52 protein-coding genes and 1 pseudogene (2 of these 53 only partly in view) are annotated in these 57,671 nt (G+C 64.2%); 14 read left to right on the forward strand and 39 right to left on the reverse strand.

The window, feature by feature from the left end; all coding sequences use genetic code 11:
* On the forward strand, positions 1–731 hold the 3' portion of the coding sequence (locus NCR34_RS20395; RefSeq protein WP_175945997.1) for a LysR substrate-binding domain-containing protein. The gene continues 226 nt to the left of window position 1, outside the view; the window shows 731 of its 957 coding nt (coding positions 227–957); its start codon lies beyond the left edge, outside the window; it ends in the stop codon at positions 729–731.
* Here the strand turns inward: NCR34_RS20395 and ampC are convergent.
* Positions 728–1,906 (reverse strand): class C beta-lactamase, encoded by a 1,179-nt coding sequence (gene ampC, locus NCR34_RS20400; RefSeq protein ID WP_248324399.1) that lies wholly within the window; start codon positions 1,904–1,906, stop codon positions 728–730. The two genes, NCR34_RS20395 and ampC, sit on opposite strands and share 4 nt — an antisense overlap.
* A 208-nt stretch (positions 1,907–2,114) precedes the next feature.
* Between ampC and NCR34_RS20405 the strand changes: the two genes are divergently transcribed.
* The 5 genes from NCR34_RS20405 to NCR34_RS20425 are packed head-to-tail and all read left to right on the forward strand — an operon-like array spanning position 2,115 to position 7,398.
* Complete coding sequence (locus NCR34_RS20405; protein ID WP_248324400.1) at positions 2,115–2,612, forward strand: MarR family winged helix-turn-helix transcriptional regulator; 498 nt, start codon at positions 2,115–2,117, stop codon at positions 2,610–2,612.
* Positions 2,609–4,720 carry an FUSC family protein gene (locus NCR34_RS20410; protein WP_248324401.1) on the forward strand — a complete coding sequence of 704 codons (2,112 nt, stop codon included), beginning with the start codon at positions 2,609–2,611 and terminating at the stop codon, positions 4,718–4,720. Before NCR34_RS20405 ends, NCR34_RS20410 begins: the two co-directional genes overlap by 4 nt.
* A gap of 34 nt (positions 4,721–4,754) precedes the next feature.
* Positions 4,755–4,964, forward strand: a complete 210-nt coding sequence (locus tag NCR34_RS20415) for a DUF1656 domain-containing protein (RefSeq protein WP_248324402.1) — start codon at positions 4,755–4,757, stop codon at positions 4,962–4,964.
* Entirely contained in the window at positions 4,961–5,932 is a 972-nt protein-coding gene (locus NCR34_RS20420; RefSeq protein ID WP_248324403.1) for an efflux RND transporter periplasmic adaptor subunit, read from the forward strand. Before NCR34_RS20415 ends, NCR34_RS20420 begins: the two co-directional genes overlap by 4 nt.
* A 14-nt stretch (positions 5,933–5,946) precedes the next feature.
* A complete protein-coding gene (locus NCR34_RS20425) occupies positions 5,947–7,398 on the forward strand; it encodes an efflux transporter outer membrane subunit (RefSeq protein ID WP_250501019.1) in 1,452 nt (483 codons plus the stop codon).
* A 10-nt stretch (positions 7,399–7,408) separates the two neighbouring features.
* On the opposite strand, the gene NCR34_RS20430 is transcribed toward NCR34_RS20425, so the two are convergent.
* From NCR34_RS20430 to NCR34_RS20445, 4 genes are all read right to left on the reverse strand, one after another.
* Positions 7,409–8,587: an L-dopachrome tautomerase-related protein gene (locus NCR34_RS20430; RefSeq protein ID WP_248324405.1), complete on the reverse strand. Its 1,179-nt coding sequence runs from the start codon at positions 8,585–8,587 to the stop codon at positions 7,409–7,411.
* 135 nt (positions 8,588–8,722) lie between these two features.
* Positions 8,723–8,953, reverse strand: a complete 231-nt coding sequence (locus NCR34_RS20435; RefSeq protein ID WP_248324406.1) for a pentapeptide MXKDX repeat protein — start codon at positions 8,951–8,953, stop codon at positions 8,723–8,725.
* Between the two features lie 76 nt (positions 8,954–9,029).
* A complete protein-coding gene (locus NCR34_RS20440) occupies positions 9,030–9,806 on the reverse strand; it encodes a molybdopterin-dependent oxidoreductase (protein WP_248324407.1) in 777 nt (258 codons plus the stop codon).
* A gap of 18 nt (positions 9,807–9,824) precedes the next feature.
* Positions 9,825–10,454, reverse strand: a complete 630-nt coding sequence (locus tag NCR34_RS20445) for a cytochrome b/b6 domain-containing protein (protein ID WP_248324408.1) — start codon at positions 10,452–10,454, stop codon at positions 9,825–9,827.
* Positions 10,455–10,793: 339 nt separating this feature from the next.
* Here NCR34_RS20445 and NCR34_RS20450 point away from each other — a divergent pair, with 339 nt between their 5' ends.
* A complete protein-coding gene (locus NCR34_RS20450) occupies positions 10,794–11,363 on the forward strand; it encodes a sigma-70 family RNA polymerase sigma factor (protein ID WP_248324808.1) in 570 nt (189 codons plus the stop codon).
* Positions 11,350–11,991, forward strand: coding sequence for a DUF1109 domain-containing protein (locus NCR34_RS20455; RefSeq protein WP_248324409.1), 642 nt, complete (start codon positions 11,350–11,352; stop codon positions 11,989–11,991). The genes NCR34_RS20450 and NCR34_RS20455 overlap by 14 nt, the downstream gene beginning before the upstream one ends.
* Before the next feature lie 2 nt (positions 11,992–11,993).
* Here the strand turns inward: NCR34_RS20455 and NCR34_RS20460 are convergent, their stop codons facing one another.
* From NCR34_RS20460 to garD, 4 genes are all read right to left on the reverse strand, one after another.
* Positions 11,994–12,611 carry a TetR/AcrR family transcriptional regulator gene (locus NCR34_RS20460; protein WP_248324410.1) on the reverse strand — a complete coding sequence of 206 codons (618 nt, stop codon included), beginning with the start codon at positions 12,609–12,611 and terminating at the stop codon, positions 11,994–11,996.
* 15 nt (positions 12,612–12,626) lie between these two features.
* Positions 12,627–13,331 carry a glutathione S-transferase family protein gene (locus NCR34_RS20465; protein ID WP_206470590.1) on the reverse strand — a complete coding sequence of 235 codons (705 nt, stop codon included), beginning with the start codon at positions 13,329–13,331 and terminating at the stop codon, positions 12,627–12,629.
* Between the two features lie 74 nt (positions 13,332–13,405).
* Positions 13,406–14,263 (reverse strand): NmrA family NAD(P)-binding protein, encoded by an 858-nt coding sequence (locus NCR34_RS20470; RefSeq protein ID WP_248324411.1) that lies wholly within the window; start codon positions 14,261–14,263, stop codon positions 13,406–13,408.
* 198 nt (positions 14,264–14,461) lie between these two features.
* Positions 14,462–16,051 carry a galactarate dehydratase gene (garD, locus tag NCR34_RS20475; RefSeq protein WP_248324412.1) on the reverse strand — a complete coding sequence of 530 codons (1,590 nt, stop codon included), beginning with the start codon at positions 16,049–16,051 and terminating at the stop codon, positions 14,462–14,464.
* 198 nt (positions 16,052–16,249) lie between these two features.
* Here garD and kdgD point away from each other — a divergent pair, with 198 nt between their 5' ends.
* Positions 16,250–17,167, forward strand: coding sequence for a 5-dehydro-4-deoxyglucarate dehydratase (gene kdgD, locus NCR34_RS20480; protein WP_175945966.1), 918 nt, complete (start codon positions 16,250–16,252; stop codon positions 17,165–17,167).
* Positions 17,168–17,239: 72 nt separating this feature from the next.
* Here the strand turns inward: kdgD and NCR34_RS20485 are convergent, their stop codons facing one another.
* The 8 genes from NCR34_RS20485 to NCR34_RS20520 all read right to left on the reverse strand — a co-directional run bounded on the left by NCR34_RS20485 (position 17,240) and on the right by NCR34_RS20520 (position 24,224).
* On the reverse strand, positions 17,240–17,572 hold the full coding sequence (locus NCR34_RS20485; protein WP_248324413.1) for a DUF2322 family protein: 333 nt from the start codon (positions 17,570–17,572) through the stop codon (positions 17,240–17,242).
* Between the two features lie 57 nt (positions 17,573–17,629).
* Entirely contained in the window at positions 17,630–18,754 is a 1,125-nt protein-coding gene (locus NCR34_RS20490) for a porin (protein ID WP_248324414.1), read from the reverse strand.
* Between the two features lie 242 nt (positions 18,755–18,996).
* Positions 18,997–19,986, reverse strand: coding sequence for a hypothetical protein (locus NCR34_RS20495; protein ID WP_248324415.1), 990 nt, complete (start codon positions 19,984–19,986; stop codon positions 18,997–18,999).
* A 162-nt stretch (positions 19,987–20,148) separates the two neighbouring features.
* Positions 20,149–20,706 (reverse strand): hypothetical protein, encoded by a 558-nt coding sequence (locus NCR34_RS20500; protein ID WP_250501020.1) that lies wholly within the window; start codon positions 20,704–20,706, stop codon positions 20,149–20,151.
* A gap of 4 nt (positions 20,707–20,710) precedes the next feature.
* On the reverse strand, positions 20,711–21,631 hold the full coding sequence (locus NCR34_RS20505) for a CsgG/HfaB family protein (protein WP_248324417.1): 921 nt from the start codon (positions 21,629–21,631) through the stop codon (positions 20,711–20,713).
* Positions 21,632–21,649: 18 nt separating this feature from the next.
* Positions 21,650–22,099, reverse strand: coding sequence for a curli assembly protein CsgF (locus NCR34_RS20510; RefSeq protein ID WP_248324418.1), 450 nt, complete (start codon positions 22,097–22,099; stop codon positions 21,650–21,652).
* 32 nt (positions 22,100–22,131) lie between these two features.
* Entirely contained in the window at positions 22,132–22,749 is a 618-nt protein-coding gene (locus NCR34_RS20515) for a CsgE family curli-type amyloid fiber assembly protein (protein ID WP_248324419.1), read from the reverse strand.
* A gap of 452 nt (positions 22,750–23,201) precedes the next feature.
* Positions 23,202–24,224: an alpha/beta fold hydrolase gene (locus NCR34_RS20520; protein ID WP_250501021.1), complete on the reverse strand. Its 1,023-nt coding sequence runs from the start codon at positions 24,222–24,224 to the stop codon at positions 23,202–23,204.
* A gap of 121 nt (positions 24,225–24,345) precedes the next feature.
* Between NCR34_RS20520 and NCR34_RS20525 the strand changes: the two genes are divergently transcribed.
* Positions 24,346–25,287 carry a LysR family transcriptional regulator gene (locus tag NCR34_RS20525; protein WP_250501022.1) on the forward strand — a complete coding sequence of 314 codons (942 nt, stop codon included), beginning with the start codon at positions 24,346–24,348 and terminating at the stop codon, positions 25,285–25,287.
* A gap of 22 nt (positions 25,288–25,309) precedes the next feature.
* Here NCR34_RS20525 and NCR34_RS20530 read toward each other — a convergent pair whose 3' ends face one another.
* The 4 genes from NCR34_RS20530 to NCR34_RS20545 all read right to left on the reverse strand — a co-directional run bounded on the left by NCR34_RS20530 (position 25,310) and on the right by NCR34_RS20545 (position 31,896).
* Positions 25,310–27,589, reverse strand: a complete 2,280-nt coding sequence (locus tag NCR34_RS20530) for a putative bifunctional diguanylate cyclase/phosphodiesterase (RefSeq protein WP_248324422.1) — start codon at positions 27,587–27,589, stop codon at positions 25,310–25,312.
* A 120-nt stretch (positions 27,590–27,709) separates the two neighbouring features.
* Positions 27,710–29,839 (reverse strand): hybrid sensor histidine kinase/response regulator, encoded by a 2,130-nt coding sequence (locus NCR34_RS20535; protein ID WP_250501023.1) that lies wholly within the window; start codon positions 29,837–29,839, stop codon positions 27,710–27,712.
* Between the two features lie 152 nt (positions 29,840–29,991).
* Positions 29,992–30,630, reverse strand: a complete 639-nt coding sequence (locus NCR34_RS20540; RefSeq protein WP_248324424.1) for a Vgb family protein — start codon at positions 30,628–30,630, stop codon at positions 29,992–29,994.
* A gap of 45 nt (positions 30,631–30,675) precedes the next feature.
* Positions 30,676–31,896 (reverse strand): helix-turn-helix domain-containing protein, encoded by a 1,221-nt coding sequence (locus NCR34_RS20545; protein ID WP_248324425.1) that lies wholly within the window; start codon positions 31,894–31,896, stop codon positions 30,676–30,678.
* Positions 31,897–32,025: 129 nt separating this feature from the next.
* Here NCR34_RS20545 and NCR34_RS20550 point away from each other — a divergent pair, with 129 nt between their 5' ends.
* The 3 genes from NCR34_RS20550 to NCR34_RS20560 all read left to right on the forward strand — a co-directional run bounded on the left by NCR34_RS20550 (position 32,026) and on the right by NCR34_RS20560 (position 35,188).
* Positions 32,026–32,787, forward strand: coding sequence for a DUF899 domain-containing protein (locus tag NCR34_RS20550; RefSeq protein WP_248324426.1), 762 nt, complete (start codon positions 32,026–32,028; stop codon positions 32,785–32,787).
* Complete coding sequence (locus NCR34_RS20555; protein ID WP_248324427.1) at positions 32,768–33,481, forward strand: DUF2182 domain-containing protein; 714 nt, start codon at positions 32,768–32,770, stop codon at positions 33,479–33,481. Before NCR34_RS20550 ends, NCR34_RS20555 begins: the two co-directional genes overlap by 20 nt.
* 165 nt (positions 33,482–33,646) lie before the next feature.
* Positions 33,647–35,188 carry a methyl-accepting chemotaxis protein gene (locus tag NCR34_RS20560; protein WP_248324428.1) on the forward strand — a complete coding sequence of 514 codons (1,542 nt, stop codon included), beginning with the start codon at positions 33,647–33,649 and terminating at the stop codon, positions 35,186–35,188.
* A 39-nt stretch (positions 35,189–35,227) separates the two neighbouring features.
* On the opposite strand, the gene NCR34_RS20565 is transcribed toward NCR34_RS20560, so the two are convergent.
* The 18 genes and pseudogenes from NCR34_RS20565 to NCR34_RS20650 all read right to left on the reverse strand — a co-directional run bounded on the left by NCR34_RS20565 (position 35,228) and on the right by NCR34_RS20650 (position 57,292).
* Positions 35,228–36,367 carry a pectate lyase family protein gene (locus NCR34_RS20565; protein ID WP_248324429.1) on the reverse strand — a complete coding sequence of 380 codons (1,140 nt, stop codon included), beginning with the start codon at positions 36,365–36,367 and terminating at the stop codon, positions 35,228–35,230.
* 86 nt (positions 36,368–36,453) lie between these two features.
* A complete protein-coding gene (locus NCR34_RS20570) occupies positions 36,454–37,518 on the reverse strand; it encodes an SDR family oxidoreductase (RefSeq protein WP_248324430.1) in 1,065 nt (354 codons plus the stop codon).
* 70 nt (positions 37,519–37,588) lie between these two features.
* Positions 37,589–39,598: a tetratricopeptide repeat protein gene (locus tag NCR34_RS20575; RefSeq protein ID WP_248324431.1), complete on the reverse strand. Its 2,010-nt coding sequence runs from the start codon at positions 39,596–39,598 to the stop codon at positions 37,589–37,591.
* On the reverse strand, positions 39,591–40,670 hold the full coding sequence (locus NCR34_RS20580) for a KpsE/RkpR family capsule polysaccharide export protein (protein WP_350029446.1): 1,080 nt from the start codon (positions 40,668–40,670) through the stop codon (positions 39,591–39,593). The genes NCR34_RS20575 and NCR34_RS20580 overlap by 8 nt, the downstream gene beginning before the upstream one ends.
* A 73-nt stretch (positions 40,671–40,743) precedes the next feature.
* Positions 40,744–41,490, reverse strand: a complete 747-nt coding sequence (locus tag NCR34_RS20585; protein ID WP_371747503.1) for a P-loop NTPase family protein — start codon at positions 41,488–41,490, stop codon at positions 40,744–40,746.
* Positions 41,469–42,782, reverse strand: coding sequence for an ABC transporter permease (locus NCR34_RS20590; RefSeq protein ID WP_248324432.1), 1,314 nt, complete (start codon positions 42,780–42,782; stop codon positions 41,469–41,471). The genes NCR34_RS20585 and NCR34_RS20590 overlap by 22 nt, the downstream gene beginning before the upstream one ends.
* 9 nt (positions 42,783–42,791) lie before the next feature.
* The gene (locus NCR34_RS20595; RefSeq protein WP_248324433.1) at positions 42,792–43,928 is read right to left on the reverse strand and encodes a polysaccharide biosynthesis/export family protein; all 1,137 of its coding nucleotides are present in this window, start codon (positions 43,926–43,928) and stop codon (positions 42,792–42,794) included.
* Between the two features lie 51 nt (positions 43,929–43,979).
* A complete protein-coding gene (locus tag NCR34_RS20600) occupies positions 43,980–46,100 on the reverse strand; it encodes a glycosyltransferase (RefSeq protein ID WP_250501024.1) in 2,121 nt (706 codons plus the stop codon).
* Positions 46,101–46,172: 72 nt separating this feature from the next.
* Positions 46,173–47,552: a hypothetical protein gene (locus NCR34_RS20605; RefSeq protein WP_250501025.1), complete on the reverse strand. Its 1,380-nt coding sequence runs from the start codon at positions 47,550–47,552 to the stop codon at positions 46,173–46,175.
* 397 nt (positions 47,553–47,949) lie between these two features.
* Positions 47,950–48,684, reverse strand: a pseudogene (locus NCR34_RS28375) (hypothetical protein); the annotation flags it as partial.
* Positions 48,685–48,715: 31 nt separating this feature from the next.
* Positions 48,716–49,975 (reverse strand): nucleotide sugar dehydrogenase, encoded by a 1,260-nt coding sequence (locus NCR34_RS20615; protein WP_248324813.1) that lies wholly within the window; start codon positions 49,973–49,975, stop codon positions 48,716–48,718.
* A 623-nt stretch (positions 49,976–50,598) separates the two neighbouring features.
* Entirely contained in the window at positions 50,599–51,300 is a 702-nt protein-coding gene (locus tag NCR34_RS20620; RefSeq protein WP_248324436.1) for a substrate-binding domain-containing protein, read from the reverse strand.
* 14 nt (positions 51,301–51,314) lie between these two features.
* Positions 51,315–51,998 carry a 4-carboxy-4-hydroxy-2-oxoadipate aldolase/oxaloacetate decarboxylase gene (ligK, locus tag NCR34_RS20625; protein ID WP_284506633.1) on the reverse strand — a complete coding sequence of 228 codons (684 nt, stop codon included), beginning with the start codon at positions 51,996–51,998 and terminating at the stop codon, positions 51,315–51,317.
* A gap of 2 nt (positions 51,999–52,000) precedes the next feature.
* Positions 52,001–53,026, reverse strand: coding sequence for an amidohydrolase family protein (locus NCR34_RS20630; protein WP_248324438.1), 1,026 nt, complete (start codon positions 53,024–53,026; stop codon positions 52,001–52,003).
* 19 nt (positions 53,027–53,045) lie between these two features.
* Complete coding sequence (locus NCR34_RS20635; RefSeq protein WP_248324439.1) at positions 53,046–54,395, reverse strand: MFS transporter; 1,350 nt, start codon at positions 54,393–54,395, stop codon at positions 53,046–53,048.
* A gap of 25 nt (positions 54,396–54,420) precedes the next feature.
* Positions 54,421–55,722, reverse strand: a complete 1,302-nt coding sequence (locus NCR34_RS20640; protein ID WP_248324440.1) for a gallate dioxygenase — start codon at positions 55,720–55,722, stop codon at positions 54,421–54,423.
* Positions 55,723–56,122: 400 nt separating this feature from the next.
* Positions 56,123–56,674 carry a hypothetical protein gene (locus NCR34_RS20645; RefSeq protein WP_175945927.1) on the reverse strand — a complete coding sequence of 184 codons (552 nt, stop codon included), beginning with the start codon at positions 56,672–56,674 and terminating at the stop codon, positions 56,123–56,125.
* Positions 56,675–56,743: 69 nt separating this feature from the next.
* On the reverse strand, positions 56,744–57,292 hold the full coding sequence (locus NCR34_RS20650; protein ID WP_248324441.1) for a hypothetical protein: 549 nt from the start codon (positions 57,290–57,292) through the stop codon (positions 56,744–56,746).
* A gap of 352 nt (positions 57,293–57,644) precedes the next feature.
* On the opposite strand from NCR34_RS20650, the gene NCR34_RS20655 reads away from it, so the two are divergent.
* On the forward strand, positions 57,645–57,671 hold the 5' end (the start) of the coding sequence (locus tag NCR34_RS20655) for a hypothetical protein (protein WP_206470620.1). The gene runs 273 nt beyond the window's last position; 27 of the gene's 300 nt are visible here — the first part of the coding sequence; the start codon lies at positions 57,645–57,647; its stop codon lies beyond the right edge, outside the window.

Genomic DNA, 57,671 nt, shown 5'->3' on the forward strand with positions numbered 1-57,671 from the left:
CCATCGTCCGTCACGCGCGCGCGGTGCTGGGCAGCCTCGATCAGGCGCAGGAAGAACTCGTCGCGTTGAAGACCGGTCGGCTCGGGCATGTGGCGATCGGCGCGATCACGTCGCCGGGCGTGCGGCTCTTGCCCGCCGCTGTCGCTTCAGTCAAGCGGCAGCACGCGGATATCCGCATCTCGGTCGAGATCGATACCAGCAACGTGCTGCTCGAGCGCCTCGCGCAGGACAAGTTGGATATCGTCATCGGAAGGCTTTCAGTCGAACACGACAAGCTGCGGCTTCGTTACGAACCGCTGACGGGCGAACCGGTGCGCGCGCTCGTGCGTGCCGGTCATCCGTTGCTGAATGCGCCGGCATTGACGCTCGCCGACGTCCAGCCGTGCGAATGGCTCGTGCCGCCGGCGGGCAGCGTATTGCGGCATCGCTTCGAATTGATGTTTCAGCGCGCGAGTCTGCCGCCACCGTCGAACGTGGTCGAGACCGCCGCGATTCTTTTCATCACGCGCCTCTTGGAACAAAGCGACATGATCGCGGTGCTCGCGGAAGACGTGGCGCTTTACTATGCGCAGCACGGCATGGCCGCGGTGCTCCCCTTGCCGATGGAATGCCAGATGGACGACTTCGGCATCGTCACGCGCGCCGACCGTCTCTTTGCGCCCGCCACGAGCGTGATGGTCGATGCGCTGCGCGCCACTGCCGCCGACGTGTACGAGAGCGCATCGCGCTAGGGCTTCGTCGTTCCGTCTGCCAGCGCTGTCACGATCGCATAGGCGGCGCGCACGCGATCCGCATTCGGTATGTTCTTGTTGCCCAGCATGACGATGCCCACATGCTTCGCCGGAACGAACGCGACGTACGCGCCGAAGCCGTTGGTCGAGCCGGTCTTGTTGATCCAGACGTCGCCGCGCGGCGCTTGCGGCGGATCGATGCGCTCGGCGGCGTAGCCATCGACGATCATCGAGGGGCCGTTGCCATCGAGCAAGGCGGTCAGCGGCGCGGGATACGGATACTGTTCCCAGACGAGGTCTTGCGTCATCGGTCCCGACTGGAAGTACGCCGTATGCGTGGCCGTGATCGCGCGCTGCAGCGTGGCGTCGATATGCGCGGCGTCATTCATGTTGGCTTGCAGGAAGCGCGTCATGTCCTGCGCCGTCGATCGCACGCCGTACGCTTCGGACGAAAGCACGCCCGGATTCATGCGCACGGGCTTGCCGTCCTTGGCATAACCTTCGGCATAGTCGCCCATGCGAGCGCGTGGCACCTGCATATAAGTATTGCTCATGCCCAGCTTCGCAAAGATGCGTTGCTCGATGAGCGTGTCGAAATCCTGCCCCATGCTTTTTGCCGTGATCAGGCCGAGCGTGCCGATGCCCGGATTCGAATATGTCCTGTAAGTACTCGGCGCATGGCGCGGTTTCCAGCCCTTGAAGTACTGCATGAGTTGCGCGTTGTCGTGGACTTCATCGGGCACTTGCAAGGGCAAGCCGCCCGGCGTGTGCGTGCCGAGATTTAGCAGCGTCACGTCGTCGCCGAACGCGCTGCCGCGCAACTCGGGCAAGTACTTGCCAACCGGATCGCTCAGTGAGAGATGCCCGGTCTCCTCTGCATACGATGCCAGCGTCGCGGTGAACGTCTTGCTGATCGAGCCGAGTTCGAACAAGGTGTCGCGCGTAACGGGCGTGCCGCTTTCCTTGGAAGCCACGCCGTAATCGAAGACATAAGGCTTGCCTTGCACGACGATGCCTATTGCCATGCCCGCGATGCCGTCGCGCGCCATCAAGGGCATGATGGTCTCGTCGACGATGTGCTTGACGTCATCACGGCTCATGCTTGCCGGCTGACTGAAGACGGATAACGAGCACGTGGAAAGGAGAGCCGCTGCGAACAGTGTTCTGAGTTTCATTGTTCAAGTCCTTCGGTTTTTAGACGGGAGCTTACTGAAGCTGTCGGTCAAAAGCGGCGCGCTGTGGCGAGACTATCCGCCCTTTCTGCGTCCGCCACAATCCAGCGCGATTTGCCGCAGCGTCATACCTCCCTCTCACCGCAAGCACGCATCGAAACATAAATTGATAGCACGCTAACGAATAAAACAATCGCTATAATCCCGGCCCATGACTTCCATTGATCTCCTGCGTCGGTCGGTCAGTAGCACGCTCGTGCTGGCAGCACGCCGCTGGCGGCGTACGAGCCACGGCGTGCTCGCTTCGTATGGCGTATCGGAGGCGTGCGCGGTGCCGTTGCTCACCGCGAACCGGCTCGGCGAAGCGGTGCGGCAGGTCACGCTCGCGGAGCACGTCGGCATCGAAGGGCCGTCGCTCGTCAGACTGCTGGATCAATTATGCGCGGCGGGCCTCGTGCGGCGCGACGAAGATCCGGAGGACAAGCGCGCCAAGACCATCACGTTGACGGACGAAGGTCGCGCCGTGACCGCGCGCATGGAAGCGCGGCTCGTATCGCTGCGCGCCCGCTTGCTCGAGGACGTAAGCCGCGAAGATCTGGAAACGACGCTGCGCGTGCTCAACGCATTCGCGGCTTCTCATGCGTCGCTCGATGCACAGGCAGTCACGGCGGCGCTCGCAAGCAACAAGAGCCGGGCCGACGCGCCATGAAGTTCGCATCCGCACGCGAGTGGCTCTTCTCGGCCAAGACCTTCGCCGCCGCGATGATCGCGCTCTACATCGGCCTCGCGCTGGAATTGCCGCGTCCTTATTGGGCGATGGCCACCGTCTATATCGTCTCCAACCCGTTCGTCGGCGCGACGCGCTCCAAGGCGCTGTATCGCGCGCTCGGCACCGCAATCGGCGCGGCGGGCGCGGTCGTGATCGTGCCGCCCTTCGTGGAATCGCCGTTTCTATTCAGCGTGATTGTCGCGCTGTGGACAGGCACGCTGCTCTTTCTCTCGATGTTCGACCGCACCGCGCGCAGCTACGTCTTCCTGCTCGCGGGCTATACGCTGCCGATGATCGCGCTGCCCGCCGTGACGAATCCACCGGCTGTCTTCGATCTCGCCATCTCGCGCACCGAAGAGATTCTGCTCGGCATCGTGGTGGCGAGCATCGTGGGCAGCGTGGTGTTTCCGAGCCGTCTCGCGCCCACGCTCGTCGAACGTACCGATGCCTGGTTTCGCGATGCCGCGTTCTACGCGAGCGAAACGCTCTCGGGCCGGCTCGCGGGTGCCGCGATATCCGCGTCGCGGCAGCGGCTCGCTGCGACCGTCAACGGCCTCGAAGTGCTGTTGAGTCAGCTTACGTACGATCACGCGCGGCCCGATATCGTCCGGCGTGCGCGCGCGTTGCAGGGCCGCATGCAGATATTTCTACCGCTGATTTCATCGTTGGCCGATCCGCTCATCGAACTGGTCGACAAGCGTGGCACGCATCCGCCGGGACTCAAAGCGTTGCTCGCGGACGTGGGCAAGTGGATGTCGCTCCCCGCGCCGCAGATTCACGACGCCGCCGAGTCCGATCGCGAGCCGAACGCGTTGCGCGAACGCATTGCAGCGATGCGGCCATCGGCGCAGGCGCTCGCGAGCGAAGACGGCGCGTTGCTTTCGAGCGCGCTGTGGCGTCTTTCGCAAGTCATCGACGTATGGCAGGACATTCGCGCGCTGCGCGCCGCGATGCTGCATGACGAACACGAGTGGCGTCCGCGCTTTCGGCACTGGCGGCTCGGCGGCACCGAGCGCTTCTTCGATCGCGGCATGATGCTGTTTTCGACGGGCGTCGCGGTCAGCGCGATCATCGTCGCGTGCGCGTTGTGGATCGAATCGGGCTGGGCCGACGGCGCGGGCGCGGTCACGCTCGCCGCCGTCGCGTGCTGCTTCTTCGCGGCGCTCGACGAACCCGCGCCGCAAGTGTTCGTCTTCTTTCTTGCCACGTGCATGAGCGTGGTGTTCGCAGGACTCTACGTGTTCGCGGTGCTGCCGCACGTGCATGACTTCCCGATGCTCGTCGTCATCTTCGCGGGCCCGTTCCTCGTCGTCGGCACGTTGATTCCTCAGCCGCGCTTCACGCTCATCACCATGCTCGTCGCGGTGAATACGGCCACGTTCATCAGCATTCAGAGCGCGTACGAAGCGGACTTCTTCGTCTTTCTCAACAGCAATCTCGCGGGCGTCGCCGGGCTTTTGTTCGCGTTCGTGTGGACGCGGGTGACGCGGCCCTTCGGCTCGGAACTCGCGGTCGCGCGGCTCACGCGCTCGGCATGGCGCGATATCGTCGCGTGCTCTTCGACGGCGACGCTCGACGATCAGCGCAATCTCTACTCGCGCATGCTCGACCGCCTGATGCAAGTGCTGCCGCGCCAGGCGTCGACGGACTCGCACCGGCATCCGTCCATCGAGAGCTTCCGCGATTTTCGCGTCGCGCTGAATTCGCTCGATCTGCGGCGCGCGCATCGCAAGCTCGCGTCGGACGTTCAGGCGTCGATCGACGAGGTGCTCGCAGGCGTGCGCGATTACTTCGGGCACTGCATCGAGCGGCGCGAGCGTCAGCCGGTGCCGTCGACGCTCGTGCGCTCGATCGACCGCGCCGTCGCGCAAGTCGCGGCGCACACCATCGCGGAGGCGGAAAAGCACGGGCAGGCGGCATTGCCGGGGGAACGATTGTTGCGCGACACGCTGCATGCGCTCATCGGCGTGCGCTTGTCGCTGCATCCGCCCGCAACGGATGCGCAGGCAACCGCGCGTGGCGACGCGCCACGGGAAGAACCCGCCTGATGCTCACTCCATTCACATCACCGGACTCGCTCGCATGATCGGCGAAATCGACATTCTCGGCGTCTTCGTGCCGGCCGTTCTCGTGCTGATGTTCGTCGCGTATCTGCTGAACCTCGTGATCCGCACCGTGCTCACGCGCGTAGGCTTTTATCGCTTCGTGTGGCATCGCTCCGTTTTCGATCTCGGCATCTATGTACTGGTGCTGGGGCTTGTCGTTATCGTTTCGCATCGGCTCATCACGTGAAAAAAACCTGGTTCTCCGTCGGGCAGATCCTGCTCACGCTCATCGTCGTCGCCATTGCAGCCGTCGTGTTGTGGAAGCTGGTCGATTACTACATGTTCGCGCCGTGGACACGCGATGGCCACGTGCGCGCCGACGTCATCCAGGTCGCGCCCGACGTGTCCGGCCTCATCACCGATGTAAAGGTCGTGGATAACCAGCAGGTGAAGCGCGGCGACGTGCTCTTCGTCATCGATCGCGCGCGCTACACGCTCGCGCTGCGCAATGCCGAAGCCGCCGCGCAACAACGCCGCGCAACGCTCGATCAGGCGCGGCGCGAGGACGCGCGCAATCGCTCGCTCGGCAACCTCGTGGCGCGCGAAGTGGTCGAGGAAACGCATTCGCGCGTGGAGCAGGCCACAGCCGCGCTCGCCGATGCCGAAGTCGCCATCGACACCGCGCGCCTCAACTTGCAACGCACTCAAATCCTGAGTCCGGTGGACGGCTATCTCAACGATCGCGCCCCGCGCATCGGCGAGTTCGTCTCGGCGGGACGCGCGGTGCTGTCCGTCGTCGATATGCACTCTTTCCGCGTCGATGGCTACTTCGAAGAGACGAAGCTGCACGGCATCGATATCGGGCAACCGGTCGATATCAAGGTGATGGGCGAGCCGAACCTGTTGCGCGGACACGTGCAGAGCATCGTCGCGGCCATCGAGGATCGCGACCGTCAACAGAGCTCGAGCCTGCTGCCGAACGTGAACCCCGCCTTCAGCTGGGTGCGGCTCGCGCAGCGCATTCCGGTGCGCGTGACGCTCGATGAAATTCCCGCCGACTTTCGCATGATCGCCGGGCGCACGGCCACCGTCTCAGTGCGTGGCGTCGGTCCCAGCATCGGATCGCGCGCCGCGTCGGGCAACATGCCCGCGTCCGCGACGGCGCCGGCATCGCCGGTCGCCGCGCATGTGCCGGCTTCGGGTGCATCGCAATGAAGCGCACGGCACGCATGAGAAGCCCGCGCCTCGGCCTGACGCTGCTCGCGTCGATGCTCGTGCTCGGCGGCTGCATCACGGTCGGCCCGGACTACAAGCTGCCCGAAGGCGCAGCGGTCAATACGCCGTACGCGAACGCGCCCATCGACGGCGCGGATCAGGCGCCCGTCACGCAAGGCACGGCGCCTTCGAAATGGTGGCGTCTCTACGACGATCCCGCGCTCGACGAGCTCGTGAGCGAAGCGTTGATCTCTAACGCGGACATTCGCGTCGCTGCCGCGAACCTTGCGCGTTCGCGTGCCGAAGTCGAATTCGCCAACCGGCAAGGCGGCTTTTCGAGCCGCAGTTCCGTCGCGTTCCAGCGGGCGCAGGAATCGGCGGAACAGTACTTGTTGACCGAGAAGCTGCCGGTCGTGAATGAAGGCGCGCTGGAACTGAGCGTGTCGTATGAATTCGATCTCTTCGGCAAGCTGAAGCGCGGCGTGGAAGCCGCCCGCGCCGACGACGAAGCGGTGGAAGCCGCTGTCGATCTCGCGCGCATCACGGTGGTGGCCGATGTCGTGCGCGCGTATGTCGAATCGTGTTCGGCGGCGGAAGAACTGCGCATCGCGCAGAAGTCGTTAGCACTCCAGAGGGAACGCGTGCGACTCACGCAGCGTCTGCGCGAAGCGGGCCGCAGCAATCAGTCCGAAGTCACGCGCGGCCAGACGCAATCCGAGACGCTCGCGGCCGATATTCCGCGCTTCGTCGCGCGCCGCCGCGTGGCGCAGTATCGGCTGGCGATGCTGCTCGCGCGCGCGCCGTCCGCGTTGCCCCCCGCCGCGCTCGCGTGCGACAAGCTGCCGAAGCTGCGCGAGCCGATCCCTGTCGGCGACGGCGCGTCGCTCTTGAAGCGCCGTCCCGATGTGCGGCAAGCCGAGCGGCAACTGGCGGCATCGACCGCGCGCATCGGCGTGGCGACTGCGGCGCTGTATCCATCGGTGAGCTTCGGCGCGTCGGTCGGTTCCGTGGGCGTGGCCGAAGACTTGCTCGGCGCGACGACGAATCGCTGGGCGTTCGGGCCGCTCATCAACTGGACCTTTCCGATCAACGGGCAACGCGCTCGCGTGGTGCAGGCCGAAGCCGCATCCGGCGGCGCGCTCGCGCACTTCGACGGCGTGGTGCTCAATGCGCTGCGCGAAACGCAAAGCAGTCTCGCGACGTATGCGTCCGATGCGACGCGTGCCGACAATCTGCGCACCGCGTACCGGTCGGCGGTGGAATCGGCGGATGAAACGCATCGGCTATATACGGCCGGGCGCGAGTCGTTCGTCGCCGATCTCGATGCCACGCGCACATTGACGAGCGTCGCCGCGCAGGTGGCGGCGGCCGAGAGCCAGGTCGCGCAGGATCAGGTGAATCTGTTCCTCGCGCTCGGCGGCGGCTGGGAACGCGACGAAGACGTGGCGAACGCGCAGCGCAAGTAGTCGCCCGAGCTTATCCGGCGAGCCCATCCGCCGGCTGCTTCGGCAAGCGCGCTCGGAAGATAGCAAGCCTGCCTTCGCGAGGATAACCATTCGAGAAGTTCAACTCGTGCAGATGCGAGTCCGCGATATACAAGTATCCGTTCGCAATGGCAAAGCCATCGGCCCATGAAAGTTGCGGATGCTTGCCGACGAAGGTTTTCTGCGCGAGCGCCGGCTTGCCGTCACGCTCCATAACATCGAACGCAACGACGGTGCGGTTCTCCAGATCGCCGCCGTACAGCACGCCTGCGCCGCTCATGATGAGCCCGCCGGTCTCGGCGCCATCGCCGAGATATTGCACGCGCTCTGAGAGCTCTTGCGCGGAGAGCGATGCATCGATGAGCGCGGCTGTCGGCACGCGCCAGTAATGGTGATCCGTCAACGGCCGGTAATACAGCCACTCGCGATCCGGCGACAGCGCGATGCCATCAGTTTGCAGCACGAGCACGCCGCCATCCAGCTTGCGCGCAATGCGATCGCCGAACATCAGATGCTGGTTCGGGTCCGCGACGCTCGACCGGTCGCCCGCCAGCACGAGCCGCGATTCGCCGGTATCAAGCTTCGTCACGACGACGCCGCCTTGATTGCCCGCATTGCTGATAAACGCGTACCCGTGCTTATGATCGATGCGGATATCGTTGAGCGAGTCTTTCGGTGTGACGATCTTGCCGTAGTCGAACCGGCGCACGATCTTGCGCGTGGCGAGATCGAACTCGATCAGCTTCGGCGGCTGACGTGTCTGATCGACAGACGTGAGCGATGAGTCCAGCGCCCACAGATGGTCGCGCTCATCGACCCACAACGCCTGCACCGATATCCATTGATTCGAGCCGTCATCGTCGGGCTTATAGACGTTCCAGCTTTCGTCGGGAAAAGGCGTCAGCGCGCCGGTCTTCGTATCGACTTCGACCATGCTGTAGCGCGACCGTTTGACCGATGCCGGCGCCGTGGCGAACACGCGCCCCTGCCGCGAGACGCCGATGCCGACGAGCCTGAAGTCATCGCCGAACGTGGCCACGGTTTCGAGGCGCGGTTCGCCTTCGGCCGCTTCGCTCGCGGGCAGACCGGCGCTCAGGACACCGGCCAGGCCCGCGCCTAAAGATGCAAGAACGTGCCGCCGCATGCGCTGCCGGGAATCGTTGTGGCTCATTGCGCGTCCCTCGCCTCGCCGCTCCTCGCTTATGGTTTTGTAAGCGATTAAAAAACGGTGGTTCACTGATGCTAGGTACGCGGCAAACGCCTGTCAAGCTGGCGTGCTCGTCGCAGGCCAGCTTCGATGCCTGGCTTACTGCGACATTGCGCCGGACGCGGGATGGTCCTTGCTCATCGCATCGTGCTTCTTCATCTTGTCTTTGCTCATCGAGTCTTTCTTCATGCTGTCGTGGGACATGGCGTCCTTGCTCATCGAATCGTGCGACATCGCATCGTTGGACATCGCGCCGCTCGCCTGCGCACAAGCTGCCGATGCACCGATTGCCAATGCCGCCGCGAACACTGCCGTCATCACTCGTTTCATTTCACTTCTCCTTGTTGGACCTGCGGACCTGCGTTGAGAACCTGCTCCGGCCGCGCCGGATTCGAAAGCACGGCGATCATGAACCGCCGAACCAGTTGTAGCCCTGATCGACCCAATAGCCGCCGGGATACGTGTTGGTGACGAAGATTTCGACGATATGCTTCGGATTCTTGTAGCCGAGCTTCGTCGGCATGCGCAGCTTCATCGGATAGCCGTATTTCGCGGGCAAACGCTCGCCGTCATACTCGAACGTGAGCAGCGTCTGCGGATGAAGCGCGGTGGGCATGTCGATGCTTTCGTAGTAGTCGTCGGCGCAGCGAAAGCCGACGTACTTCGCAGTCGTGTCCGCGCCGACGCGCCGCAAAAATTCGCGGAACGGCGTGCCGCCCCAGCGCCCTATCGCGCTCCAGCCTTCCACGCAGATATGCCGCGTGATCTGCTCGGCGTGAGGCAACGCGTAGAGCTCCGGCAGCGTCCAGACGCGCTGGCCCGTCACGAGACCGCTCACCTTCAGCCGGTAGTCCGCGCCATTCACATGAGGCACGTCGTCGATGCCGTAGTACGCATTGAACGGAAAAGGCCGTGTGATCTGCGCCTCGCTGTACGTGGGCGCGAGACGCGTCGGGTCGAACAGCAACGCCTGCACGCGATCGTTCAGGCGCGAGACGGCGCCGAGAAACGTAGTGACGGAGTCTTCGTCGGTGATCGAGCAACCGGTCAGAAGCGATAGCCCGCCGAGCGTGAGCATGCGCTTGCCGAAGAGCCGTCGCGACGGCATGGCGAGCTCGCGCGTGGCATCGGCGAGCACGGATGCGCGGTCGAGCGTGGCGATCTTGTTACCGTGAGTCTTCATGGCGTGGGCTCCCTTCGATCAACGACCGCGCAGCATGGTAAGCAGCGAACGCGGCACGAGCGCGACCATCACGAGGTGCACGGCCACGAATGCCGCCATGACCGCCATCGCGCAGAAGTGAACGACGCGCGCGTTGTCGTAGCCGCCCATCAGTTCACGCAACAACGGAAACTGCACGGACTTCCAGATGGCAAGACCGGACAGCACGAGCACGATGAGATCGAGCACGACCACGAGGTACGCGAGCTTCTGCACCGCGTTGTACTCGCGCGGATTCTCGTGCGAGAGCTTGCCGCGCAGCGCCGCAACGAGGTCATGCATGACCGCGCGGGGCGATAACGGAAAGAACTTCGAGAAGATGCGTCCGCTCGCGACATTCAGCGCGAGATACACGAGTCCGTTGAAGACGAGCAGCCACATCGCGGCGAAGTGCCACTGGAGCGCGCCGCCGAGCCAGCCGCCGAGCGTGATGGAAGGCGGAATGACGATGCGCGCGAACACCGGCGAGGCGTCGTAGATGCGCCAGCCCGAGAACATCATGATGAGCGCGGCCACGGCGTTGAGCCAATGCGTGATGCGCAGCCACAGCGGATGAACCGGATGCTTGCGTTGCAGGCTATCGGGCGGGGCGTCGAGTGTCGTGTCCATGATCGTGGCCGATAAGGGTGATGTACTCGTGAATTCGCTCGCCGCGTCGGCGCGGTTACAGGGCGCATCGAGAAAATTTTTCGATGCGGTTTGCCGCTGCGCTGTAACCGCGCGCGCTTCGCAAGCGAACTAACGTACGCAAGCAACGACCCGCCCCCAACGACGCATGCGATGAAAACGATTGGCGCAAAGGCAGCCGGCATTGCCGCTCGCCGTGGCTTCGGCTATTCTGAAACGCTCGATCTAAAACGCGATCGGGCTTACGCCGCGCTTGCTGTTTGCATCGCGCCGCGTTCGCTCGCATCGTCCTTCCGTCGCCTTGCCTTCACGGGACTCGCCTTGCATGACGCGGAACATCGCCTGAAGACGCTCCTTTGCTCCGGCCTCGAAGGCGACCAGAACGCCTATCGCGGTTTTCTGCAGACGCTGACGCGGCATCTGCGCGGCTATTTGCGCAAGCGCATTCCGCAGCATCGCGACGACGTGGAAGACCTCGTGCAGGAGATCTTGCTGGCAGTGCACAATGCACGTCACACCTATCGCATGGAAGAACCGCTTACTGCATGGATTCATGCCATCGCGCGCTACAAGCTGATGGACTTCTTTCGCGCGCGATCGCGTCACGAGTCGCTCAACGATCCCCTAGGCGATCACGACGATCTCTTTGCCGTCACCGACGACGAACCGACCCAAGCGCGTCACGACCTCGGCAAGCTCCTGGAGCAACTGCCGGACAAGCAGCGGCTGCCGATCGTGCACGTCAAGCTGGAAGGGTTGTCGGTCGCGCAGACCGCGCAACTCACGGGGCTCTCGGAATCCGCCGTGAAAGTGGGCGTGCATCGCGGACTCAAGGCGCTTGCCGCGCGCATTCGCGGCTTCAGAAGCGAGGAATCCGATGCGAACCGATGATCTGATCGATCTGCTCGCAGCCGGCGATGTGCGTGTCGATCGCGCGGCCGTCGCCCGCCGTTTCGCGCAGGCGCTGCCGCTCGGATTCATCGGCTCGGTGCTGCTGATGCTCGTGGTCTACGGACTGCGCCGCGATCTGGCGAGCGTCGCGCAGACATCGCTCTTCTGGGCCAAGCTCGCGTTTCCGCTTTGCGTCGCGGTCGGCGCGCTGATTGCCGTGATGCGGTTGGGTCGCCCGGGCGCGCGCGGCGGTGTCGCGTGGCCGATCATCATGCTGCCGTTTATCGCCGTGTGGCTGGCGGGCGCGCTCGTGCTCGGTCAGGCGACGCCCGCTGAACGCTTGCCGCTCGTGCTCGGGCAGTCATGGCGCACGTGTCCGTTCAATATCGTGCTGCTGTCCGTGCCGACGTTTCCCGCAGCGTTTGTCGCCGCGAGGAGCCTCGCGCCCACTGATCTGCGCGCGACGGGCGCGGTGGCCGGCCTGCTGTCGAGCGGGCTCGCGACCATCGCCTATTGCCTGCATTGTCCGGAGATGAGCCCCGCGTTCTGGAGCGTGTGGTATGCCATCGGCATGCTGTTGCCGGCCGGCGTCGGCGCATGGCTCGGGCCGCGCGTGCTGCGCTGGTAGCGCTAGCTCGCGCGGCGGACTCTTGCGCGACGCTTGGTTGCGCCGAGCATGGTGAGCACCGGGCGCGCCGCGCCTTCGAGCAAGTCGCGCCGCGGGTTGACCCGCGCCAGCACGCGCAAGCCCATCAGCGAAGCGAGCAAAGCCTTGGCGATATCGTCGGCCGATAAGGTAGCAGCGATGGTCCCGTCGTCCTGTCCCGCGCGCACGCAGCGCATGAAGAAGCCTTCGATCTCCTTCAGCACCGCGCTCAACACGCGATGAATCTGACGGTCGTGCGGCGCGAGTTCGAGCGCCGAATTGACGACGAGACAGCCCTTGCGATGCGGATCGCGCACCGACAGTTCGATGATCTCGTCGAAGAACGCGAGAATCGCATCGCGCGGCGGCAGATGATGCTCGAAGCGCCGCACGCGGTCGCGAAAGCCGTGCTCCACGTAGCGTTTCAGCGCGCGTTCGAAGAGCGCGCGCTTGTCGCCGAAAGCGTTGTAGAGACTGGCCGACGTGACGCCCATCGTGCTCGCGAGATCGCGCACGGAAGTCGCTTCATATCCGCGCGACCAGAATTGAGCGGTGGCCGCATCGAGCGCGGCTTCCTCGTCGAATTCACGCGGACGCGGCATGATCGAGCTTCTCCTTCAAGCCGTCTTCGGATAATTCGACGGGAACAACGCGCGGCGCGTCTCTTCGTCGTTGACCGTCTTGAACGCGTGCTGCTTGTTCAATGCGCGAGCGCGCGCGACGGCAGGGCGCGCGTCGATGGCGGCGAACCAACGCTGCAACTCGGGATACGCGGCAAGCGGCGCTTCGGTCGTCTTGAACACACGCGACGCACGGTCGATCCAGCCCCACGCGGACATATCGGCAATGGTGAAGCTATCGCCGACGATGTACTCCCGACCTGCGAGCCGATCGTTCAGCACCTGATAGTGCCGGTCCGCTTCACGCCGATAGCGGTTCACCGCATAGTCGAGCCCTTCGGGCGCCGCATGCTGGAAATGCACGGCCTGGCCGGAGAACGGCCCGAGACCCGTGGCGATGAACATCAGCCACGACAGAAGCTGCGGCCGGTCTTCCGGCGCGCCGAGGAACTGGCCGGTCTTCTCCGCGAGATAAAGAAGGATGGCGGTCGAGTCGAACACGACGGCTTCCTTGCCGCCCGGGCCTTCCGTATCGACGATGGCGGGTACCTTGCCGTTCGGGTTGATCGCGCGGAATGCGGGCGTATGCTGCTCGCCTTTGCTGGTGTCTACTGGCTTCAGTTCATAAGGCACGCCCGCTTCTTCGAGAAACAGCGCGACTTTTGCGGGATTCGGCGTGGGATGGAAGTAGAAGTGGATCATGCGAGCGCGCTCCGGTTTGGCAGGCGATCATTTTAGATCGCTCGCTCCAAAACGCGCAACGACGCCTGCTTCTCTCACGCGCAGAGCTTGCGCACGACCGACTCGATATCGACTTCACCCTTGACGATGTCTTCGCTATGTTCTTCGAAGTCGATCCACCCTTCATTGAAGCCGTCGAGCATGCGGATGCGGGGCATCGGATTCTTCATGCCCTGCTGCTCGAACATGTCGCGCCAACTCTCGCGCGGCACGGCTTGCGCGGTGACCGGCTTGCCGAGCACGGCCGAGAACGCCGCAGCGATATCGCGCGGGCTGACGCGTTGCGGGCCTTCGAGTTCGATCACCCGCGTGCCGTGCGAGTCGTCCATAAGCAACCGCGCGGCCGTTCTGCCGACGTCCTCGGTAGCAACCATCGGAATCGCGCGGTCCAGCGGTTGCAGGAACGAATGAACGACACCTTCTTCGCGGGCCGATTGCACGTCCCATTCGCTGTTCTCCATGAACCAGCCGGGGCGCAGAAAGGTCACGGGTATCGGCTGCGCGATGAGCGCGTCTTGCAGCAACGTATGCTGCGTGAGCAGGTTCGTTTCTGTCGCCTGCGCGCCGATGGTCGACAGGCACACGATCTTGCGCGGCTTTGCACGCCGCACCGCCGTGACGACGGCTTCAATGACTTCGCGCGTTTCCGGAAAGCCAGGCGACGGATCGAACTGCGGCGGCAGCAGAATGAACACGCCGTGCGCGCCTTCGAACGCTTGCGCCAGCGCGTTCGAATCGTTCATGCGCGCGTTCACGACCTCGCAGCCACGCGCCGCCCACGGCTCGCCCTTCTTTGCATCGCGCACGACCGCGCGAACGCTTTGTCCCGCTTGCAGCAGCGCATCGGCGAGCGCGCCGCCCACTTGTCCGCTGATACCCGTGATGGCGTACATGTTTGCTTCCTCCTTGCGAATCGGTTGATGTCTTCTCTTCGACGACTCGCATGGTAGGCGGCGGCCCGCGCGGGTGAAATGCCGTGCGCGTCATTACATTGATAACGCGGCAGCACCAATGAAAAAGCCCCGCTCGCAAAAAGGGCCGCAAAACAAGGCCGCGAACGGGGCTTCGACACTACGAGAACGACGCGTGCTTCAGGTCACCGGCGCCGGATTGAACAGCACGAGCGCGTTGCGCAGCTTGAGCTTCTCGGCGCGCGTCTGCTTGCGCCCGCTCGCGACATCGAGCATCAGACGGAACAATTCCCAGCCCACGTCCGCGATGCTCGCCTCACCCGTCGCGATGGTCCCGGCATTCACGTCCATCAGGTCATGCCAGCGGCGCGCGAGATCCGAGCGCGTCGCGACCTTGATGACCGGCACTTCCGCGAGACTGTACGGCGTGCCGCGCCCCGTGGTGAAGACATGCAGATTGATGCCCGCGGCCAGTTGCAGCGTGCCGCAGATGAAGTCGCTCGCGGGCGTCGCCGCGTAGATCAAGCCCTTTTGCTTGACCTTCTCGCCCGGCGACAGCACGCCCGAAATGGTGGAACTGCCCGACTTGACGATGGACCCCATCGCCTTCTCGACGATGTTCGACAGCCCGCCCTTCTTGTTGCCGGGCGTCGTGTTCGCGCTGCGGTCCGCGCCGCCGCGCTTCAGATAATCGTCGTACCACTTCATCTCGCGGATGATGGCCGCGGCCACTTCGCCATTCGCCGCGCGCGCCGTGAGTTGCGCGACGCCGTCGCGCACTTCGGTCACTTCCGAGAACATCACGGTCGCGCCCGCGCGCACGAGCAAGTCCGTCGCGAAGCCGACCGCCGGATTCGCGGTGAGACCCGAGAACGCATCGCTGCCGCCGCATTGCACGCCGACGACCAGATCCGATGCCGGACATGTCTCGCGGCGACGATTGTTGAGCCGCTTCAGATGCGTTTCGGCCATGAGCATGATGGAATCGATCATCGACTGAAAGCCGACGTGTCCCTCGTCCTGCAGCACCACCGCGCCGCCGTTCGCCTCGCTTTCCATGTCGCCGATATCGGCAATGGCGTCGTCGAGCGCGGCGGCCGCGATCGGTATGGTGCCGGGCGGCATCAGGCGTTCGGGCTGGAGCTTTTCGCAGCCGAGGCTCACCATCATCACTTCGCCGCCGAAGTTCGGGTTCAGCGCGATGTTGCGCACGGTGCGGATCGGCACCATCGCGTCCGGCGCTTCGATGGCGACGCCGCAGCCGTAGGTGTGGCCGAGGCTCACCACATCATCGACATTCGGGTAGCGCGGCAGCAGTTCCGCCTTGATGCGATCGACCGCGTGCTGCACGACGTCCGCGACGCACTGCACGGTGGTCGTGATCGCGAGGATGTTGCGCGTGCCCACGCTGCCGTCCGCATTGCGATACCCCTCGAACGTGAAGCCTTCGAGCGGCGACGTGTCGGGCGCCTTGATGGTCGCGACGGGCAGATCGTCGAGTTCGGGCGGCGTCGGCATGCGCAACAGGTGCTCGTTGATCCAGCTACCTTTGGGCAGATCCTTCAGCGCATAGCCGATGACCACGTTGTAGCGGATCACGGCATCGCCTTCCGCGAGATCGGTGAGGGCCACCTTGTGACCTTGCGGCACCCGTTCGCGCAGCACGAGCCCATCGGCGAACGTCGCGCCTTCGCCGAGCCCTCCGTCGTTCACGACGATCGCCACGTTGTCTTCGGGGTGCACGCGTATATAGAGCGGCGGCTGATTCATTTTTGATGATCCCTGATGCATGACGGCCCGCGCCGTCTTGGAGTTATGTCATCCTACAACACATTGTCTCGGTTTGGCTCGGTGTATACCCGCGAAATAGTCGGCGTCACGGTACATCAGTTGCCGACAGCGCGGGCATGTTGTACGATGACCTATAAGCGCTGCATTCGCCTGACGCTGCCAAACGAGACATAGATCATGACGACACCGCAAGAACTCAAGCAAATCGTATCCGAGGGCCTGCTCTCTTTCCCCGTGACTGACTTCGACGCCCAAGGCAACTTTCGCGCCGATACATACGCGGAACGTCTCGAATGGCTCGCGCCGTACGGTGCGTCGGCGCTGTTCGTCGCGGGCGGCACGGGCGAGTTCTTCTCGCTGACGCAGCCTGAATATTCGCAGATCGTGCGCACGGCCACCGAAGTCTGCAAAGGCAAGGTGCCGATTCTCGCGGGCGCGGGCGGCCCGACGCGCACGGCCATCGCTTTCGCGCAGGAAGCCGAGAAGAACGGCGCGCAAGGCATTCTGCTGATGCCGCACTATCTGACGGAAGCCTCCCAGGAAGGCATCGCGGCGCACGCCGAACAAGTGTGCAAGGCCGTGCCGAACCTGGGCGTCATCATCTATAACCGCGCGAATTCGAAGCTCAACGCCGACATGCTGGAGCGTCTCGCGGATCGCTGCCCCAACCTCATCGGCTTCAAGGACGGTGTCGGCGAGATCGAAGCGATGGTGACGATTCGCCGCCGCCTCGGCGACCGCTTCTCGTACCTCGGCGGCCTGCCGACCGCAGAAGTCTACGCGGCGGCGTACAAGGCGCTGGGCGTGCCGGTGTACTCGTCGGCGGTGTTCAACTTCATCCCGAAGACGGCGATGCAGTTCTACCGCGCGATCGCGGCCAACGACCACGAGACCACCGGCAAGCTGATCGACGAATTCTTCCTGCCGTATCTGGCCATTCGCAATCGTCGGCCGGGCTATGCCGTGAGTATCGTGAAGGCCGGCGCGAAGCTCGTCGGACACGATGCCGGTCCGGTGCGCGCGCCGCTCACCGATCTGACCGATGAAGAAATGAGCCAGCTCGATGCATTGATCAAGAAGCTCGGCGCGCAGTAACTCGCGTTCGCTTCGACAACACGCCCCGAGCGCCGGATCTTGCTGCGGCGCTCGGGGCGTTTCAACTGGCGCTCAGGAAGCCGCGACAATGCGCAACTCGACTGCATCGCCACCGGAGGCGATCTCGAGCAGACGATCCACATTGGGATGCGCGCCCGGACGATTGCGCGCGTCCGCCGTATGTTCTGCGAATACGAGCAACCCGTGCTCGGCGGCCGGCGCGTTCAGCGTGCCGAACGTCTCTTTCAGGTAGTGATAGACCGCGAGCGAGCCTTGTTTGCCCGGCTTGTTCTCGATGCTCGCGACGACATCGCCTTTCGCATCGATCAAATCGATACGCTCGATGCCTTCGATCGAAGGCAGTTGCGCGAGGTTGTCCTTGAATACGCTGCTCGGCTGAATCACGAAAGAGGCTCCGTCATGGTCGGTGAATGAGGCGGAGTATCTTAATCGATTCACGCATCAGAAGATGTGCATGAGGCCGACATATGCGCCGGTCTGCGATTCGCCGGCGAGCGGGCTCGTGCTCGTGCTGGCGTCCGAGTTACGCGGCGTCGCGAATACGGAGAACGTGCCGTTCGCGCTGTTGCGCACATAGGCCACGGTGCCGTAGACGAACGTGCGCTTCGTGAAGTTATACGTGGTGCCGAGCGAATACAGCATGGCGTGACTCGCGGGATCGTGCGAGGCGTCGCCCGCGCCCTCGCCTACATGAACATAAAAGCCCGCTGCGGTGACGGCCCATTGCGGCGTCGCCTGATACGTCGCGCCGAGCCAGTAATGGTCCGCGCTATCGGCGATGCCTGCTGGCGTATCGGGCGCCGCGTAGTGCGTATAGGCGGCCTGGATCTTGAACTTGTCGACCTTCAGGTTAGCGCCGACGAAGTATTCCCGCGACGACGCGAAGATATTGCTCATGCGCCCATTCTGGTCGCGCAACTCGTCGTAGATGCCGCGTACATCGAGAAGCGGCGAATGATACGTGAGCATGATGCCTTCGGAGCGCCCGAACTCGCCCGGCGCGCCGCTGTTGAATGCACCGGGTTGATTGCCGAACGCATACTGGCCCTGAACATCGAAGCCATGAAATACGGGGCTATGGTATTCGACGTTATTGCTCGTCTGCTGCCAGTTGCGTCCGCGCACGAGCGATGCCGAGGACACCGCTTCCTGCACCATCGGATCGAACTCCCAGACGCCGTCACTGTCGATGAAAAGATTGCGGCCTGCCTGAATCTGGCCCCAGGTTTTCGAATTGATGCCCACATAGGCGCGCCGCGAGAACATGCGGTCGCCGCCCGTTCTGCCGTTCATGATCTGCAGCGCGGTTTCCAGGTTGAAGACGGCGCTCATGCCGCCGCCCAGGTCTTCGACGCCTTTGAGACCGAGCATGCTCGTGCCCCAGTCGCCGCCTTCCGCGCTCCATCGCGTGGCATTGCCGCCTGCGCCGTTGGCAACGTGATTCAGATATTCGATGCCGCCGTCGAGCCGGCCGTATAACGTGACGCTGGATTGGGCGCAGGCGGTGGCGGATGCGAGCAGACTAAACCCCGCCGCGACGGAGAAACGAATGTGGATGGCTTTCATTATTGCGATGCTCCTCGTATTGGGCGTGCCGGAGCGGCGCCGGCGGACCTAGCCGGGAACGTAGCATCATCCGGCGAAGCTTGCAGGACTGCCCTTGGCCGAGGTGACTGCTTGAAGCGCGCGGCGGCGTACCAAGTGCGCGTCGATCAGACTCGCGTCGGTTCCGCCTGAAAGCAAAAACGGGCGATAACGGCTCGAAGCCGTTACCGCCCGAAATTCAACCGATGATGCTCTTATCGTGCTTAGTGCTGTGCGATGGTCGTCTTGTTGCCCGAGCCGCTTTGCGACACGATCGCGACGTTACCCGTGCCGGCTTGCGTGACCGTCGCCGAGTTGGTGCTGCCCGCCTGACCGATCAAACCGAAGTTGCCGTAGCCGGTTTGCGAAGCCGAGATGTAGTTCTCGTCGCCGATCTGAGCAGCCAGCAAGGTCGATTCGAACGAGGCGTCCTGAAGGAGGTGTGCTTCGTTCTTCTTGCCGAATTGCAGCACGCCGGCCTTGTTGCCCGAACCAAAGTTCTGGTCGATCGAGGCAGTCTGGTCATTACCGTTCTGCACGATGCCGGCCTGGTCATTCGCCGAATAATGCTGGTTCACATAAGCGTGGCCGTTGCCGTCGCCGGTTTGCAGAATGGTCGTGGTTTCGTTGGCCGCGCCGATCTGAAGCACGTTGGCCAGATTCACGTTCGCCGAGCCGATCTGGCTGATCGTCGTCGTGTTGTAGCCGCCGTTGCTCGAATCCGTATTGGCGATGGCCGCGCCGGTTTGCTTGATCATCATGTTGTCATGCCACTCGTTCGTCTGCACGACGTGCGAGTCCGTGCCGGAACCCGTGCCTGCCTGATTGATCGCGATGGTGTTGTAACCGCCACCCGTCGTTTCGACCAGTGCCTTGTCCGAGCCGACGGTCTGCGTGATCGACGTCGTGTTACCGACAGTCGTGTCCTGCTTCACGGTCGCCGTCTCGTTCGACGAGGCTTGCGCGCTGCTTTGCTGGATCGTCGTGGTGTTGTAACCGCCGTTTTTCGACTCGACATCCGCGTTCGCGCTGTTGGCGCTTTGCAGAACCGTCACGTTGTCGTAGCTCGACTTCTGCTGGTCGACCTTAGCCGTGTTGCCCGTGCCGAATTGCGAAACGAACGCCTTTTCGCCGGTGGAACCGTCCACTGCGAAAGCCGACGTCGAAGCCAGCGTTGCCAGACCCATAGCGATGATGATTGCCTTGACTTTCATTTTTATAGCCTCGTGGTTTGAGTTTTGAGTGACTTCTTTATTACCGACGGCTGGCAGCCCCTGCTGCCCTCCGTTGCGACCGAACTGCGCCCTCTTATTCCCTACGTACTACTTACTACGGTCTCCTCGCGCCGTGACATGTCGCCAAGGCCGAAAAACGGGTTACTTCATCAGCACCGACGCCCGCGCGCCGTTGCCGTTCTGCATCACCTGGAGCCCCGCTCCGTTGCGGCTTTGCAGGATGGACACTTCGTTGTTGTTGCCGAGTTGCGTCACTTGCGAAGACATCGAAGATCCGATCTGCGTCACCGTTGCTGCATTGCCGCTACCGCTTTGCACTGACATCGACCGGTTGTACTGCCCGGCCTGATAGCCGTTGTACTGATTGGCGTTGCCGCCTTGCTGCACGACCGACCAGTTGTCGTTGCCGGCCTGCGCCGTCACGGCCGCGTTCGCGATGCCCGCCTGATTCACGACGAGGCCGTTCTGCCCCGCCTGAATGCCGGTGACGCGATTGTTGGCGCCGTGCTGCGCGACGCGTGCAACCTGCGTCGCGCCGCCGAAGCCCGGCTCCGCGGGACCGAAGTCCGACACCGGCGAAAGGTCCGCTGCGAACACGGCAAGCGAAAGGCTCACGACCGCGAACACGCCGGCGCACAGCGCGACTTTCGACGCCCGCCACGGCGCGCGCGGCGGTATCACTTCGTTAGGCTTGTTCATCGCATCAGCTTCCCAATGTCTTCGGCGGATCGATCTTCACCGCGCTATACGGCGGGTTCACGTCTTCCATGGTCTGCGCGTAACCCTGGTTTTCCTGGAGATAACGCTGCATCGTCGGGTCGTACCAGTCCTTCATGTCCTTGAGCGCCCACGTCTGGTTCGCCACGCCCTGCACGATCAGATGCACCAGTGCCGATTCGATCGCCTCGTTCACGCACAACTGCTGCGGCTCGTTGCGCGTCATGCCGATCTCGGCCTGCAACAGATCCTTGAAGCCGATGAAGCGATACACGCCCGTATCGACCTGAATCGAGTAGATGGTCTTGGTCGTCGATACGCTATTGAGAATGGTGCCGTTGCGGATATCCACCGCGCGCAGGTTCACGGTCACCTGATCGACGCGATACTGCTGCGACGCCGAGATGCCGAGATACGCGACGCCCGCGCCGCCCGTGCGGATGTTCGAGTCATAGCCGACGATGCCGCCTTCCAGCACGATATTCGCTGGCGCCAGCGCGCCGATCTGCGGTATCGCGTTCTTCTTGTCGTCGGGCGTTTCGAGCGCACGCATGATCTTGCGTTCGGTCAGCAGGTCCTGAAGATTCTCGCGTTCGACAGGCTGAAACCAGCCGGAATCGCGCATGGCCTTCACCAGAAACGACGCGCCGCCTTGCGTGACTTGCGACGAGAACGAGCTGTCCGGCGACGGTTTGTATTGACCGGTCAGGTCGCGAAAGCCGTACACGGCTGCATAGATCTTGCCCTTCGGCGGCGGCAGATGCGTGAGATCGCGCGTGACGCGTGTCGGCGGCGTCAGCGTGGCGTTGCCTGCCGAAGGCATCGGCGCGGTCACGCAGCCGGTGAGCAGCATCGCGGCAGCAAGCGTGGCGCCGAGCGCGGCGGTCCGAAATGTCTTGTTGTTCATAGCTGATGTGCGCTCGTCTTACTGGCCGTTGCCGACAATGAAAGTGGTGGATGCGCCGGTCGTCTTGTCGGTCGTCGTCACTTGCAGATTGCCGCCGGTGACTTGCGTGATCGCAATCGAGAAGTTGCCCGTGTTGATGGTGCCCGGATGCAGCGTGCCGTCGGTGCCCACGATCGAACTCGAAATCGACGACGCCACGCGCGACAGAATCGCCTGCTGCAGCTGCGTGTTGAACTGATCGAGCGTGGACTGTCCGCTCGTGCCGTAATCCGCGAGCGACGGATCTTTGTATTTGTTCTGCGCGTTCGCTTCGTTCAACAGATTCACGCCGTTGAGCGGATTGCCGCCGAAGTTGGGATTCACCGGCTCATAGACGAGCGTCGTCGCGTGAGCGGCAAGCGGCATCATAAGCGGCATCGAGAGCGCGCAGGCGAGCATCGCGCTGCGGACAAGCGCCTTGGTTTTCATCGTGTTCCCCGTAGTTGGCCGTGTTGCTTTTATTAGAGTTCGTCGTTCGCCATGTCGGCGTCGCGAAAGAGCAGGCGTGTGAGGTCTGCCTGCATGACGTTCTGGAACGCCACCTGTGCCGCGCCTTCAGCCACCGGCCGCACGTTGGCCCGCGCGATCGGCAAGAACGCCTGAAAGACGCGACGCTGACCGAACTCGACCCATACGAGGCTGCCGTAGCGCGCGGAAGGACGCTCGTGGACCGACACGACGTAACGCTCGCTCAACGGAATCGCGCTCCATGCCTGCGCGAACCAGTTATAGAAGTCCTGTCCCGCGAGCGTCACCGTGTCGGTGGTGACGACACCGCCGAGCGCATCGTCGAGCGGCTTCTGGCCCGTGACATCGGCTGTACGGGCGCGTGGCGTTCCCGCGAGCGTCGCGCTCTTCTCCAGCGACTCGGATGCGTTCACCGTGCCGCGCGGCGAAAGCGGCGCACCGTTCGCGGCGGGCAGCGGCGTCGTCTTGCCGACCGGACTCGGCGTCGGCGTCGTCGGAAGCGAAATGAGCGGCTGCGCGGCAACGGACGGCTCTGCATGCGCGGCCGGGACCGATTCGGCGTCCTGAGCATATGCGTGGCTTGCTACGGCCGATAAAGCAATGATGCACACTGCGATTGCACGCCTTTGGCCAGGCTGCTTTCTCTCTCGCTGCATGACTTCCCCGTATGTCCTTGGCCGCTATGGTGCCGCCTTCAGACGTTGCTTGTTGTTATTCGTTAGACGGAACGGATTTTGCGTAAAACGGCCGAGTCGATATGTGGCATGCGCCACATTAGTCTGAGGAAAGTTTCGATTTTTGTAATGCGCTCGGGGATTGAATGAAGTTGAGCGAGCTCGATCGCCGACGAAACGTTTGCGCAAACGATAGTGTGGGATCGAGCCGTCGTGACTGCGCGAGAGTGTGGTTGCAATGCGACGTTCGTTGGTCGCACGCGTGGTTTCGCGGGCGGGCTGTAGTGGGTGGACCGGAAAGCGATGAAGGACGTGCGCATCGGGACACGCAAATGCTTTGCATGTCTAAGTGAATTGCAAAGCCACGCGGGCCGGCGTGGCGTTTGACCTCACATGCGATCCACCGCAATCACCGCATCGGCGAACGCCTTCGGCGCTTCCTGCGGCAGATTGTGTCCCACGCCGCCGCCCACGTCGATATGCCGGTACTTGCCCGTGAACTTCTTTGCATACGCGGACGGGTTCGGATGCGGCGCGGCGTTCGCGTCGCCTTCCATCGTGATGGTCGGAACCGTAATCGGCGGCGCGGCCGCGAGGCGCTTCTCGAGCGCGTCGTATTGCGGCTCGCCTTCGGCAAGCCCGAGCCTCCACCGATAGTTGTGAATGACGACTGCGACGTGATCCGGGTTATCGAACGCCTGCGCCGAGCGCTCGAACGTCGCGTCGTCGAAATGCCACTCCGGCGATGCCGTTTGCCATATCAGCTTCGAGAACGCGCGGCGATTCGCTTCATAGCCCGCGCGGCCGCGTTCGGTCGCGAAGTAGAACTGATACCACCACGCGTACTCCGCTTTCGGCGGTAACGGCGCGCGATTCGCTTCCTGACTGCCGATGAGATACCCGCTCACGGACACGAGCGCCTTGCAACGCTCGGGCCACAACGCCGCGACGATATCCGCCGTGCGCGCGCCCCAGTCGAAGCCCGCGACGAGCGCCTTCTGAATGCGCAGCGCATCCATGAGCGCGATGATATCGACGGCGACGACCGCCTGCTGTCCGTTGCGCGGCGTATCGGCCGAGAGGAAGCGCGTCGAGCCATAGCCGCGCAGATAAGGCACGATCACGCGATACCCCGCGGCGGCAAGCATCGGCGCTACTTCGACGAAGCTATGAATGTCGTACGGCCAGCCATGCAGGAGGATGACCGGCGGACCGTTTTCGGGGCCGACTTGCGCATAGCCGATATTGAGCGTGCCGGCATTGATCTGACGGATATCGGCAAAGGAAGTCGCGCTCGTTGTCGCCGCCGACTGTGCGCGAACGAGACCGCTGAGGCCCAACTGCATCGCGCCGATGCCTGCCATCGTCGCACCGAGCAGGCGGCGGCGCGAGCCGTTGATGTTCTCCGTCATGTCACTCTCCCGAAAGTGTCGTCGATGAGCGCATGATGGATGCGTCGCGCCGTCCGAGCAAGAGCAACAAAGTTCACGTATCGTTGCTTGATGAACAACGCTCACGGACGGACACAGGGTCATGCGAGAGATCAATCAGCAGCGTCTGCGCTACTTCAACGAGGTGCTCGCGCACGGCACCATTCGCGGCGCGGCGGATCGTCTGAACACGTCGCCTTCGGTGATTGCGCGGCAAATCAAGTTGCTCGAAGACGAACTCGACACGCTGCTGTTCGAACGTCAGGCGCGCGGCGTTCGGCCGACGGAGGCTGCGTTTCATCTGCTCGAATTCTGGCGCGGGTATCGTTCGCAGCAGGAGAAGCTGGAGGATCAGCTACATGCGTTGAAGGGGCTGCAGCAAGGCAAGATCAGGCTTGCGGTGAGCGAGGGTTACGTCGACATGCTGGTCGACGACGTCCTCGCGCCGTTCTGCGCGCGTTATCCGGGCCTCGACGTAACGGTGGAGATGCTGGCCGTCGATGAGATCATCGAGGAGGTCGCGCAGAGCCGCGCGCATATCGGGCTTGCGTACAACCCGCCGCCGCACCCGCGCATCGAGGTCCGCGCAAGCTCGGCGCAGCCAGTGGTACTGCTTGCACGGCGCGATCATCCGCTCGTCGAACGCGGCGGCGTCGCGCGCGTCGACGACCTGCGCGATTATCCGCTCGCGCTCATGCCGCCCACGTTCGGCATCGGCCATGTCGTGAAGATGGTCGAACTGGCGGAGGGCGTCTCCATCCGCGCGACGCTCACGACCAACTCGCTCACTGCATTGAAACGCATCGTGAGCGCGGGAGACTTCATCACGTTGATCGGTGCATTCGCTGCATATCGCGAGATTGCGAGCGGCGAGATGAAGACCGTGCCCATTGCGCATCCCGTCTTCGAAAACATTCAGGCGCGCGTGCTGTTGAAGGCGGGCAGGCCGCTCGCGGCCGGACCGCAGGCGCTGCTCACATGGCTGCTGGACGCCATGCCGATGTTCGCGCAACGTGACAAGCGCCGCAAGCGCTCAGCAAAGTGATGCGACGGCGTTGCGCGCAGCCTCAACGCACGCCGTCTGCTTCCACGCAAGCGGCCTGCTCCAGCAATGCTTCGAGCGCAACCGGCCGCGAGCGCAGAAAGCCCTGCATCTTGTCGCAACCGGCTTCTTTGAGGCGCTCCAGTTGCTCGTGCGTCTCGACACCTTCGGCCACCACGATCACGCCGAGCTTGTGCGCGAGATCGATCACGCCTTCGACCACCGTGCGCGTCATCGCATCGGTGGCGATGTTATCGACGAAGGACTTGTCGAGCTTCAGCACATCCGGCCTGAAGCGCGCCAGATAACTCAGGCTGGAATAGCCGGTGCCGAAATCGTCGATGGCGATGCGCACGCCCAGCGCGCGCAGTTTCGACAGGACACCCTGCGCGTCGTCGACATTCTCGATCAGCGCGGACTCGGTTATTTCGAGCGTGATGCAATTCGCGTCGATGCCCGATCGCTTGATGACATGCTGAAGCACGGGAACGAGCCGTGGATCGCGCAACTGCTTCGGCGACACGTTCACCGCGACCGACCGCACCTCGGGCACGGATGCGGCAAGGCGCCGTGCCGCCTGCACGGCTTCGCGAATGATCCAGTGCCCGGCCTCCACGATGAGCCCGCTTTCTTCCAGCACGGGCACGAACGCAGCCGGCGAAATGAGACCGAGCAGCGGATGCTGCCAGCGCAATAGCGCCTCGACACCGACGAGCCCTTCCGTGTGGATGGAGTATTGCGGCTGATAGTGCAGAACGAACTGGTTGTCGCGAATGGCGCCGTGCAACTCAGTCTCGAGATGGGCGCGCGCGAGGTCGTCCTTCTCGCGCTCGCCGAACACGCGAAAAGCGTTGCGGCCCGCGCGTTTCGCGGCATACATGGCCATGTCCGCGCTGATGAACAGCGTCTCGGGCGTACGGCCATGCTCGGGGTACAGCGCGACGCCGATCGAGCATGTCATGTTGACGGTCTTGCAGCCTGCCTTGATCGGCCGGCTACAGGCAAGCGCAAGCCGTCTGCACGCGCGCTCGATGCGTTCCTGATCGAATGCGCCGGGAAGAACGATAGTGAACTCGTCGCCGCCCGCACGCGCTGCCACTGCGCCTGGCGGCATGGCCTCGCCGATGCGTTCGGCAATCGCCTTGAGCACGGCATCGCCCGCGCTGTGGCCCGCCGTATCGTTGATGGACTTGAAGCGGTCGATGTCGATGAACAGATACGCGAACGGCTCGCCCGACGCGCATCGCTCGACGAGCGCATGCATCATCGCGTTGCGGTTGTGCAGTCCGGTGAGGCTGTCGGTGTTCGCAAGGCGATTGAGCGCCTGCAAGTTCATGCGTTCTTCGGTCGCGTCGACGCACACGCTGACCACACGCGAGACCGCGCCGTCTTCGCTGACAGGATAGATGTCCGCGCGCACCCAGCGCGTGCGGTCGCCGGCAAGACACAAACGGAAATAGCTCTGCGACGGCGCGCCGCTATTCACGGCATCGCGCATCTTGGCGCGCAGGCCCGGCATGTCCTCGGCATGCACGCGCTGCATCCACGCGGTCTTATCGCTTTCGAGCGCGGCCACGGGCATTTCCCACATGCGCTCGAACGCCGAGCTCACATGCAACAGGTCCTTGAAGTCGTGGCTCGCGGTCCAGAACACGGCATCGACATGGTCTTCCATGTCCTTCTGCACGCGCGCATTGCCGCGCAGTTCCTCGATGAGATCGACTTCCGCCGTGATATCGCGCGACTTGCAGAGCACCGCGACGACGCAGCCTTCTTCGCCATAGACCGGCGCGAACGTGGACGTCCACCACTTCGGGGAGCCGGCCATCGTCGGACAGGCGCCCGAGAACGAAACGGACCGGCCCGCCTTCGCGTGTTCGAATGCCGCCCGCGCGTCTTCGCCGTCCCACAGCGCAAGCCAGTCGATGCCGACGATCTCCTTCGCATCCGCCGCTTCGAGGAGCCGCGCGCCGACATCGGAAATGCAGATCACGCGACCGTCGAGATCGAGCAGCTTGATGCAGTCTTCGGCTATCGAAAGCAGCCCGTTCGAGAACTGCTGCGCGGCAAAGAGCTGCCGCTTCGATCGCAGCATGCAATGCACGACCGCCACGGCTGCGGCGCACGCCGCGCTCAGGACAAGCGCGCACGCATGCGGCACGAACGGCGTCACGCACGCGACGAGCGCCGCGCCCAGCACCGCCAGCGCGTAGGCGTCGAACCGGCGCGCGCGTTCCACGTACGGCAGTCGCCGCGCGACGCTATCGCCGATCGCTCCGAGAAAATCGCTCGCTCTTTCCTGCACTGCCGTAGTCCCTTTCCGCCGTGAGTGCGGCGTTGCTCGCTGCTTAACGGCGCGATGCGGAAAGTCTTGAGGCGGGCAATGCTCCGGAGAAATGCGGAGAAACCTGTCTTTGCGTGTCGCTCAATGCGTGTGCTGCACGCCTTTTAAGGCCGACGCGATTTCCCTCGCCAGCGTCTCCGCGCGATACGGTTTGCTCAGCAGCGTCACATTGGGACGCAGCACGCCGTCGCGCAGAATGATGTCGCGCGTGTAGCCCGAAACGTAGATGACGGGCACGGGCCGCGGCTGCGCGAACGCCCATTCCGCGAGATCGGCGCACTTGATCTTGCCGGGCATCACCACGTCGGTCAGGATGAGGTCCACGCCGACGCCGCTTTGCAGCACGCTCATCGCGGCATCGCCGTTCGCGGCCTTGAGCACGGTGTAGTGCAAGGCTTCGAGAATGGCGACTGTCGAGGTGAGCACGGCGGCATCGTCATCCACCACGAGCAGCGTCGCGCCGCCCGTTTGCGTGGCGAGCGGGCCGCCGGGCACGGCCACGGCTTCCTGTTCGAAGCTGCGCGGAAAGTACAGTTCGACCGTGGTGCCCGAGCCCACCGTGCTCGATATGTCGATATGTCCGCCCGACTGCTTCACGAAGCCGAACACCATGCTCAGGCCGAGGCCCGTTCCGTGGCCTTCGGGCTTGGTCGTGAAGAACGGCTCGAACGCGTGTTCGAGCACGTGAGGCGCCATGCCCGCGCCGGTGTCGGATGCGCAGAGCCGCACGTATTCGCCGGGGCGCACGTCCTTGCCTTCGCACGCCGCTTCGTCGAGCACTTCGTTCGAGCAGGTCAGCGTGAACTTGCCGTCGCCGCGAATCGCGTCGCGTGCGTTGATCGCGAGATTGAGCAGCGCGTTCTCAAGCTGATTGCGGTCGACGCAGAAGTTCCAGGCATCGTCCGGCAAGTGCGTGCCGATGGACACCGACGCGCCAACGGCATGCTGCAACAGTTCGCGGATTTCACCGAGCAGGCGGCGCGGATTGATGACCACCGGCGACTGCGGCTGCCGCCGCGCGAACGACAGCAGTTGCGAGGCGAGTTTCGCGCCGCGCTCCACGGCCTCCATCGCGGCATGCACGCGCTCGGGCACGCGCGGGTCCATCGGCGGGAGATACTGCAGCAGTTGCAGATTGCCGCTGATGGCTTGCAGCGTGTTGTTGAAGTCGTGCGCGACGCCGCCTGTCATCGCGCCGAGCGCCTCCATCTTCAGGCTCTGACGCAGTTGCGCTTCCACCGCGATGCGCGCGGCGACCGCCTCCGATATCTTGTCTTCGAGCCCGCGCGTGAGTTCCTTCAGGCTCTCTTCCGCGATCTTGCGATCGTGAATGTCGACGAGGACGCCAGGAAAGCGCAAAGGCCGGCCGCGTTCGTCGTAGTCGCAGCGGCCGCTCGCGAGAATCCACATCCATCCGCCGCCGGGCGTGCGAATGCGGTATTCCGCGCGATACGGCACGCCGTCGCGCACGGTGCGCTCGATCGACTCGTGCACATGCGCGCGATCCGCCGGATGCATGATGTCGAGCGCGGCTTCCAGCGGCCAGCCCTCCGCTATCTGTTCGAACGGAACCGAGAACGTGCGCGCGAAGCGTTCGTCGCCCAGCACGCGGTTCGACCCGATCTCCCACACGAACACGCCGAGCACGGCGCCCGAGTTGAGCGCGAGATTCAGGCGGTCGTTGGCCTCGCGCAATGCGGCTTCCGCGACCGCGCGGTTGTGTTCGAGCAGCACGCGCTCGGTCGTATCGACGACGATGGCAAGCACGCCCGCGGGCGTGCCGTCGTCGGAAGCTACGGGACTGTAGTGCAGATCGAGCCACACTTGCGCCGGACGGCCGTGGGTCGCGAGCACGAAGCCGATGTCGTGGTACGACAGCGATTCGCCGCTCAAGCACGAGTCCACGACATTGCGGTTGAACTCCGACGCTTCCGGCCAGGCTTGCTCGATCGGCATGCCGAGAATGCCGGGATGCCGCACGCCGGAGAACTTCGCGTACGCGTCGTTGTAGAGCAAGGTGCCCTCTTCGCCCCATAGCACGGCCATCGGCAACGCATTGCGCAGCATCACCTGCACGACGGAGCGCAGCGCCTGCGGCCATTCGCCGATGCTGCCGAGCGGCGTGGTCGACCAGTCGAAATCGCGAATGGCGCGGGCTGTCTCCCCGACCCATGAATCGAGCTGAATTGAATCGATGGTGGTAGACGTCAAGGCCGGCCTTTTTGTCGAGTTTTTGCGCACGGAGCCTCACTCAAGAGCCGCGCGCTTCATGCGAGAGCATAAGGGCTATTGCGCTCGCACGCGCAAAAAAGACGCTTGACGTCATGCGCGCCGCGCTGAACCTTCAGGAAGAATGGCGTGCCTCAAGGCGTCTTCGGCCGGCGCACGACACGCACTTTGGCGGCGCGTCCGCCGCCGCAAAAGAAGCGGTCATGCCCATCTGATTCGAGCCCCGAGATGCTCGCGCCCTCGGGCATGTCGAGCCTTTCGAGCACATGGCCCGTGGCCGGATCCACGTGCCGCAACTCGCTTTCATCGCCTTCCCATGTGGCGTGCCACAACTCGCCTTCGACCCACGTCACGCCCGTCACAAACCGGTTCGATTCGATGGTGCGCAGAATCTCGCCGCTCGTCGCATCGATCTGATGGATCTTGCGGTCACGGTACTGGCCGACCCACAGCGTGCCTTCGCCCCACGCGAGGCCCGAGTCCGCGCCGCCGCCGGGCGCCGGAATCGTCGAGACGACGCGGCCCGTTCGCGGGTCGATCTTCTGGATGCGGTCTTCCGCGATCTGATAGAGATGCTCGCCATCGAAAGCCGTTCCCGCATGAGCCGCGACAAGGAGCTTGCGTTGCGGCTCGCCCGTCTCGGGATCGAACGCGTTGAGCGTATCGCCTGCCGCGAACCACACCGCATGGCCGTCGAACGTGACGCCGTGCACGCCTTCCACATCCGGAAAAGGCCCGTATTCACGGATGATTTCTGCTTTCGCGCGTTTCATGGCTCGGTCCTCTCGTCGCGCATCGGTCGATGCATGGCGATGATGCTAGCCGCTCGCGAGATCGGCGGGGAGTAACAAGGCCGACGCGAATCCCGGCGTGGGCGGCGCGAGCCAGCGGCGCGCCCGACCGCGGCCGAACGACTGCACCTTGCCCGACGCGGCCAACGTTTCCAGCGCGCGTTGCACCGTGCGTTGGCTGGCATTGAGCGCAAGCGCGAGCGCGGAACTCGACCACGCTTCGCCGTCAGCCAGACAGGCGAGCAGCGGCGCGTGCGCGTCGTCCAGAGGCCGCGCGAGCACCGCCACATGTGCTGCTCGATGCGGCGCGAGCGCGTACCCGTCGCGCGTGGCCCGAATCTGCGCCAGTGGCCGCAGCAGCGTGCGCAAGCGTCCCATCTCGACCCGCAGCCGCGCGCGATGCGTCTCGTCCGCGTGACGCATGCGAAACGCGGATGCGATCAGTCGATCGCGCGGTACGTCGTCGGGCGATGCCTCGCCGAGCATGCGTGCGAGCGTGAAAAGCACCGGGCGCGTGGCGAGCGAGACGAGCGTGTGCGCATCGCGCACGGCATGGCGGCAGGCGTCGATGACGAGCGTGTTCGATGCGAACAACGCCTCCACATCGTCCAGCAGGACAAGACGCGTCTCGCCTTGCGCGATGAGCCGCGCAGCGGGCGTATCGAGCAGCGCGCGCGCATGGTCCACTTCCGCGGACAGCGCGGCAATGCCCGCGACTCGCGCGGCTTGTCTCGCGCGATCCAGCGCGGCGCGGGCTCCTTGCGCCTGAAGACGGCGCATGGCGATGCCCGCTTCGATCAGCGCATGCGCGGCAAGCAACGCGGGCGGAAGCGCGGATGCATCGAGCGCGCGAAGCGCTTCTTCCGCTTCGTCGATGCGCCCGATGAGGAGCGCGCGTCGCACGTCGAGATAACGCGCGTGCGCCGTGTTGATGCGATCGCCGTGCGCTTCGAGCGTCGCGCGCGCATGGTCCAGCGCCTTCGCGGGCCACGCGAGTTCGCGCGATGCGAGCGCAATCTCGGCTTCGGCCACGACGCAGCGGGCGCGCGCCACCGCTTCCCTCGCGCCGAACCCGCGAGACGCGCGCCTGAGCAGCGCCTTCGCACGCGGGAAGTCGCCGAGCTGCGCCATCGCGATGCCGCGCAGCGCGAGCGCGGGAGCATCGTCGCGCAGTGCCACGCGATTCAGCGCGCCGAGCGGATCGCCCGCCGCGAGCGCGCGCGCCGCCGCCGTCATCAACGAATCCATGCGAATCCCGACACGCTTGTCACTCCCCCGCGTCCGATGCCCCGCACTAATCTAACACCATGCATGGCGCGCTTTGCAATGGATCCCAAACCGGTGCGCACGCACCGCCGCACAACGGAGGCAACGCAAATGACGACTCACACCACTGCGACACACCATGAATGGCTCGCGGCACGGCTCGATCTGCTGAAAGCCGAAAAGGAGCTCACGCGCCGCAGCGACGAACTCGCGCGGCAACGTCAGGCTTTGCCGTGGGTTCGCATCGACAAGACGTATCGCTTCGTTACCGAAGCCGGCGATGCCACGCTCGCCGACCTCTTTGGCGGGCGCTCGCAACTGCTCGTCTATCACTTCATGTTCGGACCGGACTGGAGCGCGGGCTGTCCGTCGTGCTCGTCGATTGCGGACTGCTTCGATGGCTTCGCCGTTCATCTCGCGCATCACGATGTCGCGCTATGGGCGGTCTCGCGCGCGTCCATCGACAAGCTCGCGGCCTATAAAAAGCGCATGGGATGGCGCTTTCCGTGGGCGTCCGCGAAGAACGGCGAGTTCAACTACGACTTCAACGTGTCGTTCACGGAGGCGCAGCAGCGCGCGGGCGACATCGAATACAACTTCGCGCGCGGCGGCCACGCGATGGACAGGAAGGACGCGCCGGAACCCGTGAAGGCATTCGCCGCCGCTTGCGGCACCGACGCGCCGACCTTCACGCGCGATCGCCCCGGCATGAGCGCATTCGCGATGGAAGACGGCGTCGTCTATCACACGTATTCGGCGTATGCGCGCGGGCTCGATGCGCTCTGGGGCATGTATCAATGGCTCGATCGCGCGCCGAAAGGACGCAATGAGAACGGCATCTGGTGGAAGCGCCATGACGAGTACGCCGACTGATCTCGTCATGCTGAGCGGGGACGAGCGGCGCGGACTCGTCGCGCTGCTTGCCTTCGCTTTCGCGCTCAGTGCCGCATTGCTCGCCGCGTGTCATGCGTGCATGCCGTCGATGGACTGGGCGCGTCCTTGCGGCCAGACGCCGCTCGGCGCGGCAGTCTCCTTCGTCGCAGCGTGGGCCGTCATGATGAACGCGATGATGCTGCCGCCCTTCGCGCAGACGTTGTGGCGCTATCGCCGGTGCGGCGCGGCGGCGCTTGCGCTCATGACGGCCGGTTATGTCACGGCATGGTCGATGACCGGCATCGCGATGTATCCGCTCCGCACGACATGGAGCGTGCTCTTCATGACGAAGCCCGTAACAGGCGGCGCCGTGATCGTGCTTGCCGGCATGGTGCAATCGAGCCGATGGAAGGCGCGCCGTCTCGCGCGTTGCCGGTCCATCAGCGAGCATCGCTCGACGATGCTTGCATCGTATGAACACGGGATATGGCACGGCATGCAGTGCATTGCATCGTGCGCGGCGCTCACCGTGGCTCTATGCGTCGCAGGCATGACCGACTCGCGAGCAATGGCCGCGGTGACGTTCGCCATCGCCGCCGAACGCCTGCTGCCTTTCGGGCATCGCGTGGCGAAAGGCATTGGTGTACTGATGATCGCAGCGGGCGCGGCGTGGATGCTTCACGCCGTCGCATGAAATAAAACGATCGGCCGTGCGCTTTGCTCATCCATGTTTTCCCGGACTCAAGCGCGGCGCGCGGCGGTCGATATACAAGGGTCGATGGATTCCCTCGGCCGCGCAGTGGGCGCAGCATCGCCGCCTGGAGCGTGAATGACGCGATGCAGCCATTTCGGGGAATTCATGTTTTCGACTATCAAAGGGCGGCTGGCTTTGGCCATGACGCTGCTGAGCGCGCTCTTGATCGGTATCGGCGTGCTCGGGCTCATCGGCATGACACACGCGAACTCGGTGACGCATGATCTGTTCACGAACGAAATGCCGAGCGCGGTTTCCGTCGGCAACGCCGAGATGTTCATGGCACGCGAGCGTCTGAGCTTCGACCGCGCCGCCTTGAACGTGGGCACGAGCGCGGCCGAAGATGCCATCGGGCGCGGCGCGCTCATGCGCAAGACCTCCGACGAAGCCTGGGCCAAATACGCATCGCTGGCACAGGATCCGGAAGAAAAGGCGCTCGGTGAGAAGTTCAATCAGCAGCGTCTCGCGATGCAGAAGCTGATCGACGAAGGCTACGCGGACGTGCGCGCGAAGGACCAGGAGAAGATCACCGCCGACGCCAGCGCCATGCAGGCGGCGTTCAACGAGTTCGCCAAGACGGGCGTCGCGCTGCGCAAACTGCAGTTCGAATCGGCGCAACGCGCCTACGACGCGGGACAAGCCCAGTTCGAAACCTTCCGCCTGTTGAGCATCGCGGCGATCCTCGCCGGCGTGGCCGCTGCGATCTATTCGTGGGCGTCGCTGCGCCGCCGCATCGCGCGTCCGTTGGATGCCGCGCTCACGCAGTTCAGCGCGATCGCATCGGGCGATCTGCGCCGCGAAGTGACGGTCAGCTCAAACGATGAAATGGGCCAACTGTTGCGCGGCCTTTCGATGATGCAAGCGAGCCTCATCGACACCGTGCGTTCGGTACGCTCGGGCAGCGAGTCGATCGCCTCTGCAACGAAACAGATCGCAGCGGGCAATATCGACTTGTCATCGCGCACCGAACAGCAGGCTTCGGCGTTGCAGGAAACGGCGTCGAGCATGGACGAACTCACGGGCACGGTCAAACAGAATGCCGACAACGCGCGTCAGGCGAGCAAGCTGGCCGCCAATGCGTCGGAGATTGCGAGCAAGGGCAGCCATGTCGTGTCGCAAGTCGTCACGACGATGGGCGAGATCAATCAAAGCTCGGCGAAGATCGCGGACATCATCACCATTATCGAAGGCATCGCGTTCCAGACCAACATTCTCGCGTTGAACGCCGCCGTGGAAGCGGCGCGCGCAGGCGAAGAAGGACGCGGCTTCGCTGTCGTCGCAGGTGAAGTGCGCTCGCTCGCGCAACGTTCGTCGGCGGCGGCGAAGGAGATCAAGGAACTGATCGACACATCGGTGGAGCGCGTGCAGTCGGGCAGCGCGCTCGTCGACGAAGCCGGCCGCACGATGACCGAAATCAGCGGCGCGGTGCAGCGCGTGACCGACATCATGGGCGAGATCGCGGCGGCATCGGAAGAGCAGAGCAGCGGCATCGATCAGGTAGCCCGCGCCGTGACGCAGATGGATGAAGTGACGCAGCAGAACGCGGCGCTCGTCGAGGAAGCGGCAGCCGCCGCGCAATCGCTAGAGGACCAGGCGGCGGCGCTGCGCACGGCGGTGGAGACGTTCAGGCTGCGTGAGGCTGCGTGAGGTTGCGTGAGCGCGCAAGGGGGCGCGTGCGCGCTTCGCTTATCGACCGCACCGCCCGATTGCAGCAGCATCGTCGCGCGTGTTGCCTGCATGTGCGCGAATGCGATCGGCGAGATCCACTGATGGCGCTTCGTACGAGTAGCAGTACGGCGGCTTCGGCACCTTGGCCGGCTGCTCGTCTTGCAGCACCGCTTTGGCGTCGCCGAGGTACAGGTTGTCGCGTACCGAAAGAAACGCCTGATAGCCGTGCGTGTACCCGTAGAGCGACTTCGTGCGCTCATAGTGTTCGCGATCCGATTCGCCATTGACGAGGGCGCTGCGTGCCGGCGCCTGCGGAATGTAGCGGCAATAGTTCGCGTTGACGCCTTCCACCGTCGGGAAGTAAGCCGGCTCCGTGCAAGCGCGATGCGCGGCGTTCGAAAAGATATTGCCTTCGACGAGCGCCCTCGCCTCCAGGCTGAAGCTCATGCCGTAGAAGTCCCAGTTCTCGATGAGATTGTTATAGAGGTGGACCGTCCCGAACTGCGCGCGCGGGTTACGCTGCATGGTATCGACGAAGTAGCTATGGTGAATTGTCACGCGTGCAATCGCATCGCGCTCGTAGTTGGCGAAGAGATTGTCCTCGGTGATGTTGTTGACCAGCATCACCTTGTCGTCATCGTGAAACTTCACCCACGAGACCGTGACATCCGTCGAGCCGTTCTTCACGTTGACGAGCCGGGCCGCGAACCGCGAAAGATCGAGGTGATCGATCCACACATCGTGCGAACCATTGCCGATGTCGATCGCCTGCGCGAACGTGCGCAAGCGGCCGTCTATCGTCAGATGCGTCACGATGACGTTCGCGCTGCCATAGATGTCGAAGCCGTAGTCCAGCAGTTCCACCATGTGTCCGCGTCCGTCTATCGTCACGTTCGACGGCACGCGAAGCATCGACGCAAGCGTGATCTTCATATCCGACGCGAAGCGAATCCAGGTCGGTCCGCGCGCATGTGCGAGCGCATCGCGCAATGATCCGGGCCCGGCGTCCGCCGCCGACGACACAACCACCACTTTGCCGTCCAGCCCGCCCGTCGCCGCGCGGCCATAGCCTTCTCGCTGTTGCAGAAGCTCGGACACCATCGCGCAATCCGCGGTCGCGCGCTCGCATGCATCGCGCGGCGCGGCGGATGCCGTCATGCACGCGGCCATCGACGCACACGCAATCATGCGAACGATGCACGTCCTCAGCGCCCAGCGAAGGCGCTCACTGTTCGTTGAGATCTTCATGACGCACGCACCCGCTTCGTGTTCGTCAGGAAATCGACGTACCACGGCAGCGCCTCCTTCATTCCCGCGCGCAAATCGACGAGGGGCACGTAACCGAGTTCGCGCTGCGCCTTCGACACGTCCGCTTGCGAATGGCGCACGTCGCCTGCGCGGAAATCGCGGTGCGCCGGTTGCTTGTGATACACATGGCCCAGTCCCGCGAGACCGTCGCGAATCACATGGAAGAGGTCGTTGAGCGTCGTGCGTCCGCCGACCGCGACGTTGTAGACCTCGCTCGCAGCGAGCTCCGCGCGAAGCGCCGCGCGCAAATTCGCCTGCACGACATTGCCGACATAGCAGAAGTCGCGGCTCGTTTCGCCGTCGCCGTTGATCTGCACGTCTTCGCCCGAAAGCATCGCGGCAATCCACTTCGGAATCACCGCCGCGTACGCGCCCTCCGGGTCCTGCCGCGGGCCGAACGCGTTGAAGTACCGCAGGCCGATGCAGGCGAAACCGTAAGTGCGCGCATATACGCTCGCATAGATCTCGTTCACGAGCTTGGTGACGGCATACGGTGACAGCGGATTGCCTATGCGCTCCTCGCGCTTCGGAAGATTGGGTTCGTCGCCATACGTCGAACTAGACGCCGCGTACACGAAGCGGCGCACGCCGGCCCGCCGCGACGCATCGAGCATGTTCAGAAAGCCCGTTGCATTGACATCGTGCGACGCAAGCGGGTCTTTCACCGAGCGCGGCACGGACCCGAGCGCAGCCTGATGCAGCACGAAATCCACGCCGTCTACCGCGGCATCGCACGCGCGCGCGTCACGGATATCCGCCTCCTGAAAGCTGAAGTTGCGCCAGCGCGTTTCGCCGACGCGCGATCTGATCTCATCGAGATTGCGCTGATGGCCGGTCGCGAAGTTGTCCATGCCGCGCACTTCCTGCCGGAGCACGAGAAGCGTCTCGACAAGATTCGATCCGATGAAGCCCGCCGCGCCCGTCACGAGCCATCGAAAGCGCTGTGCAGCGAGCGCATCGCGCAAGCCGGATTGCGACTCGTGCAGCAGCCATGCCGGCATCGTCGACTCATTCAACAAGGTTTCTCTCTGCATAAGGTTCTGCTCAGTTGATACACGATAGGTTTTGATCTCATGCGGCACGCGTTGCATGCGCGGACGAATCGACCGAACGCACGTGACGCCACAGCCCGCCGCTCAGGCGCAGGTCTTCCGGCGCTCCGGCAAGATGCTCGCGCAGGTGGCCGAGATAAGCCTCCTGCCATCGAAGCGCATAGCGCTCGACATCCTCGCCGGGCTCGGCGGCGGGCAGCATTTCGAGTGTTTGCACGATCTTGCCGTTGCGCCATCGCGGCGCATAGAAGACCGACGGCAAGCCGAGCCGGTGCGCGGCCCGCGCCGCGAACGACGAGTAGGTGATCTCCTGCCCGGCGAACGGAACGCGAGGCGCGGCGGGGTTCGGCGCGCCATCGACCGCGATACACACCGCGAAGCCCGACTGCAGGGCGCGAAAGCACTGCCGCGCCACTTGCGCCTCGGTCTGGTCCGCCGTGGAGATGAGCGCGGACGCGTAATGCGCCGTGGCGACGCCCGGCATGCTCGCCACCCAGCGCGACGGAATGCCGAGCAGTTCGAGCACCATCAGGCCGGCGTACATGGGACCGACATGCGCGGTCGCGACCACGACACCCTTGCCGCCGGCCAGCAACGGCGCGAAGCGCCGCTCCGTTTCGTCGAGATCGTCGAGCAAGGTCATGGCTTCTTCAATCAGATAATCGCGACATTCGAGCCATTCGAGCAGCAGATGATCGACGAGATGCCCCCAGCGCGCCGCCCGCTCCCATGCTTCGCGCGTCGTTGTGTCAGCATGGCTGCGCAGCGACCACGCCCAATCGAGTCGTTCCTTCGGAATACTGATTTCATCGACGCGCTCGTCGATCTGCGCCATGGCCAGCGCGAAACTCGAAGGCAGCAGGCGGTCTCGCGCGTCGAGACGTTTGCGGTAAAGCTCGGACGCTTCATCCCGTCTGCCGGCCTGAGACAACGCCGCGATCGCGAGACGCTGTACGCGTTCGTCGTCCGGGCGTTGTGAAGCGAGCGTCAGCATGTGGTCAGCCGATTCCGCGTGGCGGCCGCAGTGGCGCAATGCCCTGCCGAGTAACCTTCGCGTGTGCGCAAGGTCAGGACAACGCTCGCACGCGCTTTGCAGATGCGTGACGGCATCTTCGTAGCGGCCCGCGCGCAGCAGCGTCTCACCATAGAGCGTCATGAGCCGCATGTCGTTCGGCGCGAACGCCACGCCGCGCGCCAATTGTTCGAGTGCCCGCGCCTGGCCGCCGTCCAAGACGCCGCTCGCCAGATACGCCTGCCCCAATTGCGAACGCAGCGCCGCGCCGTCGAGTCCGGCGCGCAACGCCGCCTCTCCCGCAGATATCGCAAGTTCGATACGGTTGTCGCTCGCCAGCGCCTGCACGACGGCCGCCGCAGCGCGATCGTTCGGCATGCTCGCGGCGTCGAGGCGCGACGCGAGCCGCGCGGCGAGTTCCGTATGCCCCGCGCGCGTGAGCGCCGTCAGCCACGCGTGCGCATGCGCGGCGTGCGCCACCGCCATGTCGATGCTCGCGCGCGCCAGTTCGGCCGCCTCTGCGACGCGCCCCGCCTGAAGCCGCAACTGGATGCAGGCGGCACGCGCAGCCGGCGCGTCGGGTTCGATCCGCGCTGCGGCATCCGCATGCGTCACCGCTTCGTCCCAGCGTCGCAAGCGGCCGAGAACGCTCGCGAGCATCCGCCGCTCCTCGGCAAGCTCGGGCCACGCGCTCACCAATGCGGCGAGGACGGCGGCTGCGTCGTGCAGCGCGCCGTCTCGAATCAGCGGCGATACGACGAGGCGCTTCACGTCGATGCGGGCATCGGCGGCGCGGATGAGCGACGCATTCAGTGCCTCGATCGCGGCGGAGCGGCTCTCGCCCGAGCGAATCTGCGCGATGGCGCGATACACGCGCGCCGCTGCATCAGGCACAGCGCCGGCTCGCACCGCATCGGCATACGCGGCGAGGCCGGCAGTCCACTCGCCTTTCTTTACGAGAGACCTGCAGGCATCGAACGGCGTGCGGCCATTCGGCTCGTCCATCGGCTTATCCATTGATGAACTCGCGCGCGAGCATCACGGCGACGCGTACGACAAGCGCGAGCGCAAGACCCGCGGCCAGCGACGCCAACAACAGAAGCGGCACGTTCGGGCTCGTGGGCCGGTCCGTCGGCAAGGGCCGCGTGATGACTGTCAGGTATCGCTGGAGCTTCAGCGTATCCGTGAATGCCTGCTGATAGCTTTGCTGGGTCGCGGTGAGATTGGCATCCGCGAACGCCTCGGCATTCTTCAACGATTCATAGTCGCCCAACTGGCTCGCCTGAGTCTTGCCCTTGCCGCTAATGCGCTCTCGCGTCTGCGCGAGCCGCTCCGTCAATGCCTGCACCTGTGCCGCCGCCGGAGCCAGCATCGGGTGCTGCGGATTGCCGAGCGCGCGAATCTTGTCGAGATTGATCTGCGCCGTGTTGAGCTCGGTTTCCAGTTGAGCCGAGAGATTGAGCAGCATGGCCGCGTTCGCGGCGGGATCGAGATTCCGATTGACGATGCGCCATTTCGTCAGCGACGCGCGTGCCGACTGCGCCTCCTTCTGCGCCAGCGCGACGGCCTGCCGGCTGACCTTGAGCGCATCTTCGACGCCCTTCTCATCCATTCGTTGTACGAAGTTTTGCGCGAGGTCGAGCAGCGCATCCGAGATCGCTGCGGCATCGGCCGGCGAATAGGCGCTCACCTGCATCACGTCGACCTGCTCCATGATGTTGTACGACACCTTCACGGACGAACGGTACGCGCGATACAGATCGTCTTCGGACGCGTTCGACGGCAGCCGGTTAGGCAGATCGAGACCGTTCGACGTGAGCCGGCGGCGCAGTCCGATTCTTTGGTCGAGCTGGCGCATGCAGTCGCGCGAAGCGAGAAAGTCGCTGACGGCCCAGCCATCGACGAAACCGGCAGCCACGCCAGCGCCGCCGCCAGTCGTGAAGAGACTCGCTGCGCCGCCCGCGAGCGGCGCAGCGCTCGAAGTCGCGCGCACCGAGAATCGCGCTTCGGCGGAATAGCGCGGTTTCGCAACGAACGTCGCGTAGGCCGCGCACAACGCGACGGGCACCAGAACGAGCGCGAGCATCATCCAGCGAGCCCTTCTCCGCGCGCGCCTCGCCGCGTCTCGTTCACGGCGACGCGCTTCGATGACCGATCCGGACTCAGACATCGAACGCACCTCCGGGGGCGGCGTCGAGTCCGTTGCCGTCCGCGCTTGCGACGGACTCGCCGTTCGCGCGGCGCGGAGGGAATCGACGGAGGCACTCGTCGAGATCGGCGTCGATTCGAAGGCTGCTTCCTTCATAGATCAAACCCTTGACGCAATAATCCGCCATCTGCTGACGACGGTAAGTTGAGAGAATGAGCGTGCGCCCGACCAGTCGTTCGTCGAACAGCGCGCGCCACAGACGCGCGAAGCGGCTTGCTTCATGTGGCAGGGCGCCGTCGACCACATACACATCGAAGTCGGGAGCGAGCGCGAGCGCAAACGACACTTCCTGACGCGTCGCGAGCGGCCAGTGTTCCATCGGAAGTTCGAGATGCGCGGGACAGGTGATCAGGTCTGCCACGAGTTCGATAGCCGCCTTCGCGGGCAAGCCATGCAGCGCGCACACGAACTCGATCATGCGCAGTCCGTTCGCCTTGCCGCGAATGAAGCCCTGCCGGCCGAGCGGCCACGACACGCGACCGCGATGCTCGACGAAACCGTGGCGTGTCCGCCGCAGCCCGGCCAGCACCTCGATCAATGCGCGATGGGCTTCGGGCGTTCGCGAAAGCAACGCATAGCGTCCCTGCGCCACGTCGAGATCGGCGTTCGACAGCAGCGGCGCGCGCGAGCCGGCAATGGTCGATGAACACGTGACGGCGTGCAGGCGGATCATGTCGGTCACATCGGCTGGACGTTGCATCGCGCGAACCGTTCGGCGCAAAGGGCCACGGCCGCAAGAAAGACGAGCGACGTGACGAAGTAGGAGAGACGCGCATCCATCGAGCGATAGCTTTCGAAATACGCCGATCGCAATAGCTGCATGCCGTGCGCGAACGGCGACCACAAGAACCACTCGCGATACTGCTCGGGCAACTGTTCCGACACGAAGAACACGCTGCTGAAGATTTCGAGCAGTCGTTCGATGGCCGTGGCAAGCCGCAGGAAGAAGCGCCACTTGCTCGCGATAGCGCCGAAGAGCACGCCCGTCGACGCGCCGCCGAAGCCCATCGCGATCACATAACCGAAGAACGCGGGCCAGCTCGCCGGCAAGCTGATCAGATCGAACGCGTGGCCGACGAGAATCAGCGTCGCGAACACGAGGACGAAGATGGCCTGATACAGCACGGCCTGCACGCACGCGCACAACAGCGGCGTGACGCCCTGAAGGTTGAGCCATCCGCGAGCGGAAATATAGCTCGTGCTGCTTCGAAAGATGATCTGCCGGAACATGATCCACGTCGTCGCGCCCAGCAGCGAGAAGGTCGGCACGTCCATTCCCAGAATGAACTGCGTCCCCGTCAGCAAGTAGAGCGACGAAATGAGCGTGAGCAGCACCGCCGGTCCGAAGAAAGCCCACGCGAGCGCGAAGCGGCTTTCACCTTGCATGGTGTGCAGCTGGAAGATCAGCATCGGAAGCAACGCGCGCAGGTCGGAGCGGCCGGCTTGCACCGCCCGTGGCCGTTGTCTCGCATGAAGCGAGGCGATGCGAGACTTCAGCGCCGCGAGGTCGCTGGCTTCGCCGGCGCCGAAGTCCGGCGTCAGCGCGCGGTCCTCGCGCGATGCACTGCGGCGAGCCTCGCGCGCTTCTTCTTCGCGACGGCGGCGCACGCGCTTTTCGTGCGCATCGGCAAGATGCGCTTCTTCTCGTGCGAGCGTGGCCGGCGCGTAGCCGGGAGCGAACACATCGACGCCTGCGCGAATGTCGTTCTCCAGCAGACGAATCGCGGTGCGCAGTTGCCGTCGCCGCAGGTCGAGCGTTTCTTCGTCCGCGTGCGGCACGCCGTCGCTAAGACGCGCCTCTAGCGACTCGTACACCTGACGCCGCTGCAGAGGCGTCTCGCGCGGTGAGCGGCGCAGCGTGGCGAGGATAAGCGCGAGCGTCGTCGCGGGCGCGTGCGGCCCGGCGTCTTCCAACTGCGCGCCCGCGCCGATCCGGTAGCCGCTTGTTTGCCGACGCGCGCGCCAGTCGTCTATGCGCCTCTGATTGCTCATGATGCCGCGTCAATCCGCCAGCGCGCTCACCGAGCGCGCGGTGCCGAGCGACGCGCTGAAGGTGGACAGCAGCTTCTGCACTTGCGTGAACGGGGCGTCGGATACCAGCACGGCATCGCCGTCATGCACGACGAACTGGCCCGCGAGCGCGATCTGCTCCGGCCGCGTGAAATCGAACTGGTAGACGGTAGGCCGTGCATCGCCCGGCTCGCGCTCGCTCGTCGCGGCTCTGCGCAACAGATACACGCCGCGCGGATTCGCGAGCGCGTCGCTGAGACCGCGCGAATCGCCGAGCGCATCCAGAAGCGTGTAATCGCGCTTCGGCACCTTGATGCGCCCTTGCACGCCCGCCGCGCCGAGCACGACGACCTGTTCCACCACGTCATGCGCGATGATGGAATCGCCCGGTCGCAGCGGAATATCGTTGGCGCTCGTTCGATACACGTCCGCAAGCCGTATGGTGGCTTCCGTGCCTTGACGTCGCACCGAGATCGCCAACTGTTCGGGGTTGACCTGGCTGGGCGCGGCGAGGCCGAGCACATCGCTCAGGCGAGACATGTCGCGGCCGAGCGCATACACGCCGGGCTTTTGAAGATCGCCCTGAACCGTGACCGTCTGTCCGCGCCGCGTCGTGGGCCGCACGACGACGTCCGAAGCAGTCATGAGCCGGCTCAGGCGCCGCATGATCGCAGCGCGTAGTTCGGCTGCGGTCAGCCCTTCTGCGCGGATGCTGCCCACATAAGGCAAGTAGATGTCGCCTGCACGGTCGACGATCATCTCGCCCAAGTCAGACGCGCCGTTCGGCCCGGCGGGATAAACGGCGAGGCCGTCTCGCTCGAAGACGGTGACGTCGATGCCATCGCCTGGCGCGAAACGTTCGTAGTCGAACGCGGCCGCGTGCGTGAACGCGGGCGGAAACGTCGAAGGGCGCGCGCTATGTCCGGCAAGAACCGTCTCCGCTGTCGCCGGAACGAGCACGACGTCGCCCCGCGCGTCCGATGCGTTGATCTCGCTCACCATCGGCCCGCTGCGCGGCAAGCCGCATCCCTGAAGGAAGCACGCGCTGGCGAGGCCGAGCAGCAACGCCGCGCACTGTCGCGCGCGGGTGACTTTCGCCGGGAAGATTTCACGAGCCAACGATTTCATCGCTTCCTTCTCCGAACCATCGAGCCACACGCGCCCGCTCTTTTGCATGCATCACGCGACAAGCGGACTCTCCTGCTCGTCGGTCGGCGCGATCGACTCAGCGCCTTGTGCCGTCGAGGCGCAGAGTTCTGCGAACTTGCTCGTCATCGCGTTGACCGAAAACAGCATGCGCGCCCGCTGACGCGCATGCTCCCGCGTCGCGCCGTCCGCCTTGCAGCGGTCGACGAGCGCGGCGAGCTTGTCGCAGGCGGCCTGCAAGTCGGGCTGATCGGCGCATTCGAGCAAGTGCCCGGTCACGCCGTCCACGAAGCACTCGCCCGCGCCGCCTGCCGGCGTCGAAAGCGTGGCGACGCCGAGCATCTGCGCTTCGATGAGCACGTTGGGCAGCCCTTCGAAGCGCGAGAGCAACACTTTCGCGTCCATCTTCGAGTACCAGTAGCCCACATGCGACGACAAGCCCGCGAACAGAAGCCGGCCCGAAATGCCCAGTTCGTTCGCAAGCTCGACGGCCTTCTGCTGCAACCGCCCGTCGCCGACAATCACGAAACGCGCGCGCGGCCGCTTCTTCAGATACCGGGCCGCGAGCCTGATCCATGACGACGGCCGCTTGTCCGGCTCGAAGCGGAAGACGCCGCCGATCGTCTCGGATGCATCCGCGGTCTTCTTCGCGAACGCCTCCCAGCGCTGCACGTCCTCGATCGAACCCGTGTTGTCGAGTTCGGGCACGCCGTTGTAGAGCACATGGAACCGCGCGAGCGGCAGATCGAGCCATGCGGCGTACGCTTGCGCGCCCGCGCGGCTGTTGCAGACGAAGTGGATGCCGGGCACCTCGGCCAGCGCCCGATAGAGCACCGCGTATTCGGGGCGGTCGCGCTCCCGGCGGATGTTCGGCGGCAATCCGCGAAACACGAGATGGATGACCGGCACGCCCGCCAGCAAGGCGGCGAGCGCGCCGAACAGGCACGTACCGTCCTGCCAGAGACTGACCACATCGAAGCGGCGCTCGCCAAAGTACGGTGTCAGGCGTCCGACGCCGTAGTGCACCGGCGGCGGCAGGTGCGCGAGCATGCGCAACAGGTTGGCATCGGTCACGGAGTGATCGGCGGCCGCGACAACGGGCAGGCCGTTGATCTGCGTGACGGGCACGCCCGCATCGTTCAATGTGCCGAGAAAGAAGTCGAGCCGCTGGCCGTTCTGCTCACGCGTGGTTTCCGTATGCTGCCTGACGAGCACTTCGACGCGGCTCGCCGTCGCCGACGGGCCGCCATGCAGCGCTTCCTTGCGCAAATGGCAGGCAAGCCGCGTCAGCTGGCGCTCTGCGCCGCCCGGTCCGAGACTGCCGGTGACGAGCGCGATGGCTTTCGCGCGTGCGCCGTCGGCGCAGCGCACAACGCGCTGGCGGAACGACAGGATCGCGTGCTTCATCGCGACGATCTTGATGTCGGCGCTCGCGAGCACGTCGTCCGATTCATACTGTCGATAGAACGCGTAATCGCTTGCCAGCGCGGCCGCCAGTCGCCCGGCCTTGCTGTCGGGCGCGAGCGACGCGGCGATCGGTTCCAGCACGGCGACCGCCTGCGCCAGCCGTCCGCGCTTGCTGAGTCGCTTGGCGAAGGCAATGCGAATATCGCGTCGGTCGTGCCGCGCGATCAGGCGCTCGAACAGCGCATCCGACGCCTCGTGCGCGCGCACGTCCGCGAGAAGCTCGGCGCGCGCGAGACTCGCCGACGCGTCGTCGAGCGATTCCGGCATGCAGCGGTCGATGTGCTCCAGCGCCGCTTCTACTTTCTTTTCCTTGACGAGCCGCAGAGCGTAACCGCGCGTGATGGCCGCATGGTCCGGGCAATCGGCCGACAGCGCATGCCAGGCGTCGAGCGTGCCCTCGGCATCCCCGGCCATTTCCATCAACTGCAACAGCAAGAGGCGCGAGTCGGCGTCTTGCGCGCGATCGCGAACGAGGCTTCGCGCCTCGGCGAGCGCGTCTTGCGCGAGACGGGCCGTGCGCGCGTGCGCCACCAGCCGGGCGAGCTCCTCGCGCACGGTGTCGGTCTCGGTTGTGCGGCTCGACTGCCCCGACGCGCCCGGGACCTGTTCGTTCGCTGCTGGTTCGGCTGCGATGCCTGTCACCGGCGAATCCACCGCTGTGGCGCTCGCTTTCGTTGCTTCAGTCATTATTTAGGACTACCACTCTCTTTCAGACGCACGGACGGAGCCGTACAGCGCGAGGCAAACGCCGCGATACGGTCAAGCGGCCTTTTCAGGCTCCGGCAGGGAAATCGTCTTGCGCCTGTCGCGTTCGGCCCACAGCAGGCACTTGCGGATGTTGGCGTCGATCTGCTCGACATCGCCGGACTGCTGGCGAAGCGCCTTCCAGTACGGCAGCGCCTGCGCGAAGCGATGCAGACGCATGGCGCCCGACGCCGCCGCCTTCAGGCCGACCGGATCGTCGGGCACGAGCTTCAAAATTGCTTCGCCGAGCGCCAGGCGTTCCTCGCCGCTCGCGGAATCGAGTCCGCGCAGCTGCGCGCGCAACGCCGCGACGACGCGCTTTTTCTCGACGGCGACATCGGCGCCCGAGGCGTCGGCTCTTTCGATCAGATCGAGCAGGGCCCACGCCGCGTCGTACTCCTGGCGAGCCAGCATGTCGCGGGCGGCGCGAATCGAGCGCCCTCGCAACGTCGAGATCTGACGCGCGGCGTCGTCGCGCATGGCGGAGTCCGCTTCGTGGTTCGCAGCGATCTGCGAGAAAGCCTCGATCGCTTCGGCATAACGTCCGGCCCGAACGGCCACGCGCGCGAGATGAAGACGCGCCGAGACCGGCGCGCCGGGCTCGTCCGCAGCCAGTCGCAAGTGACGAAGCGCCGTCGGCGTATCGCCGAGCGCTTCCGCTGCCCGCCCACGCAAGCTGTCGAGGTCGGGAAACGTGAGGCCGGTCTGCAAGGCGATGTCGATCAGGCCGACTGCCGCGTGAAAATCCTGCTCGACGATGGCCGCGCGAGCCGCTTGACGCATGTGCCGCTCGAGCGCCCGGCGCGCGCGCAATGCGTCCGCGTTCGCCGGCTGTGCGAGGCACGCCGCCTGAATGCGGTCGGCGGCCACGCGCAGATCGCCTGCGGCCACTGCCGCTTCACCCTCGGCGAGCCACCGCGCGATCTGGCGGGTCAGCCAGCCCGCCACATCGGCCGAATCGTTCGCGCCGAATGCCTGCGATACAGCCAACGCGGCCGCGGGCGCCGCGAAGCCCTCGCCGACCGCCCGCTCCGCGAGCGCCAGCGCTTCGCGCGCGGGCAGCCGCAGCGGCTCACCGGCAAGCCGCATCAGCGCCGCGCGGTTCTTCGTGTCGAGCTTCCGGTGCCACAGCAATGCATAGCTCGGGGCGTGCGCCGGCAACGTCGCGCGCACTTCTTCGGCCCAGTTTTCCGCGCTTTCCCCTTCCCCAGCCGATTGCAGCAGCGACAGCACCGCGCCGGCGGCTTCGGCGTCGCCGTTGGTCAGGCGGAAGAGGCGCTTCCAGCTTGCAAGCGCGGTCCTGGTGTCGCCGAGGCGCGTGGCGGAAAGGGCGCTGACGCGCAATAGCTCGGGCGTTTCCACTTCGTCTCCGAGCATCGCAGTCGCGAGCGCCAACGCGTTCTCGAAATCGCCTAATTCGAAGTAGCAGCGCATTAAGACGCGGTTGGCGTTGTCGTCTGAGCCGTCGTCGACCTCGCGCTGCTGGAGCACGCTGATCGCGCCTTCGTAATCGCCCAGTTCGGAACTGCATGCGGGCGAGCAGCAGGCCGTGCTCCGCGTGTGTCGGGTCGGCGCGCAATACCGCGCGTACTCGCCGCGACGCCTCGCACAGGCGTCCTTCGTTCCATGCCATCTCGATGCTCGCGGCTTCGTCCACCGGCTGCGCTTCTTTCTGCACGCGCGCGCCGCTGTCGCGCACGCCCGATGCGGCGATATGCGCCGCGAGAAAGCAGCGATGCCAGTCGTCCACCAGACGATCGGCGAACGCATCGGTGAAGTGCGTGAGATCAAGTCCGCCCTGCTCCATCGCGTCAGCCTGTCCGACCTCGTGCATCAGCGGCGTGGGATCGTAGCAAGGCACCTGCATGCGCCGCGCGATGTCACTCACCGTCTCGATCAGGCGGTGCCGCTGCTCGATGACCGGACTGTCGGGCGGCGCGGCGTCAACGTGCGTGACGAACACCAGCTTCTCGCTTCCGACGAGCGCGGCTATCTCCCGCATGTCGCGCTCGATCTCGTCGTCCGTCTGTTCCCTTCGCACGATGCGCGCGAGCAGCGCCTGATCCGCCGTCGCAAGCCGCCTGAAGTTCGGCTCCTGTTCGAGCCATGCGCGCCGCTCGGCCATCTTCTTGACCGATGCCATTGACCAGAAGGTCCGCGAACGCGCCCGGTCCGCGAAGAAATCTGCGAAGTACCGGCCCATGTAGTTGATCTGGATGGGATAACCGTCGACCGTCAACAGCTTGCGCGAAGACACTTCCACGATGGTCAGGTCCGCGTGCGCGCAAGGCTTCGCATAGCTCCCCGCCGCGACGCCGGGCCGGAACAGCAGCGCTTCGATCTCGGCCGGGATCGACTGCTGACCGAGCATGAAACGCAATTGCTGGAGCGCCTCGGCGCTCGTGTGGACGAATCCATAGTTGCGCGCGCTCTGCGCCCGAATCGGATACCGCGCGGCGCCTTTGCGCAGCGGCGTATGAATGCGGCACGTCCCGATGGGACTGACCAGCAGCTTCGATTGGCTCATACCGGGTCTTGAGTGACGTGGACGATGCCGCTTACAGCGCCCAGTACTGCACGCTCGCGGGCAAGCGCGTCTTGTCCAGCGACGACTTGAGGTCGCACAGCAATGCGTCTTCTGTCAGCATGTGCGGCAGGTCTTGCCAGATCGTCGCCATGATGTCGCGATGAGGCACTGCGAGAACGACGACATCGAGATTGTCGAAGTGAGACTTGTCGACGAGCGAGATGCCGTACTCGTGCTCCATCTGGGCCTTGTCCGCCATCGGGTCGTAAGCAAGCGGCGCGATGCCGTATTGCTGCAAAGCACGGTACAGATCGACCACCTTGGAATTGCGGATGTCGGGGACGTTCTCCTTGAACGTCATGCCCAGAATGCCGACACGCGTGGACCCGGCCAGACGGTGCTTGCGCGCGAGCATCTGCACGATCTTCGCGGCGACGTGCTGCGCCATGCCGTCGTTGATGCGGCGCCCTGCCAGGATGACTTCCGGGTGATAACCCATCTCCTGCGCTTTCGATGTCAGGTAATACGGGTCCACGCCGATGCAGTGGCCGCCCACGAGCCCCGGCGTGAAGCGCAGGAAGTTCCACTTCGTGCCAGCGGCTTCGAGCACCTCCGTCGTCGAGATGCCGGCGAGATCGCAGATCTTGGACATCTCGTTCATCAACGCGATGTTGATATCCCGCTGCGTGTTTTCGAGCACCTTCGCGGCTTCCGCCACCTTGATGGACGACGCGCGGTGCACGCCCGCGTCGATGATGCCGCCGTAGACTTCGGCGATGATGTCGGCGCTTTCGTCGTCCTGTCCGGAAACGATCTTGACGATCCGCTCCAGCGGATGCTCGCGATCGCCCGGATTGATGCGCTCGGGACTGTAGCCCAGCTTGAAGTCCACGCCGCAGCGCAAGCCCGACGCCTTTTCGAGTTCCGGCCCGCAGATTTCTTCCGTCGCGCCGGGGTGAACCGTGGACTCGAACACGACGATACTGCCCGGGCGCAGCACGGGGCCGATGGTGCGGCATGCGCTCACGAGCAGCGAGAAATCGGGGATGCACTTCTCGTCGACGGGCGTCGGCACCGCGACCACGAAGAAGTTGCAGTCAGCGAGGTCCGCTGCGTTGTCGGTGAAGCGCATGGTCGACGCGCGCAACACTTCGCTCTCGATTTCGCCCGTCCAATCCTCACCCTTTTTAAGGTGTTCGATACGGCGACGATCGACGTCGAAACCGATGACTTCGTAGCGGCGCGCGAACGCGACGGCGACAGGCAGGCCCACATAGCCCAGACCACACACTGCAATTTTCTTGATTGCCACAGAATTATCCTTGACGCCTGGCTATTCGACGCTGACTGCTTGCATTGAATAGCGTGTTGCAACATCACCGTTGGCAGTCGACTGCCTCGAACCCTGTTATTCGTCCGGGTTTCTTTTCGCTAAAAATATCCAGACCCAGCGAATTGGAACGAATCCTATAGAGGTGATAACAACGGCGCAAGGGATATAGAAGGACTTCGAAACAATGTTTCAGATAACACTGTTTGACGAATTGGGCGATCGTAAGCTCTGAAGGGCCGTCAAAAAGCGCCCATTAGAAACAGTAAGGCAGCGAAAGATTCCGCCCGTTTAAATGTTGTTCGCGTTGTAAATAGGACATCGCCTAGATTAGGCTTTAGTCGATAACCGGTCTGGATTCGACTTATGCCTAATATCAACTGTTTCTAAGATTAATTTTGGAATGACCGAAACTACTGAGCAATCGTCGACTGCGTATTTTGTTTATATTTGCCGCTAGTCAATCGGTTCGAAAGCCGTTTTACTGAAGGCGTAAGCATCGAAGAAATTTTCACGCGCTTTTACGCGCAACTGCGCGAGCGCCGACGCCATTAATTGCGCGCCGTGCGCTCATCTCGGGACGCCTACCGCGCAGGCTCCATTCCATACCGCCGCCTGATTTCATCGTTCGCGGGCGCGGCCATGAACGCAAGCAAGTCTCTCGACTCGACCGGCGCGCGCGTCGTCGCGCACACGGCGCCTTCGAACACGGTCAGCGCCTGAACGTCGTCCGGCAACGCACCGACGATGTCCACGCCCGCGACGCCGATCAGCTCGCTCATCTGCTGAAAGCCCAGTTCGACTTCGCCGCGCGCGATAAGCGTGCCGACCGCGACGCCCGGCGGCGCCTGCACGATGCGCGAACCGATCGCGTCCGCAATGCCCCATCGTTCGAACAAGCGCATGAGGTGCGTACCGCTCGGCCCCGTCGAATAGCCGATACTTCGCGCGGCGAGCACGGCCTCGCGCACGGCTGCGCCGCTGTCGATCGAAGGACGTTCCGCGCCCGCCGCCACCGCGACAGCAATGCCCGAACGCGCGATGCCTACGCGGCTTGTCGCATGGACGAGCCCGGCCTCGGCAAGCCGCGCGATCACGTCCGACGCGAGCACCACGGTGTCGAACACTTCCTTATCCTCAATACGCCGTGCCGCCGCGACCCCGCCGACCGATTCGATTGTCACGCGCTGCCCGGCTTGCTGCATGTAGACGTCGGCGAGATCGTTCAGGACCTGGCGCGTCGCCATCGACGAAATGACCGTGATCGGCGCGGCGGTGTCGTGCATCGCGAATCCTTGCATTAGTCGATATAGCGCAGGCCCGCGCGTTGCAGCGGCTCGCGCATGTTGTACATGTCGAGACCGAGCACGCCGCTTGCCAGCTTCGCGCGCTTCTCCTCTTCGAGCGCCTCGCGCGCCGTGGCCTTTTCCAACACCTTTTGCGCCGATGCCGACGGCACCACGACCACGCCGTCATCGTCCGCCACGATCACATCGCCCGGCGTGACCCACGCGCCCGCGCACACCACCGGAATGTTGACCGAGCCGAGCGTCGCCTTGACGGTGCCCTTCGCCGAGATCGCCTTGCTCCAGACGGGGAAGCCCATCTCGGTCAGCACGCGCACGTCGCGCACGCCGCCGTCGATGATGAGCGCCCGCGCGCCACGCGCCTTGAAGCTCGTCGCGAGCAGATCGCCGAAGAAGCCATCGGTGTTGTCGGTCGTGCACGCGGCCACGACGATATCGCCGGGCTGTATCTGTTCGGCCGCGACGTGCAGCATCCAGTTGTCGCCGGGTTGCAAGAGTACCGTCACGGCCGTGCCGCTCGCTTGCGCGCCGACGTATATCGGGCGCATATACGGCTTCATCAGACCGACGCGGCCCATTGCTTCGTGAACCGTGGCCGAGCCGAGCGCGCCGAGCTTCGTCGCCGCGTCGCCATCGGCGCGATCGATGTTTCGATACACCACTCCGAGTTCATACATATTCATCGTCCCTTTGCTTTGAGCGCCGCATCGAGGCGCGGATACACGCGGCGCGCGTTGCCTTCGTAGATCTTGTGGCGCGCTTCGGGCTGCATCGACGCCGCTTCGATATAGCGCTTCGTATCGTCGAAATAGTGCCCGGTTTCCGGGTCGATGCCTCGCACCGCGCCGATCATTTCACTGGCGAAAAGAATGTTGTCGACCGGTATCACGCGCGTAAGCAGGTCGATGCCCGGCTGGTGATAGACGCATGTGTCGAAGAACACGTTGTTCAGCAGATGATCCTTCAGCAAGGGCTTTTTCAGTTCCTGCGCGAGCCCGCGGAAGCGTCCCCAGTGATAAGGCACCGCGCCGCCGCCATGCGGAATCACGAAGCGCAGCGTCGGGAAATCGCGGAACAGGTCGGACGTGAGGCACTGCATGAACGCGGTCGTGTCCGCGTTCAAATAGTGCGCGCCCGTCGTGTGAAAGCACGCATTGCAACTGGTGCTGACATGGATCATCGCGGGGATGTCGTACTCGACCATCTTTTCGTAGATCGGGTACCAATAGCGGTCGGAAAGCGGCGGGCTCGTCCAGTGACCACCGGACGGGTCGGGGTTCAGGTTGATCGCCACGTTGCCGTACTGCTCCACGCACTTCACGAGCTCGGGTATGCACGTCGCGACATCGACGCCGGGGCTCTGCGGAAGCATCGCCGCCGGAATGAAACTGTCGGGAAAAAGCTGGCTCACGCGATAGCACAGTTCATTGCAGATGGCGGCCCACGTGCTCGACACCTCCAAGTCGCCGATATGGTGCGCCATGAAGCTCGCGCGCGGACTGAAGATGGTGAGATCGAGCCCGCGCTCGCGCATCAGGCGCAACTGATTGCTTTCGATGGATTCGCGCAGTTCGTCGTCGCTGATATGCAGTTCCGACGGACGCGGCATCTCCGACGGATTCTTGATGCCGGCGATCTGCCGGTTGCGCCATGCCTCCAGCGCCTTCGGCGCGGTCGTGTAATGGCCGTGTATGTCGATGATCATCGTGACTTCAACTCCAGGACTAATGTGCGGCTGTCGTCTGCGGGGCGGCGTCGGCCGTGCGGCTGCGCTGCGCGACGAGAATAGCGATGCCTGCGAGCGTCGCGGGAATGGCGAGCATCGCGAGGATGGCGCCGAACTGCCAGCCGAGGCCGAGCAACGCGCCGCCGAACGCGGAACCGAAGATGCTGCCGAAGCGCCCCATGCCAAGCATCCAGCTCACGCCGGTGGCGCGCGCGACCGTCGGATAGCGGCCCGGCGCGAATGCGTTGAGACCGGTTTGCGCGCCGCTCATGCAGAAGCCCGCGGCAAACACGAGTACGGCGAGCGACGACGACAGCGCGCCGATCCACGCGAGCCCGAGCACGCACACCGCGCCACCGAGATAGGCCGCGCTGATGACCGGCGCGGGGCGCACGCGGTCCATGATCCAGCCGACGATGATCGCGCCGATGGTGCCGCCGATCTGGAACATGGCCGTGATGTTCGCCGCCGCCGATACGGTGAGGCCGGCGTCTTTCATCAGCGTCGGCAGCCAGCCGGTGAGCAGATAGATGACGAGCAGGCCCATGAAGTACGTCACCCACAGCGCCGCCGTCAGAAGACCATAGCCGTGCGAGAACAGCACGCCGATGGGGCGCTTGGTCGGCAGCGGCGGCTCGGTCGAAACGAAGGTTTCATCGCCCTTGAAGCGCGCGCCGCACACGCGGCCCAGCACCTTACCGATCTTCTGCGAGGTCGCGCCGCGCACCGCTAAGAGACGCGCCGATTCGGGCAGCAGCCAGATTTGCAGCGGAATCAGCACGAGCGGCAGGCCGCCGCCGAAGATCAGCACGGAACGCCAGCCGTGCGTCGGAATGAGCCAGCCCGCGACAAAGCCGATCAACGCCGAGCCGAGATTGAAGCCCGTGAACATGATGGTGATGAGCAGCGCGCGCTTGCGTTGCGGCGCGTACTCGGAGAGCAGCGTCGTGGTGTTGGGCATCGCGGCGCCGAGGCCGATACCCGTCAGCACGCGCAGCAACGCCATGCTCGTTGGCGTTGTGGTGAACGCCGTGGCGATGGTGAACACGCCGAACAGGAACACCGACGTAATCAGGACTCCTTTTCTCCCGATGCGATCCGACGCCGGCCCGGCAGCCAGCGCACCGATCACGAGTCCGATGGGCGCGGCGCTCATCACGAGTCCGAACGCCGGGCGCGAGATGTGCCAGTCCGCGATGATCGACGGCGCGACGAAGCCCATGATGGCCACGTCCATGCCGTCGGCCGTCACCACGAGAAAGCACAGCGCCACCAGCAGCCACTGGTAGGCGGAAATGGGCCGCTCGTCGATGAACGCCTTGATGTCGATGGTTCTACCGCTAGTCATGTGATGTCTCCGTGCGTTTATCGTTTTATTGTTTGCCCTGCTCCGCCTTGTCCCAGTCGAGCTTGCCGCCGCCCTTGCCCGCGACCGAATACAGCGCGCCCGGCGCATTGCGCGTCTTCTGGAATTCTTCGAGCGTCTGGCCGCGCATCGCGGCATAGATGTGCAGGTTCGACACGCCCGTTACCGCGCCGAGCTTTTCGAGCATGAAGAAGATCACGCCGTAATGCAGCAGCGCGCGCCAGTCGCGGCGGCGGATCATGTCGCGTTCTTCTTCGCTGAGACCGGCGGCCTCGAAGCTCGCCTCGGGGTCTTGCTGAAAGGCTTCGCGATGCGCGGGCTCGACCATGCGATGCAGATAATCGTTGATGCGATACGCACGCACCGCCGTTTCGATGCTGAACGGATACGTGCCTTGCAGCTTCTCGACGTCGGTCAATTCGATCGCCATGCGCTGACGATGCCGCTCGATGATCGCGGGCTTCGTCTCGCTGTCCTCGCCTTCGTAGATGGCCGTCGCGATGCCGGCCATCGACGGCAAGTAGTAGCTGCGATGCTTGCAGACCACGCTCGACGACAGCGCGCCGCGCATGGTCAGCCACATGATGACTTCCGCGCCTTCGTAGCCGCCCAGTTCCGCGTACTCGGCAATCGTCATCTGCGCGAGTTGTTCGGGATCGCGTTCGAAGAGATCGAGGAAGCGCTGGTCCCATTCGGTGTTGTTGAAGCCGGCGCGTTCGCCATGCACCTGATGCGAAAGACCGCCCGTCGCGAGAATCGCGACCTTGATGTCCTCCGGATAGCTTTCGATGGCGCGCCGCAGCGCCTGACCGAGCTTGTAGAAGCGTCGCGCGCTCGGTATCGGCAATTGCAGCACGCCCATTTGCAGCGGCACGATCTTCACGGGCCACTCGGGCTTGTGCGGGCACAGCATCGACAGCGGCGAGAAGCAGCCGTGATCGAGCGCCTTGTTCTGGAAGAACGACATGTCGAACTCGTCGGTCATCAGCGAGCTGCCGATGTGCGCGGCAAGCGCAGGATGTCCCTTGATCGGCGGAAGATCGCGCGCGCCGCCGCCTTCGTCCGCGACGTGCCATTCGGGACCTACGCCCAATGCGAACGCCGAGTAATGATCGAAGAAGAAAGACGTGACGTGATCGTTATAGATGGTCAGGATCACATCGGGGCGCTTCTCTTCCAGCCACTTCGCGAGCGGCGCGAAGTTTTCGAAGATCGGCGCCCAGACGGGGTCGTCGCGCTTGTTCTTGTCGAATGCGAAGCCGATGGTGGGCGTGTGCGAGGCGGCGATGCCACCGATGATGCGGGCCATGTCGAAGGTGCTCCGTGAGGTGCCGGGCAATCAGGCGCTCGTGGAATGCACGCGGCCCGGTATGTTGCGAGAACGTGAGCCGACGATACGGGCCGCACGGCACGCGCGGTACTGCGCGTAAACCATGAGTCGGGGAGAGACGGGACGCAGCGAAGATGATGGACGACCGGCCGGCGCGGGCTTGCGGGCGGGGTTTCGACGCTACGATTCGAGCGGCGCGATAAATAAAACCGATGGCCGGACAAAAAGGACGCAAGGGGACGGCGAACGGCCGGTTGTTCGAGAACCGGACCTTCACCAGTGGTGGCGTTGTTTCGATCGCGAGGAGTCGACGTCGAGCGATCCGTTGTCGTCGCGAAACGCGAGACTTCTCGTCCGCGCCGACCGTGTCATGAGTGCATCAGTAGTGAATCGTCAACGGCTCGGGATGTTCCTGTGTAATCACGCAGCTGGAGTCGACCGGCCAGCCCGCCGCCGTGATGGGCGGGTTATAGCGCTGGCATTGTCCGTTGGTGCCCAGGGTGTACGACGAGACGGTCAGGAATTGCGAGTTCGTTTCCGGCGCGACATACACCGTGACGTCCGAGCCTTTTCTCACTGCAAACGCGGGCCGCGATGCAGTCGTGCTGGGGATGAGCGGCGCGCCACTGCAATCGCTCGAATAGAACTGGTTCATGAAATACCATCCCCACGTGAACTCGGTCGCCGAATAGACGATCTTGTTGCCGGTGCCGGAGACTTGCCGCCGCATGATCGGCACGAAGACCGGCGCCCCGTTCACCGACTGGAAGACACCGGCGCTGCCTCCCGCGTATTTCAATGGGCCGACTTCCTTCCCGTTCGCGTCGAAGACACGGAGTACGTGCCGATGATGATGGTGGTGCTCGACTTCATCGGCAAACGACGTCATCGCGCCCGAGCACAGCAGCGTCAACAGAATCATTCTGCGCATGGCATGCACCTCAAGCCCATAGTCATGGTTCAGTGGGGACGCGCTTGTTGCGAAGTCCTTCGGCTAGCCTCACCGCGCGGGCGTGTTGCCGGTCGGAATGCGTACGGTGAGCGGCTCGGGATAGGCGCCGGTCAGCGAGAAGGTGCTCTCGGTCGGCCAGCCGTATTCCGTGACTGGCGTGCCCGATGCCGCGCAGGTAAAGGTCGGACCCGACCGCACGGACCCGATCAGGATCGGCGCGGAGTTGGTGGCAGGCGCGACGTACAACGTGACGTCGTGGCCTAGCCGTATGGTGGTCGATGGCCGCACGCCTGTCGTCAATGTGATGACCGGCGTGCCGCTGCAGTCCGTCGACGTGAAGTCGGCTACGTTCATGCCCGACCATCTGAATTGCGTCGCCGAATAAACGGTCTGCGGCCCGCCGTCGCCCGAGACGATCACGCGCTCGATGGGCACGAATGCGATCGCGCCATTGACGGTGAGATAAAGGCCGGGCCCGCCGTAATCGTCCAGTGGTCCGACGAACTTGCCTTGCGCGTCGAACACCAGGGGCGTCTCGCCCGCGAAGGAAGCCGTCAATTGCAGCAGCAATAAGACTGAAACGACGAAAGCACGCATGTCTCCACCTCTTATGTCAGTTGCGGGCATTGCCGAATGAGCAAGCGATCGGGCAACCGTATGCGTTAGGATAGAACGACTGCGACGTATTGCAAAGTAAAAGAGTCAGAACGCACAAACAGGCTGACGCTTCGTCGAGCTGAGAGTCTTCGTTTAGCACGGTCGAACTATTCGATTATTGCTAGCCGATGTGAGACGGTCGGTGCGCGCTTAGATGACCGAAGGAAGCACATGCGATACTGCTGCGCCGCATGAAGGACCGTATGACAAACGCTGGTCTGCTCGTCCGTAGGGGTATCCGTGGATGCCGGCACCGGAGCACCTATACTGGACTACGCAACGGGAGCCAGTCATGAAACAGCTAGTGCTTGTGTTCGCC

This window comes from Caballeronia sp. GAWG1-5s-s, assembly GCF_023631445.1.
In the GTDB taxonomy this organism is placed as follows: domain Bacteria; phylum Pseudomonadota; class Gammaproteobacteria; order Burkholderiales; family Burkholderiaceae; genus Caballeronia.

Coding starts and splice junctions, on each gene's coding strand:
- ampC (WP_248324399.1), bottom strand. CDS start 1,906: ATGAAACTCAGAACACTGTTCGCAGCGGCTCTCCTTTCCACGTGCTCG.
- NCR34_RS20405 (WP_248324400.1), top strand. CDS start 2,115: ATGACTTCCATTGATCTCCTGCGTCGGTCGGTCAGTAGCACGCTCGTG.
- NCR34_RS20410 (WP_248324401.1), top strand. CDS start 2,609: ATGAAGTTCGCATCCGCACGCGAGTGGCTCTTCTCGGCCAAGACCTTC.
- NCR34_RS20415 (WP_248324402.1), top strand. CDS start 4,755: ATGATCGGCGAAATCGACATTCTCGGCGTCTTCGTGCCGGCCGTTCTC.
- NCR34_RS20425 (WP_250501019.1), top strand. CDS start 5,947: ATGAGAAGCCCGCGCCTCGGCCTGACGCTGCTCGCGTCGATGCTCGTG.
- NCR34_RS20430 (WP_248324405.1), bottom strand. CDS start 8,587: ATGAGCCACAACGATTCCCGGCAGCGCATGCGGCGGCACGTTCTTGCA.
- NCR34_RS20435 (WP_248324406.1), bottom strand. CDS start 8,953: ATGAAACGAGTGATGACGGCAGTGTTCGCGGCGGCATTGGCAATCGGT.
- NCR34_RS20440 (WP_248324407.1), bottom strand. CDS start 9,806: ATGAAGACTCACGGTAACAAGATCGCCACGCTCGACCGCGCATCCGTG.
- NCR34_RS20445 (WP_248324408.1), bottom strand. CDS start 10,454: ATGGACACGACACTCGACGCCCCGCCCGATAGCCTGCAACGCAAGCAT.
- NCR34_RS20455 (WP_248324409.1), top strand. CDS start 11,350: ATGCGAACCGATGATCTGATCGATCTGCTCGCAGCCGGCGATGTGCGT.
- NCR34_RS20460 (WP_248324410.1), bottom strand. CDS start 12,611: ATGCCGCGTCCGCGTGAATTCGACGAGGAAGCCGCGCTCGATGCGGCC.
- NCR34_RS20465 (WP_206470590.1), bottom strand. CDS start 13,331: ATGATCCACTTCTACTTCCATCCCACGCCGAATCCCGCAAAAGTCGCG.
- NCR34_RS20470 (WP_248324411.1), bottom strand. CDS start 14,263: ATGTACGCCATCACGGGTATCAGCGGACAAGTGGGCGGCGCGCTCGCC.
- garD (WP_248324412.1), bottom strand. CDS start 16,051: ATGAATCAGCCGCCGCTCTATATACGCGTGCACCCCGAAGACAACGTG.
- kdgD (WP_175945966.1), top strand. CDS start 16,250: ATGACGACACCGCAAGAACTCAAGCAAATCGTATCCGAGGGCCTGCTC.
- NCR34_RS20490 (WP_248324414.1), bottom strand. CDS start 18,754: ATGAAAGCCATCCACATTCGTTTCTCCGTCGCGGCGGGGTTTAGTCTG.
- NCR34_RS20495 (WP_248324415.1), bottom strand. CDS start 19,986: ATGAAAGTCAAGGCAATCATCATCGCTATGGGTCTGGCAACGCTGGCT.
- NCR34_RS20500 (WP_250501020.1), bottom strand. CDS start 20,706: ATGAACAAGCCTAACGAAGTGATACCGCCGCGCGCGCCGTGGCGGGCG.
- NCR34_RS20505 (WP_248324417.1), bottom strand. CDS start 21,631: ATGAACAACAAGACATTTCGGACCGCCGCGCTCGGCGCCACGCTTGCT.
- NCR34_RS20510 (WP_248324418.1), bottom strand. CDS start 22,099: ATGAAAACCAAGGCGCTTGTCCGCAGCGCGATGCTCGCCTGCGCGCTC.
- NCR34_RS20520 (WP_250501021.1), bottom strand. CDS start 24,224: ATGACGGAGAACATCAACGGCTCGCGCCGCCGCCTGCTCGGTGCGACG.
- NCR34_RS20525 (WP_250501022.1), top strand. CDS start 24,346: ATGCGAGAGATCAATCAGCAGCGTCTGCGCTACTTCAACGAGGTGCTC.
- NCR34_RS20540 (WP_248324424.1), bottom strand. CDS start 30,630: ATGAAACGCGCGAAAGCAGAAATCATCCGTGAATACGGGCCTTTTCCG.
- NCR34_RS20545 (WP_248324425.1), bottom strand. CDS start 31,896: ATGGATTCGTTGATGACGGCGGCGGCGCGCGCGCTCGCGGCGGGCGAT.
- NCR34_RS20550 (WP_248324426.1), top strand. CDS start 32,026: ATGACGACTCACACCACTGCGACACACCATGAATGGCTCGCGGCACGG.
- NCR34_RS20555 (WP_248324427.1), top strand. CDS start 32,768: ATGACGAGTACGCCGACTGATCTCGTCATGCTGAGCGGGGACGAGCGG.
- NCR34_RS20560 (WP_248324428.1), top strand. CDS start 33,647: ATGTTTTCGACTATCAAAGGGCGGCTGGCTTTGGCCATGACGCTGCTG.
- NCR34_RS20565 (WP_248324429.1), bottom strand. CDS start 36,367: ATGACGGCATCCGCCGCGCCGCGCGATGCATGCGAGCGCGCGACCGCG.
- NCR34_RS20570 (WP_248324430.1), bottom strand. CDS start 37,518: ATGCCGGCATGGCTGCTGCACGAGTCGCAATCCGGCTTGCGCGATGCG.
- NCR34_RS20575 (WP_248324431.1), bottom strand. CDS start 39,598: ATGGATAAGCCGATGGACGAGCCGAATGGCCGCACGCCGTTCGATGCC.
- NCR34_RS20580 (WP_350029446.1), bottom strand. CDS start 40,670: ATGATGCTCGCGCTCGTTCTGGTGCCCGTCGCGTTGTGCGCGGCCTAC.
- NCR34_RS20585 (WP_371747503.1), bottom strand. CDS start 41,490: ATGCAACGTCCAGCCGATGTGACCGACATGATCCGCCTGCACGCCGTC.
- NCR34_RS20590 (WP_248324432.1), bottom strand. CDS start 42,782: ATGAGCAATCAGAGGCGCATAGACGACTGGCGCGCGCGTCGGCAAACA.
- NCR34_RS20595 (WP_248324433.1), bottom strand. CDS start 43,928: ATGAAATCGTTGGCTCGTGAAATCTTCCCGGCGAAAGTCACCCGCGCG.
- NCR34_RS20600 (WP_250501024.1), bottom strand. CDS start 46,100: ATGACTGAAGCAACGAAAGCGAGCGCCACAGCGGTGGATTCGCCGGTG.
- NCR34_RS20620 (WP_248324436.1), bottom strand. CDS start 51,300: ATGCACGACACCGCCGCGCCGATCACGGTCATTTCGTCGATGGCGACG.
- ligK (WP_284506633.1), bottom strand. CDS start 51,998: ATGTATGAACTCGGAGTGGTGTATCGAAACATCGATCGCGCCGATGGC.
- NCR34_RS20630 (WP_248324438.1), bottom strand. CDS start 53,026: ATGATCATCGACATACACGGCCATTACACGACCGCGCCGAAGGCGCTG.
- NCR34_RS20635 (WP_248324439.1), bottom strand. CDS start 54,395: ATGACTAGCGGTAGAACCATCGACATCAAGGCGTTCATCGACGAGCGG.
- NCR34_RS20640 (WP_248324440.1), bottom strand. CDS start 55,722: ATGGCCCGCATCATCGGTGGCATCGCCGCCTCGCACACGCCCACCATC.
- NCR34_RS20645 (WP_175945927.1), bottom strand. CDS start 56,674: ATGCGCAGAATGATTCTGTTGACGCTGCTGTGCTCGGGCGCGATGACG.
- NCR34_RS20650 (WP_248324441.1), bottom strand. CDS start 57,292: ATGCGTGCTTTCGTCGTTTCAGTCTTATTGCTGCTGCAATTGACGGCT.